This window comes from Paenibacillus sp. LC231 (assembly GCF_001860525.1).
Classification (GTDB): Bacteria; Bacillota; Bacilli; order Paenibacillales; family Paenibacillaceae; genus Paenibacillus_AQ.
This window is the reverse complement of the sequence record NZ_JFOM01000037.1, coordinates 403,700-461,370: the sequence shown is the minus strand read 5'-3', so window position 1 is coordinate 461,370 and position 57,671 is coordinate 403,700. Positions and strand designations below refer to the sequence as shown.

At 51.2% G+C, this 57,671-nt stretch carries 49 protein-coding genes (2 of these 49 running past the window's edge); 31 read left to right on the top strand and 18 right to left on the bottom strand.

What is annotated here, in order from left to right; all coding sequences use genetic code 11:
* From AK95_RS23200 to AK95_RS23185, 4 genes are all read left to right on the top strand, one after another.
* Positions 1-483, top strand: the 3' portion of a protein-coding gene (locus AK95_RS23200; protein WP_397376681.1) for a TetR/AcrR family transcriptional regulator. Its footprint begins 117 nt before the window's first position; only the last 483 of its 600 coding nucleotides appear in the window; the start codon falls outside the window, past its left edge; its stop codon occupies positions 481-483.
* A 167-nt stretch (positions 484-650) separates the two neighbouring features.
* Positions 651-1,682 (top strand): copper amine oxidase N-terminal domain-containing protein, encoded by a 1,032-nt coding sequence (locus tag AK95_RS23195; protein ID WP_071222271.1) that lies wholly within the window; start codon positions 651-653, stop codon positions 1,680-1,682.
* 250 nt (positions 1,683-1,932) lie between these two features.
* Positions 1,933-3,255, top strand: coding sequence for an MFS transporter (locus tag AK95_RS23190; RefSeq protein ID WP_071222270.1), 1,323 nt, complete (start codon positions 1,933-1,935; stop codon positions 3,253-3,255).
* Positions 3,227-4,144: a polysaccharide deacetylase family protein gene (locus AK95_RS23185; RefSeq protein ID WP_071222269.1), complete on the top strand. Its 918-nt coding sequence runs from the start codon at positions 3,227-3,229 to the stop codon at positions 4,142-4,144. Before AK95_RS23190 ends, AK95_RS23185 begins: the two co-directional genes overlap by 29 nt.
* Before the next feature lie 104 nt (positions 4,145-4,248).
* On the opposite strand, the gene AK95_RS23180 is transcribed toward AK95_RS23185, so the two are convergent.
* Complete coding sequence (locus AK95_RS23180) at positions 4,249-4,980, bottom strand: hypothetical protein (protein ID WP_071222268.1); 732 nt, start codon at positions 4,978-4,980, stop codon at positions 4,249-4,251.
* A gap of 160 nt (positions 4,981-5,140) precedes the next feature.
* On the opposite strand from AK95_RS23180, the gene AK95_RS23175 reads away from it, so the two are divergent.
* The 3 genes from AK95_RS23175 (at position 5,141) to aspA (ending at position 8,902) form a co-directional block, all read left to right on the top strand.
* Positions 5,141-5,860 carry a response regulator transcription factor gene (locus tag AK95_RS23175; protein ID WP_071222267.1) on the top strand — a complete coding sequence of 240 codons (720 nt, stop codon included), beginning with the start codon at positions 5,141-5,143 and terminating at the stop codon, positions 5,858-5,860.
* Positions 5,857-7,221 carry a sensor histidine kinase gene (locus AK95_RS23170; protein WP_071222266.1) on the top strand — a complete coding sequence of 455 codons (1,365 nt, stop codon included), beginning with the start codon at positions 5,857-5,859 and terminating at the stop codon, positions 7,219-7,221. Before AK95_RS23175 ends, AK95_RS23170 begins: the two co-directional genes overlap by 4 nt.
* 220 nt (positions 7,222-7,441) lie before the next feature.
* The gene (gene aspA / locus AK95_RS23165) at positions 7,442-8,902 is read left to right on the top strand and encodes an aspartate ammonia-lyase (RefSeq protein WP_235613212.1); all 1,461 of its coding nucleotides are present in this window, start codon (positions 7,442-7,444) and stop codon (positions 8,900-8,902) included.
* Positions 8,903-9,068: 166 nt separating this feature from the next.
* Here aspA and AK95_RS34980 read toward each other — a convergent pair whose 3' ends face one another.
* From AK95_RS34980 to AK95_RS34970, 3 genes are read right to left on the bottom strand one after another with little or no spacing between them, the layout of a single operon-like run.
* Positions 9,069-9,242, bottom strand: coding sequence for a hypothetical protein (locus tag AK95_RS34980; protein ID WP_235613211.1), 174 nt, complete (start codon positions 9,240-9,242; stop codon positions 9,069-9,071).
* A gap of 1 nt (position 9,243) precedes the next feature.
* A complete protein-coding gene (locus AK95_RS34975; RefSeq protein WP_235613210.1) occupies positions 9,244-9,480 on the bottom strand; it encodes a hypothetical protein in 237 nt (78 codons plus the stop codon).
* Positions 9,481-9,489: 9 nt separating this feature from the next.
* On the bottom strand, positions 9,490-9,681 hold the full coding sequence (locus AK95_RS34970; RefSeq protein ID WP_235613209.1) for a hypothetical protein: 192 nt from the start codon (positions 9,679-9,681) through the stop codon (positions 9,490-9,492).
* A 242-nt stretch (positions 9,682-9,923) separates the two neighbouring features.
* Here AK95_RS34970 and AK95_RS23155 point away from each other — a divergent pair, with 242 nt between their 5' ends.
* Both AK95_RS23155 and AK95_RS23150 read left to right on the top strand, forming a co-directional pair.
* Positions 9,924-11,540 carry an ATP-binding protein gene (locus tag AK95_RS23155; RefSeq protein WP_235613216.1) on the top strand — a complete coding sequence of 539 codons (1,617 nt, stop codon included), beginning with the start codon at positions 9,924-9,926 and terminating at the stop codon, positions 11,538-11,540.
* A gap of 106 nt (positions 11,541-11,646) precedes the next feature.
* Positions 11,647-13,263 carry a Na/Pi cotransporter family protein gene (locus tag AK95_RS23150; RefSeq protein ID WP_071222264.1) on the top strand — a complete coding sequence of 539 codons (1,617 nt, stop codon included), beginning with the start codon at positions 11,647-11,649 and terminating at the stop codon, positions 13,261-13,263.
* Between the two features lie 107 nt (positions 13,264-13,370).
* Here AK95_RS23150 and AK95_RS23145 read toward each other — a convergent pair whose 3' ends face one another.
* Positions 13,371-13,829, bottom strand: coding sequence for an SAM-dependent methyltransferase (locus AK95_RS23145; protein WP_071222263.1), 459 nt, complete (start codon positions 13,827-13,829; stop codon positions 13,371-13,373).
* A gap of 18 nt (positions 13,830-13,847) precedes the next feature.
* Positions 13,848-14,648, bottom strand: a complete 801-nt coding sequence (locus AK95_RS23140) for a helix-turn-helix domain-containing protein (RefSeq protein WP_071222262.1) — start codon at positions 14,646-14,648, stop codon at positions 13,848-13,850.
* A gap of 222 nt (positions 14,649-14,870) precedes the next feature.
* Between AK95_RS23140 and AK95_RS23135 the strand changes: the two genes are divergently transcribed.
* From AK95_RS23135 to abnB, 16 genes are all read left to right on the top strand, one after another.
* Positions 14,871-15,323, top strand: a complete 453-nt coding sequence (locus AK95_RS23135) for an SRPBCC family protein (RefSeq protein WP_071222261.1) — start codon at positions 14,871-14,873, stop codon at positions 15,321-15,323.
* A 309-nt stretch (positions 15,324-15,632) separates the two neighbouring features.
* Positions 15,633-16,235 carry a DUF421 domain-containing protein gene (locus AK95_RS23130; protein ID WP_071222260.1) on the top strand — a complete coding sequence of 201 codons (603 nt, stop codon included), beginning with the start codon at positions 15,633-15,635 and terminating at the stop codon, positions 16,233-16,235.
* A gap of 168 nt (positions 16,236-16,403) precedes the next feature.
* Entirely contained in the window at positions 16,404-17,735 is a 1,332-nt protein-coding gene (locus AK95_RS23125; protein WP_071222259.1) for a hypothetical protein, read from the top strand.
* 170 nt (positions 17,736-17,905) lie between these two features.
* Positions 17,906-19,000 (top strand): DUF4349 domain-containing protein, encoded by a 1,095-nt coding sequence (locus tag AK95_RS23120; RefSeq protein ID WP_071222258.1) that lies wholly within the window; start codon positions 17,906-17,908, stop codon positions 18,998-19,000.
* A 131-nt stretch (positions 19,001-19,131) separates the two neighbouring features.
* Positions 19,132-19,266, top strand: coding sequence for a hypothetical protein (locus tag AK95_RS35175; RefSeq protein ID WP_256720511.1), 135 nt, complete (start codon positions 19,132-19,134; stop codon positions 19,264-19,266).
* Positions 19,267-19,453: 187 nt separating this feature from the next.
* On the top strand, positions 19,454-20,470 hold the full coding sequence (locus tag AK95_RS23115; RefSeq protein ID WP_071222257.1) for an NAD-dependent epimerase/dehydratase family protein: 1,017 nt from the start codon (positions 19,454-19,456) through the stop codon (positions 20,468-20,470).
* Positions 20,470-21,552, top strand: a complete 1,083-nt coding sequence (locus tag AK95_RS23110; RefSeq protein WP_071222256.1) for a dihydrodipicolinate synthase family protein — start codon at positions 20,470-20,472, stop codon at positions 21,550-21,552. The genes AK95_RS23115 and AK95_RS23110 overlap by 1 nt, the downstream gene beginning before the upstream one ends.
* Positions 21,553-21,591: 39 nt before the next feature.
* Positions 21,592-22,275, top strand: coding sequence for an L-serine ammonia-lyase, iron-sulfur-dependent subunit beta (sdaAB, locus tag AK95_RS23105; RefSeq protein ID WP_071222255.1), 684 nt, complete (start codon positions 21,592-21,594; stop codon positions 22,273-22,275).
* Positions 22,272-23,204, top strand: a complete 933-nt coding sequence (sdaAA, locus tag AK95_RS23100) for an L-serine ammonia-lyase, iron-sulfur-dependent, subunit alpha (RefSeq protein WP_071222254.1) — start codon at positions 22,272-22,274, stop codon at positions 23,202-23,204. The genes sdaAB and sdaAA overlap by 4 nt, the downstream gene beginning before the upstream one ends.
* Positions 23,205-23,714: 510 nt before the next feature.
* Positions 23,715-25,322 carry an ABC transporter substrate-binding protein gene (locus AK95_RS23095; protein ID WP_071222253.1) on the top strand — a complete coding sequence of 536 codons (1,608 nt, stop codon included), beginning with the start codon at positions 23,715-23,717 and terminating at the stop codon, positions 25,320-25,322.
* A 79-nt stretch (positions 25,323-25,401) separates the two neighbouring features.
* Positions 25,402-26,367: an ABC transporter permease gene (locus tag AK95_RS23090; protein ID WP_083397714.1), complete on the top strand. Its 966-nt coding sequence runs from the start codon at positions 25,402-25,404 to the stop codon at positions 26,365-26,367.
* A complete protein-coding gene (locus AK95_RS23085) occupies positions 26,361-27,242 on the top strand; it encodes a carbohydrate ABC transporter permease (RefSeq protein WP_071222252.1) in 882 nt (293 codons plus the stop codon). Before AK95_RS23090 ends, AK95_RS23085 begins: the two co-directional genes overlap by 7 nt.
* A 65-nt stretch (positions 27,243-27,307) precedes the next feature.
* A complete protein-coding gene (locus AK95_RS23080) occupies positions 27,308-29,548 on the top strand; it encodes a helix-turn-helix domain-containing protein (protein WP_071222251.1) in 2,241 nt (746 codons plus the stop codon).
* A 23-nt stretch (positions 29,549-29,571) separates the two neighbouring features.
* Complete coding sequence (locus tag AK95_RS23075; RefSeq protein WP_071222250.1) at positions 29,572-30,579, top strand: zinc-dependent alcohol dehydrogenase; 1,008 nt, start codon at positions 29,572-29,574, stop codon at positions 30,577-30,579.
* Between the two features lie 347 nt (positions 30,580-30,926).
* Complete coding sequence (locus tag AK95_RS23070) at positions 30,927-32,150, top strand: family 8 glycosyl hydrolase (RefSeq protein WP_071222249.1); 1,224 nt, start codon at positions 30,927-30,929, stop codon at positions 32,148-32,150.
* A 278-nt stretch (positions 32,151-32,428) separates the two neighbouring features.
* Positions 32,429-34,852: an arabinan endo-1,5-alpha-L-arabinosidase AbnB gene (gene abnB / locus AK95_RS23065; RefSeq protein WP_071222248.1), complete on the top strand. Its 2,424-nt coding sequence runs from the start codon at positions 32,429-32,431 to the stop codon at positions 34,850-34,852.
* A gap of 182 nt (positions 34,853-35,034) precedes the next feature.
* Here the strand turns inward: abnB and AK95_RS23060 are convergent, their stop codons facing one another.
* From AK95_RS23060 to AK95_RS23030, 7 genes are all read right to left on the bottom strand, one after another.
* On the bottom strand, positions 35,035-36,009 hold the full coding sequence (locus tag AK95_RS23060; RefSeq protein WP_071222247.1) for a LacI family DNA-binding transcriptional regulator: 975 nt from the start codon (positions 36,007-36,009) through the stop codon (positions 35,035-35,037).
* A 100-nt stretch (positions 36,010-36,109) separates the two neighbouring features.
* Positions 36,110-39,460: a GH36-type glycosyl hydrolase domain-containing protein gene (locus AK95_RS23055; RefSeq protein ID WP_071222246.1), complete on the bottom strand. Its 3,351-nt coding sequence runs from the start codon at positions 39,458-39,460 to the stop codon at positions 36,110-36,112.
* 102 nt (positions 39,461-39,562) lie between these two features.
* Positions 39,563-41,722, bottom strand: a complete 2,160-nt coding sequence (gene bglX, locus AK95_RS23050; protein ID WP_071222245.1) for a beta-glucosidase BglX — start codon at positions 41,720-41,722, stop codon at positions 39,563-39,565.
* A 247-nt stretch (positions 41,723-41,969) separates the two neighbouring features.
* Positions 41,970-43,568 (bottom strand): type 2 periplasmic-binding domain-containing protein, encoded by a 1,599-nt coding sequence (locus tag AK95_RS23045; RefSeq protein WP_071222244.1) that lies wholly within the window; start codon positions 43,566-43,568, stop codon positions 41,970-41,972.
* A 52-nt stretch (positions 43,569-43,620) separates the two neighbouring features.
* Positions 43,621-44,535 carry a carbohydrate ABC transporter permease gene (locus AK95_RS23040; RefSeq protein ID WP_071222243.1) on the bottom strand — a complete coding sequence of 305 codons (915 nt, stop codon included), beginning with the start codon at positions 44,533-44,535 and terminating at the stop codon, positions 43,621-43,623.
* A gap of 18 nt (positions 44,536-44,553) precedes the next feature.
* On the bottom strand, positions 44,554-45,513 hold the full coding sequence (locus tag AK95_RS23035; protein WP_071222242.1) for an ABC transporter permease: 960 nt from the start codon (positions 45,511-45,513) through the stop codon (positions 44,554-44,556).
* An 11-nt stretch (positions 45,514-45,524) separates the two neighbouring features.
* Positions 45,525-46,292, bottom strand: coding sequence for an alpha/beta hydrolase (locus AK95_RS23030; protein WP_071222241.1), 768 nt, complete (start codon positions 46,290-46,292; stop codon positions 45,525-45,527).
* A gap of 503 nt (positions 46,293-46,795) precedes the next feature.
* On the opposite strand from AK95_RS23030, the gene AK95_RS23025 reads away from it, so the two are divergent.
* The 4 genes from AK95_RS23025 (at position 46,796) to AK95_RS23010 (ending at position 50,520) form a co-directional block, all read left to right on the top strand.
* Positions 46,796-47,707 carry a serine hydrolase domain-containing protein gene (locus tag AK95_RS23025; protein ID WP_071222240.1) on the top strand — a complete coding sequence of 304 codons (912 nt, stop codon included), beginning with the start codon at positions 46,796-46,798 and terminating at the stop codon, positions 47,705-47,707.
* A 465-nt stretch (positions 47,708-48,172) separates the two neighbouring features.
* Positions 48,173-48,577: a DoxX family protein gene (locus AK95_RS23020; RefSeq protein WP_071222239.1), complete on the top strand. Its 405-nt coding sequence runs from the start codon at positions 48,173-48,175 to the stop codon at positions 48,575-48,577.
* A 22-nt stretch (positions 48,578-48,599) separates the two neighbouring features.
* A complete protein-coding gene (locus tag AK95_RS23015) occupies positions 48,600-49,226 on the top strand; it encodes a nitroreductase family protein (RefSeq protein WP_071222238.1) in 627 nt (208 codons plus the stop codon).
* Between the two features lie 178 nt (positions 49,227-49,404).
* Complete coding sequence (locus AK95_RS23010) at positions 49,405-50,520, top strand: hypothetical protein (RefSeq protein WP_235613208.1); 1,116 nt, start codon at positions 49,405-49,407, stop codon at positions 50,518-50,520.
* Between the two features lie 88 nt (positions 50,521-50,608).
* Here the strand turns inward: AK95_RS23010 and AK95_RS23005 are convergent, their stop codons facing one another.
* The 5 genes from AK95_RS23005 to AK95_RS22985 all read right to left on the bottom strand — a co-directional run bounded on the left by AK95_RS23005 (position 50,609) and on the right by AK95_RS22985 (position 54,490).
* Positions 50,609-51,043 carry a DUF6376 family protein gene (locus AK95_RS23005; protein WP_071222237.1) on the bottom strand — a complete coding sequence of 145 codons (435 nt, stop codon included), beginning with the start codon at positions 51,041-51,043 and terminating at the stop codon, positions 50,609-50,611.
* A 303-nt stretch (positions 51,044-51,346) separates the two neighbouring features.
* A complete protein-coding gene (locus AK95_RS23000; RefSeq protein WP_071222236.1) occupies positions 51,347-51,997 on the bottom strand; it encodes an amino acid ABC transporter permease in 651 nt (216 codons plus the stop codon).
* Positions 51,998-52,039: 42 nt separating this feature from the next.
* Positions 52,040-52,699 carry an amino acid ABC transporter permease gene (locus tag AK95_RS22995; RefSeq protein ID WP_083397713.1) on the bottom strand — a complete coding sequence of 220 codons (660 nt, stop codon included), beginning with the start codon at positions 52,697-52,699 and terminating at the stop codon, positions 52,040-52,042.
* A gap of 134 nt (positions 52,700-52,833) precedes the next feature.
* Positions 52,834-53,643, bottom strand: a complete 810-nt coding sequence (locus tag AK95_RS22990) for an ABC transporter substrate-binding protein (protein WP_071222235.1) — start codon at positions 53,641-53,643, stop codon at positions 52,834-52,836.
* Between the two features lie 97 nt (positions 53,644-53,740).
* Positions 53,741-54,490 carry an amino acid ABC transporter ATP-binding protein gene (locus tag AK95_RS22985; protein ID WP_162487631.1) on the bottom strand — a complete coding sequence of 250 codons (750 nt, stop codon included), beginning with the start codon at positions 54,488-54,490 and terminating at the stop codon, positions 53,741-53,743.
* A gap of 170 nt (positions 54,491-54,660) precedes the next feature.
* On the opposite strand from AK95_RS22985, the gene AK95_RS22980 reads away from it, so the two are divergent.
* Both AK95_RS22980 and AK95_RS22975 read left to right on the top strand, forming a co-directional pair.
* On the top strand, positions 54,661-55,842 hold the full coding sequence (locus AK95_RS22980) for an acyltransferase (RefSeq protein ID WP_071222234.1): 1,182 nt from the start codon (positions 54,661-54,663) through the stop codon (positions 55,840-55,842).
* A 224-nt stretch (positions 55,843-56,066) separates the two neighbouring features.
* A protein-coding gene (locus tag AK95_RS22975; RefSeq protein ID WP_071222233.1) for a glycoside hydrolase family 5 protein crosses the window boundary here: on the top strand, positions 56,067-57,671 show its 5' portion. Its footprint extends 36 nt past the window's final position; the window shows 1,605 of its 1,641 coding nt (coding positions 1-1,605); the start codon lies at positions 56,067-56,069; the stop codon falls past the right edge of the window.

The following is a 57,671-nucleotide window of genomic DNA, read 5'->3' as shown; positions in this document are numbered from 1 at the left end:
GCCGGGATCGGGCAAGGCACCTTGTACCGCCGTTACCCCAGCAAGAGCAAGATTTGCTTTACGCTGATGGAAGCCAAGATCGATCGGTTTATGGAGGGGCTGGAGGTTTACCTTCAGAGCAGCGAAGGTGAACCGGTGGCTCATCGGCTGCGAACGGTGATGACCAAGGTCATTCTGCATTTCAATGAAGACTTGGAGTGGCTAAGGGTAATGCTGACCTCTGACCGGCTGGAGGACACCAAGAACATTATGTGTGAGAACCCGCCCTTCACGTTTTTGCGGTTTCAGATCAAGCGCCTGCTGGAGCGTGCGGCGGAGCAGGGAGTATTGATGCCGCTTGACCCTCAGTTTACCTCTGTGATGCTCGCATCTCTGCCGCGCGCGGATATCATTCTATACATGCGTGATATGGGATACAGCGCGGAGCAGATAGCGGAGGAATACTGCAGAAGCTTTGTTGACCCACTGTTTATCCATCGCTAAGTCAGATAATAGAGGCCGTTTCGGAAGACTTGATAAGTCTAACCCGGAACGGCCTTTTTGCGTGCTATCTTCCACATTCACTTATCAATTCATTGCAACATTTGGCAAATACGCCCGTCAGTATAGTAGTACATGATAATTTAAGGCACCTAGAAAGGATGATGAGCATGAACAAACAATGGAAGAAGCAAGCAGCGACACTGATGGTTGCGGCCATCGCTGTCTCCGGTGGCGGAGCAGCTTATGCAGCACCTCAGGCTGAAGGCAGCCAGGAACAAAAACCAGTCGTGATTTCGGCTGTAATGGATTATGGAATTCTGGTTAACGGTAAGGAAGTGGCGGGCACTGGTTATATGAACGCCGATGCGAAGCAGATCATGATCCCGCTGCGGAGCGTATCCGAGGCGCTCGGATTCGAACTGGGCTGGAATCAACAGGACCGCTCTGCGGAGCTGACTAAACCGGGATCCCCGATCTGGACCCTCGTGCAAACGGGTAAAGACCAGTATACGGTTAACAAAATGTACAAGTCCCTCGGTGCTGCGCCGGTAAACGTGAAGGGCACGCTCTATGTTCCGGCTAATTTCTTCAGCGAAGTGCTCCATGCTAACGTCTCGGCCGATGGCACGAAAGTGAGCATTTCGTCCGAAGAAGAAGTGAAGAAGGAAACCGTCACTGGCAAAATCACCGAAATTATCAATAACGAAGATCGCCAAGCCATTCACATAAACGGAACGGGAACGGAAGGAATCCTTCTGAACGTGGATCAGAACACCGTTATCCGCGATGAAGAAGGCAAGAAGATCGAGCTTAAGGATCTTGCGAAGGGGAAGAAGATTGAAGCCGTTCACAGCCTGGCGATGACCATGAGCCTGCCTCCGCAGACCTATGCTTATGAAATCAGCGTGAAGTCGGACAAGGAAGAGACGCAGCAGCTCGCTACAGCCGGTGCCATCACAGACATCAATGCGGATGGCGGCAATCTGCGCGTAACGATTAAGGGTAAAGGGTTAACGGAACAATCGCCGAATGAAGTCGTCCTGAATTTGACGCCTGAGACGGTTGTCGTGAATAAAGACGGAAAAACCTTGAAAGCAAGCGATTTGGCTGATGATGCAGAGATTATCGGTTACTACAGCCCGATGCTCACCAAGAGCCTGCCGGCGATCGGCAATGCAATCAAAATCGTTCTTCAATAAGAAATGTAAATTAAGAAGCCTGGCGGATAACGCCAGGCTTCTTAGTCGTTAATGTAAAGCGGGGGAATGGGGATTTAAGGGATTCCATGGCATTGACCCCTTCGGAATGTCACGCCATCGTAGAAGTCGCAGTATGGCTTGGCGTAGCTCAATAATGGAAATCCCTCTAACTCCGGCAGGAGCAGGTATATTCGTGCCATGCGCAGAATACTGTACAACAAAATCGTCCATGACGGATGGAGGGAAACGGATGAAGCGCAGTTGGGTGAATTCGCCGTATTCATATTCGCTTGGCATGTTTGCCATGATGGTTCCGAGCCAGGCGTTCAGCTCCTTTTACATCTTTTTCTACGTGGATACATTGGGTCTTGGCATAGGGCTGGCATCCCTGGCACGAACTGTATTCCTGATCTGGGATGCGGTTAACAATCCGCTGATGGGGTATTGGTCCGACCGTACGAAGACCCGGCTGGGGCGGCGCAGGCCGTGGGTATTCGGCGCCATTCCGCTGTTTATGCTGACCTTCGTGCTGGTGTTCTCGCCGCCGGAAGGATTGTCTGAGAACGGACTGTTCATGTGGTTCTTAGTTGCCCTTATCCTGTATGAAGCGGTAGCGACCGTATTATGGGTCAATTACGGAGCGCTGTTCCCTGAGCTGTTCCGCGGAGACCGCATCCGGGCGAAAGCCTCGGCCATCCAGCAGGGCTACCAGGTTGTGGCGTTATTGATCGGTACCGCGCTGACCCCGATTATTTATGACGCCATGGGTTTTTCGAGTATGGCGATTCTGTACGCGCTGCTGTTCGGCGTATTTATGTTCCTCTGCATGATGAGCGTGCGGGAGCAGGAGGCGTACAGCGCCAGCGAGCCGCTCAAGCTCGTCCAAGCATTCCGCGAAACCTTGCGCAACAAGAAGTTCTGGGTGTTTAACATCTCCAATTCATTCGCTCAGACGGTAAATGGACTAATAAGCTCGACGATCCCTTTTTACGCAAAATATGTGCTCAATATCCCGGATAATCAAGTATCTATTCTGCTGGCAGCCGTGTTTGTATCGGTCATTCCGCTGGTATTCGTCTGGTACTGGATGATCCGCCGGATGGACGGCGTTAAGGCATGGCGTTTGTCGCTAGGGGTATATGGGTTATCCGTTATCCCTCTGTGGTTTGGCTATGATCTGATCAGCGGGATTCTGGCAGGCATTGGCGTAGGATTCGGTCTTGCGGGATTTCTGGTAACGCCGGCCATGGTTAGCGGCAACATTATCGACGAAGATGCGGAGCGGACGGGGCTGCGCAGAGAGGGGATCTATACGGCTGTCAGCGGATTTATTACGCGTTCCAGCGGATTGATCTCTGCCCTGGCATTTTTTGTGGTAGGCATGATATTCGGGTATGAAAGCGGTGACAATCCGGGGAGCGATCCGGAATTGACCTTCAGGTATTTGATTAGTGTCGTTCCATTGTGTTTGCTGGTGATTTCCTTCCTGTTATCGTTTGCCACCAAAATCGAATTCTCAAAAACCATAGGAGGCGGGCACGACCATGGAGCGAAGACTGATCATCAACTGTGACGATTTCGGGCAGAGCAAGGCCATGAATGAGGCGATCCGGCATCTGCTGGAGGAGAACAAAGTCTCTTCGGCAACCATTATGACCGTGGCTCCCGGCTTTGAAGAGGCGGCCTCCTGGGCGGCACGCCGACGCCAACCGAATGTGGGGCTGCACCTCACCATGACGAGCGAATTTGAGGCTCTGCGATGGAGCAGCTTAACAGGGCATTCCTCCCTTCATGATGCCAGCGGCCATCAATACCGGACCGTTCAGGAGTTTGAACGAGGGGCAGAGACGGGTGCCGTGCTAAAAGAGTTGGAGGCGCAGTATAGGCTGGCGAGCAAGGCCGGCATCCGCATCAGCCATGTGGATAATCACATGGGCAGCCTGTACGGGATGGAAACGGGGCGAAGCCTCATTCCGCAGATGCTGTGGAAGACTTGGCGTTGGCGCCTCCCCGCGCGACTATTCCGCTATATCTACCCGGAGGATCCGCTGCTCAGCTCGCTGCCGAATATCGAGCGTCCGGTCGCGCTCGCTTCAGGCCTTGCTGACACGTTTGGCGTGCCGATCCCGGATTATCTGCTCTCTCATCCGTTTCCCGTTGTTGAGGGAGAGACCTACGAGAGCTTCAAGCAATCGCTGATTGATAAGCTGTACAGACTCCCTGAAGGGGTCAGTGAAACCTACGTCCATCCCGGAGCGGAAGATGAATGGATGCTGGCGAATATCCCGCATTGGGAGAAGCGGGTGTGGGAGTACCGGCTGCTGTTCGATGACGATTTTGCTTACGGACTGCGGGATGCCAAGGTAATTCTGACGGATTACCGTTATGTAGAGGAGCATTTAAAAAAGCCGCGCGTGCGCTCGGCCATGAAGCTGATGAAGGCAATGGCCAAAAAAACGTAAGTCTATGCCAAAACAAGCCCTGCCGCGGCACCGGCTGGGCTTGTTTTTCTGTTAAGTACGATTGGCTTTCGCCGACCGATGCTAGCTGCTGCTGACGTATAAGTTTACTTCGCTTCAGCTTCCAGCATAGCGATCTGTTCCTTGTATTGGTCCAGCAGCTTCGCCAATGCTTCTTTAATGGCATCCGAGTCCTTGGAACCTACGGCTTTGAAGAGGTCGATTCTGGCATGGATGAAAGCCAGATCTTCATCGCTGATTTTTACTCCTTCCAAATTTGCTGCATCGCTGAGTTTCACTGCCTCCATACCTGCTGCCTCGCTATGGATCACGTCGTGTTTCACTATGCCAGCATCGGTTTTAACAGCTTCGGCTACTTCTATTGCCGTACCTTCTAGTGGAGTAAACTCCTTGATCTGGATCGCTTTGAATTCCTTGATATCCCCGCTGCCCGGGGACTCGTTGATATCAACAGCCGGAGTAGCCTCTACGGCAATTGTAATTCCGAATTCGCCATCTCCCGTAACCGGCTGTGCATCACCGTTGTCTCCATCGACAGCTGCAGCCTCCGAGAAGAAGAAGGTTCCCTCGGCTCCGGCAAGCTTGCCGTACTTCTCAAGTGTTTCTTTCCAATCCTGTACCGTTTCCGGTGCATATCTCTCTGCCAATTCCAGCGGGTTCGGCAGAATGGAGATGGTAGTGGCGGCTTGTATAGGTGCGCTATTGCCTGGTTGTTTTGGTACACCACTTGTGTCAGCTCCTGATGCATGTACGGGGACGGCTGCGGTTCCAAGCAGGGCGGCGGACAGGGCGAGCTTGCCAAACAGTTTGTGTTTCATCGATTAACACTCCTTGTGGGGTTGGTTTGTCTTACAGTACCCAGTGTACGAGTCAGCATTGGCAGAACATTGGTGTATTTGTGGAAAAATAATGGCAATCCCCTTCATCTTCCTACAGATTGGTATACTGAGAGGAGATGAAGCCCGGAGGTCTATATATATGAACCAAAATTATCTCATCGCCGTGGTTGACGATGATCAGCATATACGAAATTTGGTGGAAGCTTATTTGCGCAAGGAGGGCTACAAGACGGTTGGCCTTGGCACGGCAGAGGAGGGCTGGGAGATGTGGAGAACGAATCCGCCGGATATGTGGGTGCTGGATATTATGCTGCCCGGCATGGACGGCTTCGAATTGTGCCGACGGATCCGTGCAGAGGCCGAGGTCCCGATCATCATGATCTCTGCCAAAGATAGCGAAGTGGATAAAATACTGGGGCTTGAGCTGGGAAGCGATGACTACATGGTCAAGCCCTTCAGTCCCCGCGAGTTGGTTGCCCGAATCAAGCGACAGCTGAACCGATGGTACAAATTCCATCATGAGGAGCGTGTTCCGCGGCTTGCGGCGGCTTCTCCGGAGCTCAGCAACGGACGCCTTCAGTTAATGCTCGAGGAGCGGCGCGTGTTCTGGGATGGGGAAGAAGTGGATATGACCAACAAAGAATTCGAGATGCTGAAAGTGTTTGCCGAGCATCCGAACCGTGCGTTTACAAGGGATGAGCTGCTAACCTCCGTATGGGGCGAAGACTATTTTGGAAGCGACCGTGCGGTCGATCATCTCATTAAACGGCTTCGCAAGAAGGTGGAGCAGCTGCCGATCGAGGCCATCTGGGGGCATGGTTACCGAATGAGAGTGGATGGGGAGGAATCATCGATATGAAGCTGGTGCATCAGATCAATCTTGCGTTTGCCTTGTCGTTAATACTCGTACTTTCCGTGACGGCGGTTGTGATTCATTATGTGCTGATGGACCATTTTATCGGGACGCAGAGAAAGGACATGCAGACCATAGGGGCTGAGCTGACGGCTAAACTCGAAACTGCCGCCGCCCAGAGCATTCCTATCGAGAGTGCGCCTTTGGCCGTTAGCGGCTTGACCTCGGCACAGGTTATGGAGGTAGGCGTAATCATCCAGGATAACGAAGGGAATGTGGTCAGCTCGAGTCCGGTAACTCCCTCCGCACAATCCATGGTAAGTCAGGCGATTCGTCCGGACTTTGTGGCTTCATACTCATCCGCAGCGGGGAGCGGTCAATTCCTCACCGAGGTGACGGCGGTTCCTCAAGGGACGATGACACTGATCACTCCGATCAGCAAGATAAAGGCCATTGAGCAGGCGCTGATGGGGCGTTTGATGCTCGTATTTGCTGTGGGAGGCGTAATCATGGTTATCTTAAGCTTGTTCATCACCAAGAGATTGATTAAGCCGCTCATGCTGCTGCGGGAGGAATTGAAGAAGGTGAAAGAGCGTCAGTTCTCCGAAGTTCAGCGGGTGTCGGCAAGCGGAGAGATCGGCGTAGTTGCAGAGTCCGTGTACGAAATGGCGGGTGAGCTGGAGCGGTACAATCATGTGCAGAAGCAATTCTTCCAGAACGCATCCCACGAGCTGAAGTCGCCGCTTATGTCCATCTCCGGGTATGCGGAGGGAATTCGGGACGGGGTATTCGAAGGGGAGGAGATCCGCAAAGGGCTGGATATCATTATGAGTGAGAGCAGCCGCATGACCAATATCGTGACCGAGATGACGCTGCTCGCGAAGCTGGACAGCGAGGATGATATCTTTAAGGCAACAGCGGTCAATTTGAAGGAGCTGGTGGAGGAAGCGATCGAAAGAGTCAATCCGGTCTTGGTGAAAAAAGGACTGTTCGTGCATCTTTCCTATGGCGATAACGAATCGTTAATGGTGTATGCTGACCGGGATAAGCTGCTGCAAGCGCTGCTGAACATCGTTTCGAATGGAGCAAGGCACGCGAGCAAGCATATATACATTCAAGCCGGAATCCAAAATAGCCGGGTATTCCTCACCGTTTCCGATGATGGCGAAGGCATATCCGAGGAACTGCTGCCGTATTTGTTCCACCGGTTTGTGAAGGGCAAGAATGGGGAGTCCGGTCTGGGTCTGGCCATTGCTCGGGCCATTGTGGAGCGCTGCGGAGGTCTGATCACGGCAGGGAATCGAACGGAGGGAGGGGCCGTCATCTCGGTAGGTTTCCCTCCGCATAGGAAGACCGCCGTCTTCTAGTTCAGGTGTGTCCCCATCATGGGCTACAGACAGAATCATCACGATGGGGTAAGGGGGGGCTTTTCTGGGTAATTATACTTAGGTAAGGCCTCTTTTTTTTGCGCATTCGCACATATTATTCAATATTCTCTAACAAAACGCGTAAGCTATAGAGGATTTCAAGTGGGAAGGCAGAATTCTGTATATATCCGGGCAAGCTGGATGATAACAGGTGACAAGCATGATACAAAATAATCAAAAGGCGATGGTGATGTTGTCCATGGATATGCAGTATCGAATTGAAAAAGATTTTCTGGGGGAAAAACAGCTTCCTGTGGAAGCCTATTACGGAATTAATACGGTTAGGGCGGTAGAGAATTTTCCGATCAGCGGGGTACCCATCCATGCAGAATTGATATCTGCACTGGGCGAAGTTAAGAAAGCCGCAGCCCTGGCGAACATGGAGCTTGGCCTGCTGCCGAAAAAGATAGGCAGTGCCATAATAGAGGCGGCAGACGAGATCATCGCGGGCAATCTCCGTTCCGAATTCATTGTCGATTCCATTCAGGGCGGAGCAGGCACTTCGATCAATATGAATATGAATGAGGTATTAGCGAACCGAGCGCTGGAGATTTTGGGGAAACAGAAGGCCGAGTATTTCTACTGCAATCCTAATAATCATGTTAATATGTCGCAGTCCACGAACGATGCCATTCCGACGGCGATCCGAATCGCGTCTTACCGTCTGACACAGGATTTGCTTGAGGTGTTCCGGACCTTGGTTGCCGGCATTCAGGAGAAGGCCAAGGAATTTGATGATGTCATCAAGATGGGGCGCACGCATCTGCAGGATGCGGTACCGATTCGACTCGGACAAGAGTTCGGGGCTTATGCCAATGTTCTGACTCGTGACATCAACCGGATCGAGCGGGCCGCGCAAGGCTTGTTAGTCGTTAATATGGGGGCGACCGCGGTGGGTACGGGGCTTAATGCAACACCGGACTATATGCACAGTGTCGTCCAGCATTTAATTGAGCAGACAGGCTTCTCCTTGAAGCAAGCTGAAGATTTGGTCGATGCCACCCAAAATACCGATGCGTATATGGAATTGTCGGCTGCGCTCAAAGTGTGTGCCGTGAACTTCTCGAAAATGTGCAACGATATCCGCTTGATGGCTTCCGGCCCGAGAGCGGGCTTGAACGAATTGAACGTACCTGCAAGACAACCGGGTTCGTCGATTATGCCGGGCAAGGTCAATCCGGTGATGGCCGAGGTCATGAACCAGGTGTCGTTCCAGGTTATCGGCAATGACCATACGATCAGTTTGGCATGCGAAGCCGGGCAATTCGAGCTTAACGTCATGGTTCCTGTCGCAGCGAACAACTTGATGCATTCCCTCAAAATCCTGAAGAACGGCATGGATGTGTTCTACAAGAATCTGATGGTCGATCTTACGGCGAATAAGGAACGCTGCAAGTACTTCGTGGATAACAGCTACGGCATTATTACGGCATTGAACCCGCATCTGGGTTATGACGTAGCCTCCAGACTCGTGAAGGAAGCGCAGAAGACAGGCCAAAGCATCAGGGAGATTATTCTGGAGCAGGGTCTTTTGACAGAGGAACAGATCCAGGTCATTCTGGACCCTTATCATATGACATCCCCAGGTATTGCCGGAGAAGAGTTCCTGCTGAACCAATAAGGTGTACCCTCGTTTGATCGATACGAAGAGCCGACCAAGATGTCATCTTGGATCGGCTCTTTTTTGGTGCTGTCAATTATCTCTGACAGATGTTGTAGATAAAGGCTTATGAAACCGTGTTAGCTATTTGCAACAAATGACCCGCAGTGCAAGGGTGTGATGGGTGTTATGGATTGTTGAGTGCGGCTATAAGAGAGGCGATGATGTTCTTCTCGGGATCATCCAGCTCCTTGTTCATTTGCCATTGCTCGAGCTCTTCTTTCACCTGTGCAACATTCTGATAACCAAGATGGTAAGCAATACTGGATATGACGCTTTGCCTAATATCGTTGTCACTCAAATCAGCGAGTGCTCGAACTACGCCCTCCGTGTCCCTGGTAAACCATTCTCCCTGCGATGGCAGCATATTGCTCGGCAGAGGCACCGTCCAGATTGGTGGTTGCCAGAAACAGGCTCCTGTAATGTTCGGGTTTGATATGGGACCGGTGAGTATACAGCAGCTCAAGAGTCTCCAATGTTTTGCCATTGCTCAGGCGGTTGTATTCTGTCCAGTCCATGCCTTCCAATTGAGCAAGCATGTTCGTGACCTAATCCTCGGTACTCATGTCTTCTCCTTCATATAATGAAAATACGTTTTCCGCCGTACTGTTGTAGTCCGTCACTGCAGTTGTCGGAGGATCAGATGATGGGGCCGGGGCTTCAGCTTGATTGCTGGAACAGGCTGTTACAAGAAATAGAACGGCCATGAGGAACAAGTAAGCCATATTGGGTTTGAACATGGATTCTCATCTCCTTTACATCCTAAACGGATCTTTGCTGTAAATTTGTTACATCAACAGGAGGAGAATATAAGAATATGTTTCCAAATATCTGCTCATCCCGTATACCTTGATAAATGTTAAGATGAAAGCTGCCATGTTTACATTCGCATTAAGTATTACTGGCAGGCTCCATTTGCCGATAAAAGTGATAGAATAAACGTTAGGTTACATTAATGTGGCAGTATGATAAAAAGGGGTATGTGGTTTTGGATAATCGATGTGTTGAAATAACCGATCAGGAGATCATTCGGCAAACGAAGCAGCAGTGTATAGACAAGGGGATGAACCCGGAGCTGGTTCCAACACATACGAATCGATTGAATGACGAAGTATTGGCCGCAAGACGTGCAAAATATAAAGAATACATCGAAGTGATACAGGTTTTCGTGAATAAGTTCCTTTCTTCCGGATCAGGGAACCCTGTCGTGATTACGATTACGGATAACGAGGGATTCATTCTTGATATGGAAGGGGACCCGACCATCATAGAAACAGCCCGGTATTTGGGTATCACCGAGGGCAACGGCTATTCCCAAGAAGACGGTCCAAGCTCAATTGATCTGTGTCTCCGGTACGAACGGCCGTTTACGTTGATAGGAGAGGACCATTTTCATCACATTCTTCACCGTATGGCATGTTATTCGGCTCCCTTTTACGGCGAGGATGGGAAGGCGATCCTAGGAACGATCTCTCTAATGACGAACAGGGAGTTTGTTCACCCGCATTTGCATGCTTTGTTGTGCACGATGGCCGATTCCCTGGAACGGGAGATGGTTACCCGCAAACAGAACACGCAGCTGCAAACCTTGAATCAGGTGCTTCTCGGAACAAATCATTATGGCGTGATCATTACCGATGCAAAGGGTCAGATTCTGGAGATGAACGAAACCAGCTTAAGCCTGCTGTGCCCGGACGGCGGCAGTGATAGGAGACGAACCCAATATGTGGGTCGCTCGGTGTTTGGTATTAAACCGATTGGTGAGTACTATGAGCGTGTGATACACAGGCAGCAAATCTGCATCGGAGAAGAGCTTTCGCTTGAGATATCCGGAAACATGAATCACTATATACTGGATGTTCAGCCTGCTTACGACCGTGAGGGACAGCTCATGCGGGTGGTAGGTTTTCTTCGTGATATTACGGAGTTGAAGCGTACGGAGGAAGTGCTTCGGAATACGGAAAAGCTGGTGTTTGCCGGTCAGGTTGCCGTAAGCATCGCCCATGAAGTGCGTAACCCGCTCACCACGGTGAAGGGAATGCTCCAGTTGGCGAATAAGGAGGGCTGTCTTCGGCACTATGACCTGATCATGTCCGAACTGGAACGGGCCAATCTGATGGTAGGGGAATTTATGATTTTGGGCAAGCCCCAGGCTGCGGTCTTTAAGCTTGAGGACTGCGGCCAAATTCTGGATGAGGTGCTCCACTTGTTTGCGATCCAGGCGGAGCTTAGCGGGATCGAGATGACCCGAAACATCGGGCAGAATGCTACGATTCTATGCGACCGGAACCAGATTAAGCAAGTTTTTCTTAATATTCTGAAGAATGCGATGGAAGCCTTGCCGCATGGCGGGAACATTCACATTCATCTGGATGTGCAGGAAGGATATCAACGCGTGATCTTTACGGATAACGGCTCCGGCATGACGGACGATGTGCTTCAGCGGATTGGGGAGCCATTTCATACGACCAAGCCGGACGGCAATGGCCTTGGCATTATGATCGTCCACCGGATCATGGAGAGCCATAATGGCCGGATTGTCATCCGGAGCGAGGAAGAGCGAGGGACATCGGTCGAAATAAGTCTGCCGATCTCGTAATATGTCGATACTTAGATAGGTGTAACTTGTTGTGATATTATGCTAAATTATTAGAGGGTTTTTATATCCACACTACGAGGTTGACATCTAAAGGAGGATTTTTTTCTTGGATTGGCAGGATATCCTATTTAAGTTTGTAGGCGGCTTGGGCATTTTTCTGTTCGGCATCAAGTATATGTCGGACGGACTGCAGAAGTCAGCAGGAGACAAAATGCGCGGGTTGCTGGAGAAATACACGTCCAACCCGGTGCTGGGCGTGCTGGTCGGTGTCGGTGTCACGATTCTGATTCAATCCTCATCAGGAACGACCGTGATGGCGATCGGACTGGTCAATGCGGGACTGATGACACTTCGACAAGCCATAGGCGTTATTATGGGCGCCAACATTGGCACAACCATGACTGCATTTATCGTGGGGATCAAAATTGAAGAATATGCACTGCCCATTATTGCGGTAGGGGCGTTCTTTTTATTTTTCTTTAACAAGAAAAGATTCCAATATATTGGCCAAGTGATTTTTGGCTTTGGTACCCTGTTCCTAGGGTTGTCGACTATGGGCAGTGGGGTGAAGCCGCTTAGTCAGCTTCCTGCCTTCACGGATTTTATGATCCAGCTAAAGGACCAACCGATCCTGGCTCTTATTGTTGGTACTTTGTTCACGGTGATTGTGCAAAGCTCCAGCGCGACCATCGGTATATTGCAGACGATTGCTGACGAAGGCATGATCAGCCTGCAAGGATCGCTGCCGATCCTGTTTGGCGATAACATCGGGACCACCATTACGGCAGTGCTTGCTTCGATTGGCGCAACAGTCGCCGCAAAGCGAACAGCCTTGGTGCACGTCATCTTTAACGTCATCGGTGCCATTATCTTCATGATTCTGCTGATTCCCGTGCATTCTCTGGTGGCGTGGCTGGGTGAAGGCGTTAATATCCGTATGCAAATCGCGTACGCTCACGGCATCTTCAATACGACCAATGCCCTGATCTTCCTGCCTCTAATTCCGGCGCTGGCATGGTTCGTAACCAAGATCATTCCGGGCAAATTGCAGGAAATTGAATTCAAGGCGATCTATCTGGATGAGCGTTTACTGGCAACGCCGGCGGTTGCTTTTGGACAAGCCCAGCATGAAATATTGCGTATGGGGCAATATGCTCGCGAGACACTCAATGATGCATCTACCTTCTTTTTTACCAAGGAATCTCGGGTAGGGGAACTCGCCCTGCAGAAGGAAGAGCTTATCAACGAATTGAATCGGAAGATTACGGATTATATGGTGAAAATCCAGCAGCAGAACGGATTGCCCGAAGGGGAGTCCGAAAAAGCCTCCGGTTGGTTCCAACTGGTGAACGATATTGAGCGTATCGGCGATCACGCGGAAAATATCGTGGAGCTCTCCGAATTCAGCATCAATAAAAAGGTTGAGTTCTCAGAGGAAGCCGGGCGTGAGTTGAAGGAAATGTTATCCCTGGCTGATAAGGCAGTGGAACGGGCGCTGACTGCGTTAGAGCATAATGACGTGGCCGCGGCTCAAGAGGTGCTGGACTATGAGCGGCAATTAGACGAGATGGAAGTTAGGTTCCGCAAGAGTCATATCCAGCGGTTGAACCAGAATCTGTGCACAGGAAACTCTGGAGCGGTCTATCTCGATATTCTGAGCAACTTGGAACGTGTCGGAGACCACAGTAAGAACATCGCTCAGTTCGTCATGCACGAGGAGTAAGCTTAATCGATATGGATTCCATAGAAACAGCGCTGGCCAAGCCAGTCCTTAGAACTCAGGGACAGGGCATGCCAGCGCTGTTTGTTATGGGATAAAGTACTTCATCCTTATTCCCAGTAACGGGACATAATGTCCGTAGCCCATTCGGGCTGCTTGGTCTGCGTCTTCGGCAAAAACTCCTCCATGACAGGTTTGATATCAACGACGGGAGTCCCGTCTATGGCATCCAGCCCTTTTACGAAAACGGACCTGCCCTCTCTGCTTACCAACTCCACCATGGTGGCTCCTAGCTTGTTGGGCCGGTTCTTGCCCCGCTGGGCGAAGATACCGACCTTGGGAAAGTTCGGATTATTTCGCGGGTGTCTCGCCGCGTACTGGATGCTGTCGTCCTGGACGAGATGGAATACATAGATGATTTCAAGGTGGCTGAACGTTTCAATCCCATCCAGGGAGCTTTCATCCCACGCTTCGCCCAGCTTGATCTCCGAGATGACATCCCCCCAGTAATCATCCTGAATCGCCTTTCTTTCGTTATGGACCATTCCGATCGCCTGTATCGTATACATGCATTAACCTCCTTCAGGTTATCGTTCCTTCATATAAACTTCCGGCGTTTTACCGATCACCGCTTTAAAATCCCGGATAAAATGCGACTGGTCGTAATAGCCCATGTCCATGGCCAATTGCAGTACATCCTGTTGATCAAGGCCTTCAAGCATTTCGGCGGCATTTTGCAGCCGGTACAGGCGGATCACCCACTTAGGGCTTACCCCGACGTACTGCTTGAACAGGCGCTGAAGTGATCTCGGGCTCATCTGGAACCATTCGCTAACCTGCTCGACCCGGATGATGTCCCGGTTGTGATGAATGTGATCGATGATGGTATGAATCCGTTCGATTTGTTCGTCTTCTTCGGGGAGAACACGGCGGATAAGCTCCTCCATGTACCTGACTTTTTGCTCCGGTTCTTCTGCGGTCAATAGCTGCTGTTCCAGCGCATGGGGGTCGACTCGGAGAATCTCCATGGTCCCTATGGAGGAATCCGTCAGACGGTCCATGGGCGTGTTCACGAACGGATAGAATCCGCCGGGTCTGAACTTGATTCCGAATACTTGGCCCCTCCCCTCCAGACGGTGGGAATGCCTGGTGCTGGATACGCCGTAAAAAGCGGTTCGATGAGGCTGAACGACCAAGTTTGCGCAAGGATTAGGAACAACATCCTGCAGATGAGGCTCCTGGCCGGTTAAATCCCAATGAATGATCCAGTAATGCTTGATGAAATAGGAAAGGTCGCTGGATGGGGGAACTCGCAGGAGCTGGAACTTCTCTCCGGCTCTTTTCATGTTCAAAATGCCAAGGCTGGACTGATGAGGATGCTGAATCATGGATATAAACACCTCCAATTATCCGTAACAGGCTGGATCGATAGACCACTGATCACTGGCCTCATACGGGACTTGTGCTTGAAATGATTTGAAGTGATTCCATAGGTTGCAGCCTGTCGCATTTTTACAATACTTGGATCGCAGCTGCTTGATAACATCATCATATCACAGGAGGACAAGTCGGTCTTCCTGCGCATTTTATAGAGGGTAGGAGGAAACTGCATGGAGCCGTTGCAATATGATTTCTATATCGGTGCTTCGCCGGAGAAGGTATGGGATGTCTTAATTTCGCCGGAGGGTACGCGGGCCACCTTTTTCGGGAGCGAACTGAGATCTTCATTTGAAGTCGGGGAGCCTTATGCTTATGTGGGTCCGGGGAATGACGGGGAGGAGACGGTTCATGTCTATGGGAAGGTTCTGGCTTATGAGCCGCAGAAGACACTGAGTCTGTCCGAGCATCCGGGGCCGTCGTATTATGCCAATCATGAGGAGCTGGAGTCTCGGATTACATTCACTCTTGAGCCGGTAGGGAACTGTACCAAGCTGACGCTCGTCAATGATCAATACACGCCAAATCACCCGTCCCGTGCCAAGGCAGCGGATGGCTGGTGGATGACCATGAGCATTCTTAAGACCTATGCGGAGACGGGGAAAACCCTGGATTTAGGCTGGTAGCCACATGGTGAATAATCGCATATGGCCGACAGCAACCAAGCATCCGGCTGGACTGTACCGTACGCATGATGCATGGAATCGTTATATCCCAGGAAAGAAAGTCGATTAAAGAGCCGTAATGGCTCTTTTTTTACGGGGGTTTATAGAGGCAGGCAGCAGGCGTATAAGTCGTTAATTCCTTCACCGTGTGTTTTTATAGGAGGTTTGGAGTCTGAGCAGTCAGAAGCCTATTTACGGTGTGTACCAGCAGATGGATAGATTGTACCAATAAGGGAAACTCTATACCTAAAAAGGAAGGGAGGTCCAAGGGTGAGCTGGATCATGATTTTGAAGGCGGTGGGAATTATTGTTGCCGGAACCATCCTATTCCGGATCGGCGGCAGGAAATCCATCTCACAGATGACCATTACGCAGGTTGTCATTATGATCGGGATTGGTTCATTGCTCGTACAGCCTCTAAGCGGTCAGGGCTATTGGGTTACGATCGGCGTTGCTACCGTCCTCATTCTCTCTATGGTTATTATGGAGTACATCGAGTATAAGGCTGACGGGCTGGAGACGTTAATCTCCGGTAAATCGGTGGTGGTCATTGAACACGGCAAACTTCATGAGGCCAACCTCGACAAGCTGAGACTCACGGTGGATAAGCTGGAGATGAGGCTAAGACAGGCGGGAATCGCCAATATTTCGGACGTGGAGTGGGCTACGCTGGAGGTCAGCGGAAATCTGGGATACACTTTGAAGAGCCATAAGCAACCGGCTACAAAAGAGGATATTAACCAGCTTATGGCGCTCATTCGCCAGATTGTACCTGTCCCTGCCACACCTCAATCGGAGACCAGCTCCACTGCCAGCCTCTTCTCTGAAATCAAGAACGGCCATCAGTCGAAAGTGCCGGAGAAATGGCAGTAATTAGAACTGGAATGAAATGACGAATCAGTTGAGAACCAAAAGTGGGAGTTGCTTCGCTTTTGGTTCTTTCACTTGCCAAATTTCCGATAGCGGGTATGATTTAGGTATCCATGCCGGTTTGCCGATAAGCGGCTTCCCGGCAATGGGAAAGATGGGAGTGAATGAAACATGACGGAGCGGAGGCAACTCTCTGTCCAGCAAATTCGTATCGGTATTATCGGAACCCAGACGATCGTTGATAAAATTATGAAGGTCATTGAAACCTTTCCTTCCTTTGACCCCGTACCGCTTGTTTTTCAGGATGATGGCGAAGCGCCGGCACTGGCTGAGCGGATCGGAGGCGAGGTTGAGGTGTTGTTCCTCTCGGATCCGCTGACCCAGCGCAAGGTGAAAGAGCTCGGACAGTTCTCGATCCCTGTCCATTATGTCCCCGTCACGGACGCGGGTTTATATAAAGCGTTGTTCCATGCCGGGCAGCGGGGAAGACTGGCTGGCGGCATATCGGTGGATACTTTAACCGAGACGATGGTGGTCCGGACGATAAGGGATCTGGGTATCCCGGCCGTACAGGCCGCCATTTACGATGGACCGGCTTATGCCCCGAAGGAGAACCTGATTGCTTTTCACCGTCTACAATATGAATCTGGCGCGTGCTCCGTTGCGTTCACGGGTGTGGAAGCGGTGGCCCATGAGCTGACGAGGCTCGGGGTCCCTAATGAGTGGCTGCTGCCTTCCGATCAGGATATCGTGGTATCGCTGGAGCGGGCTTTGCTGTCTACGGCATCCCGCCGCAGCAGGGAAGGCCAGATCGTGGTCGGGATGATTAATATAGATGATTTTGGAACTCAGGCGTTAAGACGGAATAATGAGCATGAGGTGCAGAAGCTGAAGCTGGACATTCACCGGATGGTGCTCGATTATGTGGAATCGCTGGACGGCTATCTGACCCATCTGGGCGGGGACGAGTATTTGTTCTTCACGACACGAGGCATCTTTGAACGGGAAACCGGCGGTTATAAAACGATCCCCTTGGCTAAAGACGTAAATAAAACCTACGGTATTTCGCTCAGCATCGGCATGGGCTTTGGCCAGTCGGCCAGCACGGCGGGAACCAATGCGCGAATCGCGATGCGGAAATCCAAGGAGGTGGGCGGCAACGCCTGCTTTATCGTGCGTGAGGATGGCACGCTGATCGGACCGCTGGAGATGTCCGACCCTGTGCAGGAGGTGCTGTCCTTTACGGATGCAGGGCTGATCAAGCGGGCAGAGGACGCAGGGATGACGAGCGCCTACTTGAGCAAGCTGCTGAACCAGCGTGCCCGTTCGGGTAAATATGAATACAAGGTCCATGAGCTCGCTCACCTGCTGGACATTACCGTCCGCAGTGCACATCGGCTGCTCCAATTGTGGACCGACAACGACTTGGTTGAGATAGCCGGAATCGAGAAGGTGCCGAGGGGAAGGCCAAGGCAGATATTCAGATTCGCGTTTTTGGAGTAGCGTTGTGAAATAACTTTGGGAACACTGGCGCCTCTTCCGTTATGCGACGGAGGAGGCGCCTTTCCGGTATGGTCCCGCTTGGAGAGTTTTTTTAGCGCGTCTGCAACCTTCCAGATGATGGAACCGTTAGTAGATAAAATGGAATATATTTGTCTACAGGGGGTTGAAGTATGGGAAAGCGGGGTTCATGGATTGCTGCTTTGATGCTAATCGTATTGCTAGTCAGCGGCTGCTCATCGGGTTCTCAAGACAAAAGCGCCGGAGGTGCCGCGCCCATCGAAAAGCAAGTAACATCGACGGATCAAGCCTCAAACAAAACAGATGGAGGTGCGGCGAAAGCCGAAAGCGAAACGGCGGATAAGAGCAAGAACAGCGCCGAGGAGCCGGCATCGGCGGATGCTGAGCTTCCGAATATGCCATCGCCTGCCCAGACTTCCGGCGCAGGGTTTAACCCACAGGATTTGTCAAGCGGCCTTAACCAAAAGCTGATGTACAAAGCGAATATCGTAATGGAGATTCAGGACTATGGAAAAGCGCAGTCGGAAGTCCGGAACACAGTGACGCTTTCCGGCGGTTATATTGTTAATTTCAGCGAAACCCAGTCCAGCAGCGAAAAAGGCGGCACGTTTATTGTGAAAGTTCCTGCGAACGGTTTCTCCTCCTTTATAGACCGTTTGGAGAACATTGCGCATGAAAGCCTGCAGCGAAGCATCGAAGGGCAGGACGTGACTGAGGAATACATCGATTTGGAATCCAGGCTCAAGGCCAAGCAAATCATGGAGGAGCAGTACGTCGCCTTCATGAAAAAAGCGACCAAAACGACCGACCTTGTCGCTTTTGCCAACGAGCTGGAGCGCATTCAATCCGAAATCGAGCAGATGAAAGGCCGGATGCGTTACATTGACCAAAACGTGTCTTACTCTACGGTAGAAATCAGGCTTTACGAGTCGCCCCAAAAAAAGGATGATCCCAAAGCGTCCACCATTCAAGCGCCGCTCGGACAGCGGGTTTCCCAAGCTTTTCAGGGCAGCATCGATGTGATCACCATCATCATCCAATGGATTATCGTCATCCTTTCCGGCTCGCTTCCCTTATTGGTCATCGCGGCCTTCGTTCTGCTCATCCTATGGCTGGTGCGAAGATCGGGGCAGCGGAAACGGGAAGAGGCAGCCCGAATACGAAAGCTGCTCAATAACGGACCGACATCTGAGCAAGGGCATCCGGAAGGTGACAAGGACGAGGAAAAACGATTGAAAGACGAGTAACGGCAAGAGCAGATTCGAATACGTCAAAGAACGATCATAAAATCCAGAGGAAGGGCAAGGCAAATCTTCAGAACCACCTTTCTGGAATAGGATATCAAATATGTATTATAATGGAGGACGAGGTGATCGTGATGAATAAAACGAAGGTCAAATTTACCCGCGTTGAGAAAATTGTCATCTTCACGATGCTGGGGCTGGCAGCCTCCTTTATCATTGCCTTCCTCGTGCTTCGACACATCGTGCTGAACGTTTCGTTTGCTCCCTGAGACCAGGGAGCTTTTTTTAAGAGATAAGAAAGTATAAACATTCGAGGCTTAGTATCTCTATCTCGCAAGAAAAACTTCCTCTAAACTCGGTCTGTCTACCTATTTAAAGACGATTTAAAGATTTGTCTTTATATCAATTGGGGCCGTATGATGAAGAAGAATCATCAATCGGAGGAGGAGATTGTTCATGTTAACCGTTGCAGAATTAGAAGCGAAGCTGGCGGAGCCTTCAGCACAGCTTGTTGCCGATCTGGCATCTTTGGAGGGGGATATTCTTGTGCTGGGCGTCGGCGGGAAAATGGGTCCCAGCCTTGCAAGGCTGGCGGCCAACGCCGTTCGGGAAGGCGGTGGCGGCAAACGGATCATCGGCGTATCGCGGTTCTCGAACCAGGAGGCTAGACGTGAGCTGGAGGAGGCGGGCGTTCAGACGATTTCGTGCGACCTGCTGAACGATGGGGAACTGCAGCAACTGCCCGAGGCTCCAAATGTGATCTACATGGCGGGCAATAAATTCGGCACGACCGGCCGTGAATATTTTACATGGGCGATGAACTCGTACTTGCCGGGCCGGGTGGCCGAGAAATTTAAGCAATCCAGAATGGTCGTATTTTCATCAGGAAATGTGTACCCGTTCTCGCCGGTGGGCAGCGGCGGAGTCAACGAATCGGTAGCGCCGGAGCCGGTCGGAGAGTATGCGCAGTCCTGTCTCGGCAGAGAGCGCGTCTTTGAATATTTCTCCCACCAGAATGGTACGCCGATGGCGATTTACCGCCTGAATTATGCCATCGACATGCGGTACGGCGTTCTGCATGAGCTGGCCAGATCGATCCACGAGGATCGGCCGATTCACCTGGCGATGGGGCATGCGAATATCATATGGCAAGGAGATGCCAACGAGATGGCGCTCCGTTCGCTCCTGCACTGCAGCTCTCCTCCGGAAACTATCAACATTACCGGACCGGAGACGATGTCGATCCGCTGGGCGGCACAGGAATTGGCGGCACGGATGGGCAAGGAAGTGACCTTTACGGGTACGGAATCCGAGACCGCGCTCCTGAACAATGCTGCGAAATCCCACCAGCTGTTCGGTTATCCGAAGGTGACTCTGCTGCAGATGCTGGACTGGACCGCAGCATGGGTGCAATCGGGCGGCGAGAGCTGGAATAAGCCGACTCACTTCCAAGAGAGAAAGGGGAAATTCTAATGAGCGGACAGGTTCCTGCAACTCAACGTTTAGCCCCCGAGAAGCTTAAAGCCCTGCATGAAGGGCTTGTTATACCGGGTCACCCGCTTGCTTTGGATGAGAACCGGAAGCTGGACGAACGACGCCAGCGGGCATTAACGCGCTATTATGCGGCATCCGGTGCGGGCGGTGTTGCCGTCGGCGTTCATTCAACCCAATTCGAGATCCGCGACAAGGGCATCGACTTGTATGAACCCGTGCTGCGACTTGCGGCAGAAGAGGTTCGCAAGGCGGATCTAGATCGGCCGTTCATGATGGTGGCCGGCGTCTGCGGCCCCACGGAGCAGGCTGTAGAGGAAACGGAGATCGCCCGCAAGCTCGGCTATGACGCCGTCCTCCTCAGCATGGGCGGTTTGAGCGGCTGGAGTGAAGAAGACATTCTAGGGCGGACGGAGAAGATTGCGCAGAGGATGCCTGTGATCGGGTTCTACCTTCAGCCGTCGGTTGGCGGCAACATCTTCTCCTTCGACTTTTGGCGCGCCTTCGCCGAAATTCCGAATATCGTTGCAATCAAGATGGCTCCCTTCAACCGCTATCAGACGATTGACGTCGTTCGTGCCGTCTGTTATTCGAGCCGCAGAGATGACATTGCGCTCTATACGGGGAATGATGATAATATCGTCAACGATTTGCTGACGACGTATCAATTCCAAGTGGATGGGACGCCGGTCACCAAGCCTATCGTCGGCGGTCTGCTCGGTCATTGGGCGGTCTGGACCAAGAAAGCGGTAGAGCTGCTGGAAGAAATCAAGGAGGCGCGTACAGAGGAGCGATTCGCGAAGGAGTGGCTCACACGCAATGTGGAGATTACCGACTCCAATGCAGCCTTTTTCGATCCCGCACATCAGTTTGCAGGCTGTATTCCGGGCATCCATGAGGTGCTTCGCAGGCAGGGGCTGCTGCAAGGAACATGGTGCCTGAATCCGCATGAAACGCTGTCTCCCGGGCAATCTGAAGAGATTGACAGAGTCTACCGCGATTATCCGCATTTGAACGATGACGAATTTATTCAAGAGCACTTGGAAAGTTGGCTGGCGGACTGATACAATGAGGGCAGAATAGTTGAAAGTGGGGAATCGCGCATGCGGTTTAAAGATGTGTTTTCTATTATTGGGCCCAGTATGGTGGGGCCGTCGAGCTCTCATACCGCTGGGGCCGTGCGGATCGGAAGGGCTGCGCGGCGCATATTTGGAGCATTCCCCGATCAAGCGGAAATTGTGTTCTACGGTTCTTTTGCTGAAACCTACCGCGGCCACGGCACCGATCTGGCTGTCGTAGGCGGATTGCTCGATTTTGCCACGGATGATATGCGTATCCGGAATTCGATCGAGCTTGCGGAGGCGGCAGGCATCGAACTTAATTTCAAAACGGCGCAGAATGTGGCCTTTCACCCGAATACCGTGGAGCTGAGGCTAACGGACGGCGACCATACCGATGTCATTGCAGGCGCTTCCATTGGCGGAGGCAGTGTTGAAATGCTGCGCGTGAACGGTTTCGACGTCAAGTTTACGATGAATTACCCGGTGCTGCTGGTCTTTCATGATGATACGCCGGGCATGGTCGCGCATATCACCCGGCTCCTGGAGGCCGGCGGCGTCAACATTGCCTATATGGACGTGGACCGCAAGGGAAGAGGCGGCGATGCCATGACGGTGGTGGAGTCGGATGAAGCGGTCCCGGCTGAGTTGATGAAGCATATCGAAGGGCTGCCGAGCGTGCACCGCGTCGTCGTTGCGGATTTGACAGTAGAGGAGGCGCAGTCATGAAGTTTTCTACGCTGGAGCAAATCATCGTATGCTGCCGGGAGGACCAGGTTACGATCGGCCAGCTGATGCTGAATGAGCAGATCAAGGAAACCGGAAAGAGCAAGGAAGAGACGTTTAAACAAATGGCCGATTATTATGGCATCATGAAGGAAGCGGTGCACCGGGGGATCCATGAACCTGTTCCTTCCAAAAGCGGACTGACCGGCGGGGATGCCGTTCGCGTACATCAATATATGAGCAGCGGGGTGCCTGCGCTCGGTACCGACGCTTGCACGGCACTGGCCTACGCGCTGTCCGTGTCCGAAGTGAATGCCTCCATGGGGCGCATCGTGGCTACGCCGACAGCAGGCTCCTGCGGCATTATCCCCGGCGTATTTGTCAGCACGCAGGAGCGCTTCGGCTGGGAAGACGAGCATCTGGTGATGGGGCTGTTCAGCGCAGGCGCGATCGGCTACGTGATCGCCAATAATTCGTTTATTTCCGGTGCGGAGGGCGGCTGTCAAGCCGAAGTGGGCTCAGCCATCGGCATGGCGGCAGGCGCTCTGACAGAGCTGCGGGGCGGTACGCCGGAGCAAGCGGTTCATGCCGTTGGACTTGCACTGAAAAATTCCTTAGGGCTCATCTGCGACCCGGTTGGCGGACTGGTCGAGATTCCTTGCATCGTGCGCAACGGCTTCGGCGCCGTGACCGCGCTGGCGGCATCGGATATGGCGCTTGCCGGAGTACGCAGTGTCATTCCATCGGATGAAGTGATTGACGTGATGCTGGAAGTCGGCACGGCCATGCCGTCCAAGCACAGGGAAACGGCGAAGGGTGGACTTGCGCAGACGCCGACAGGCAAAAAAATCCTGAAGGATTTGTACGGCAAGGAAGGCAAGAAATTACGGGAAAAGGGTGCCAAAGCCAAGAAAGACGAAACGGATGAATGAATTCACTCCCATTTTCTTATAACGCCTAAGGCGTCAGCTTCTCTAATATACGATGAGGAAGAGAAGAAATTTAACATACTCCGTGAGGGATTTCGTTATGAAATTCCTCACTTTTTTTATCTATTTCTACCGCTTTAGCATTTTCCACCTGCCCAAAAAGCCTGATATCATGCGGGTTTTTGGCCTTTTATTCGCTTGATCGAGAAAAAACACCATCTCGCAGAAATACGCTTCTTTACGAATCGTGGAAGCGTTTTTATGATGTGGATGGGTAGAAAAATCCGTACCGGGGATCGGCATCGGCTGCCCTAAAGATTTTAGAATATTCCCTGCGTTCAGCTGGGGATCTTCCCCAACAAGGAGGAGTGATAGGAAGCGTCTTGCATTTGCAGTGCGGACCGGATGAGTAAGCAAACATACACAGATGAGTGGAAATGACGGGGGTAGAGTAGCGATCACACAGATTCAGTCAGCCGCATTCAAAATGATGGATTAAGAGGAGGAACGAACATGACAAATAAGTGGTTTCGCATGGCACTCGTATTTACATTAATCATTTCGATCCTGGCCGCATGCAGCGGAGGAGATAAAGAGGCAGCTCCCGAAACGGACGGAGACACAGCACCTCCAACGGCACCGGCAGATCCCGATCAATATGGAGATACAGGCGGCCTCGCGCTTCCATTGGTCGATAAACCGACAACGATCAATTGGATGGTCGTCAGCGAGAAAACCAACTTGAACGATTCCTTGCTTGCCAAGGAAATCGAGAAGCGAACCGGAATCAAAGTGAATTTCCAGGCTTATTCCTCGGCTACGTTTCAAGACAAACTGAAAGTAACCGTTGCATCCGGCAAGCTTCCGGACATTATCCATGGGCTGACGCCTCCGGAGCTGAAGAAGATCGGCAAACAGAAAGCGGTTGTTGCCATTAACGAATATCTCGACATGCTGCCGAACTTCAAAAAAATGTATGTGGACGAGAACCCATGGGTCATTCCGTCCTTCGGAGACGAATCCGGAAACATCTATACCTGGCCGGTTGCGAACATTAACCGTGACGTCAACCACGGCTTCCTGTACCGCAAAGATATTTTCGATGAGCTGGGTATCAAGGAATGGACGAATACCGATGAGTTTTACCAGGCTCTGAAAAAGTTGAAGGAAGCCTATCCGGATTCCTATCCTTACGCCTCCAAGACGAAGGAGCACATTTTCCGCGACTGGGCCTTCGGCTGGGGAATCGGCGGAGCCAACTATCCGACGTATTACGACGAGACGGCCAAGGTGTGGAAATACGCTACGATACAGCCAGAGCACAAAGAAATGCTCGACTTCATGAAGAAGCTGTACAACGAGGGACTCCTGGATCCGGAATTCATGACGGACACCGACGATTCCTGGACGGCGAAAATGACGTCAGGCAATAAATCTTTTGTGACCTATGACTGGATCGGACGTTTGGACCTGTTCTACAACCAGGTGAAGGATCAGAACCCGAATTATGACCTGAGATACGGAAATCCGGTTGGACCGACCGGCAACGGCAAGACGATCGAGAGCATCACGAACGGCTTCAGCATCGCGGTAGCAAACAACGACAACAAGGAAGCCGCCCTGAAGCTGCTCGACTACCTGACGAGCCCATCCGGCGCAACGCTGGTAACGATGGGCGTGGAAGGTGAGACGTTCAAGATGGAAGGCGATAAAGCCGTCTATCCGGAGCTGACCGATGTGCCGCTGGTGGATATCAGCGTGCTGGAGGACCGTTATGGTCTGTGGCTGCAAGGTCTGTATGTCAATTCCGATAAGCGCAGCGTGTACTTCAACTACACGGAGAAGGAGCAGGAGGCTCAGGATAAGCTGCTGAACGGCAATAAATTCGAGCCGCTGGATCCGGTTGTGAACTTTACGGATGACGAAACCGCAACGATTGCGGAAGTCCAAACCTCCCTGAAGAAATTAGCGGATGAATTTAACGCAAAATACATTCTGAACAAAAACTACGGCGATGCCGAGTGGCAGCAATGGCAGGTTCAGGCTGAGAAGCAGGGAGCCAAGCAGCTCGTCGATATTTTCAACGCAGCCCAGAAGAGATTGGATGAAGCCACGAATTAATCTGCAGAAGAAATAGGAGTGATGGCGGCATCCGGGTACCACGCTCGGGTGCTGCTCATCATCTTAAGGAGGGGACACCATGTCAAGTGCAGGGACAGAGACGAATCTCGCCAATCCCCGCGGCGGGCTTGGAAGAAGAATGGTTTCGGCCTTTCAGCATATGAAGCGGGACAGACAGCTGTTGATTTTGTTTATCCCGTGCCTGTTGTTTTATATTATTTTCCGATACGGTCCCCTGTACGGCTTAATCATTGCCTTCAAGGACTACAGCGTATTCACCGGCATCCTGGAGAGTGACTGGGTCGGGCTCAAGCATTTTGAGAAATTTTTCAACAGTCCGGATTTCTGGCTGTTGTTCAAGAATACGCTGCTTCTCGGCGTATATAATCTGATTTTCGGGTTTCCTTTTCCCATCATTCTGGCGATTCTCTTAAACGAGGTCAGAGTGAAATGGTTCAAAAAGTCGGTGCAAACACTCAGCTATCTGCCTTCATTCCTGTCGGTCGTCATTATCAGCAGCATGATCATCGACTTCCTGTCGCCCAATCAGGGGATCATTAACCAGCTTATCGCCGCGCTAGGTTTTGAGAAGACATACTTTCTCATAGAACCGAGCTGGTTTAGAACCATCTATGTTTCCTCGGATATCTGGGCAACCGTCGGTTATGAGGCCATCATCTATATGGCTGCGATCGCTGGGATTAGCCCGTCGCTTTACGAAGCGGCCAAGGTGGATGGTGCCAAAAGACGTCACATGATCTTCAGAATTACGATTCCCGCCATTCTTCCAACGATTATTATCATGTTTGTCTTGAAGACGGGATCGATGCTCCGGATCGGATACGAGAAGGTACTGCTGCTTTATAATCCGATGACCTACGAGGTAGCGGACGTATTCTCGACTTATGTCTACCGGAAAGGTCTTCTGGAGAGCAACTATAGCTATGGCGCAGCCGTGGGCTTGTTCGAAGCCGTGGTTGCCATGATATTGCTGCTGTCCTCCAACTACTTCAGCAAGCGGCTGGGAGGTAGCGGATTATGGTAAACAACAAACGCTTCAGCCTTCGGAATATCTCGTTGTTTGGCATCATCAATACGCTGATTCTGACATGCCTTGCCATTATTACCGTGTACCCTGTCGTGTATATCACCGCCGTTTCCCTCAGTGCGACTTCCGAAGTGGTGCAAGGGAATATCACCTTGTTTCCCAAGGGATTTAATCTGGACGCCTATGCCCAGGTTCTGAATGATGACCGGGTGCCGCGCGCCTACCTGAACACGATTTTTTATACCGCGCTCGGTACGACCATTAACCTGCTGCTTACGGCCGTAGCGGCTTATCCGCTCGCGCGCAAAAACTTTTTCGGACGCAAGTTCTTTCTGCTGGCAATCATCATGACGATGTTCCTGAATCCGGGGATCATTCCGAACTACCTGATCGTATCGGAGCTTGGCTTGCTGGACAGCGTATGGGCGCTCGTGCTTCCGAATGCGATTTGGACCTTTGAACTGTTAATCCTCAAAAGCTTCTACGAGAACATGTCGGAATCTCTGCGCGAGGCAGCCGTTGTTGACGGCGCTTCCGAGTACCGTATTCTGTTCCAGATCGTGCTTCCGCTGTCCAAACCGGCGCTGGCCTCAATCGGATTGTTTTACTTCATGGGACACTGGAACAGCTTCTTTATCCCGCTGATTTATCTGAACGATGCGAATATGTATCCGCTCCAGGTCGTGCTCAGGGATATGCTGATCTTCAGCGAGAACGGCAGCAACCCGAGTCTGGTGGATGCGTCGGCGCTTGCTCCGCAAGCCATGAAGAATGCAACCATCGTGCTGTCGATGATTCCGGTGCTGCTGATCTATCCGTTTGCCCAGAAGTATTTTGCCAAAGGGGTCATGCTTGGTTCCGAGAAGGGATAACGGGGAGGTGACGAGGGCTTTCATGTTGAATATGAAGGGATGACATCCAAGAGAGGTGAATCCGTATGAATCGATTGATCGCCAACAGAGGTTTGCTCCAGATTTTCTTCGCTCTGCAACTGGTCGTCGGCATCATGTTCATATTCAATTACATTGTGTACAAGAATTCCATTACCGGAATTTACGACAAGGTGAGCGAGAACAACCGGATGGTGATCAGAAATATCATTCAGTCGTTTGATACCAGTTTCTCCTCCGTAAACAACCTGATTTTTAATATCCATGCGCTTCCTTCTGACCGGATGCTGATGGAGAACGGCATGCTGGACATGGAGAAAGTCATTTCCTTGCAGGACAGCGTCTCCAGCATTGTGTCCAACGTGGACATCGTGGAGGATGTGGTCATCTCGTTCGACAATCATGATTTGGCCATTACGACGCGCGGAACCAGCAATCTCGACGCCTTGTTTGACAGGCGGTACAAGTCCCAGAAGTTCAACTCGATGTTCTGGAAGACGTTTACCCGATCGGAGCACGAGCTTACCATCTTTCCGGCAGAGGTTTATGCGGATCAGAGCAGCGGATATGGCCGTAATTTGATGATAGCCGTGGACGGCAACAAGGTCAGGATGTCGAACAAAAACCTCATGGTCCTGATCAACGTGAACCGGCTGCTGAAAGGGATCGATTTGAACTCGATGATTCCCGGCGCCTCGCTTATTGTGCTGGATGCGAACCGGAACGTCATCTTGAGCACCGAGAAGGATCTGGATTTGGTAGGTATTCTGAACGACGTATACTTTAACCCGTCGCAGGAAGCTTCCCTCACGCACGACGATTTTGAGTACAATTTCTACAAATCGGACTATAACGGTTTTATATATATCAATAAATTGCCGTACAAGTTTAAAAATATCGATTCCGTCACGAATGCCAATACGTGGATTATGTACGGCGCGATTGCGTTAAACGTTATCTTGTCGGTGCTGCTCAGTATCTATCTGTACCGGCCTGTGAAGAACATTGTGCAGCTGCTCGGAGGCAGTTCTCTGAAAGGGAATGATTTTGTAAAAATCCAGAGCGGCATCATCAAGGTCCAGCGGGAGAATGAATCCCTGAAGAAGCAGATGGACCTGGTGGATGAGGATATTCGCCGCGGCGTGTTTCTGCAAACGCTGGATGGCCATCACCATTCGCGCGAGCAGGAAATGCAGATGCAGAAGCATTACACGCATTTTTTCCAGTGCCGGCATTTCATGATGGCGGCCGTGTATTTGCAGCCTGCCGGCAAGGGAGCGGCCCAGGCGGATTTTGTCCTGGAGGAGTTGACGGCCCAGATTCGAAGCAGCCTGCAGGAACGCTACGAACATGTGGGGGTTTATCATGTGGAAGAGCTGAGATTCCTTGCGCTTATCGGTTTGGATCAGCCGTCGGACCGCAGGCAGCTGGTGCGGAAATTCGAAGACTATATCCGCCTGTGCAACCAGGAGTATACGGATATGTTCACGGTGTGGGGCTGCGTTAGCCGGACATATGAGTCCAAGATCAGCAACTGCTGCGAGGCATACCGGAACATTAAGGATGGCCGGTTATACCGGAATGTGAATGCGGACACGGATATGGTCGATACGGAGCAAATCCGCTACGTCCCGGATATTTATTATCCGCTTCAAAAGATTGAGAAGCTGAGCAACTGCATGCTGAGCGGCAAGGTGGACGAAGGACTCCAGATCGTGAGTGACATTGTTCAGCAGAATGCGGACCTTCACATCCATCATCATCAGCTGGTGCACATTGCGAAGAGTATGTTCTTTCTTGTCATGAAGCAGGCGGACTCGCCGTCCGTTGATCGCAATGAGCTGTTTCAGCTGGAGAGTGATTTCATCCGCAAGGTCGATCAAGCCTACACCTATGAAGAGATTCAGAAGGCGCTGATGGAAGTGATGCGCGTGGTGGCCAATACGCGGAACCATGATCCGCGGAGCAAGCTGAATCCCGCCTTCATCTCTCAATATATCGAGCTTCATTATATGGAGAATCTGTATTTGGACCATATGGCTGAAGTGCTGGATACCAGCTCGAAATATTTTTCGAATTATTTCAAGAAGACATTCGGCGTCAATTATGTGGAGTATTTGAACAAGGTCCGATTATCGCACGCCCGTGAATATCTCCGGAACACGGATCTCAGCATTGCCGAAATCGGAGAGAAAACGGGGTATTCGAACTCTTCCACATTTACGACAACGTTTAAGAAGTATAGCGGCGTATCGCCCAGCGAATATCGGAAAGCATCAGGAAAATAAGAGGTGGAGCAGGAGGGTTCATATTGAAGGCTGTTGCCACGATTCATGGAAAAGTGATCGTTGATCAAATCGAGAAGCCGGCTGAATTGCCGGCAGGCCATGTGCGGATTCGTACCGAATACTCGGCGGTCAGCCCGGGCACAGAGATGATTTTTATACGAAGAGCATCGGATCAAAAAGTCATTATGGGTTACAGCGCTGTTGGAATTGTCGAAGGCATGGGAGAAGGCGTGCAAGGGCTAACCGTTGGTCAACGGGTGGCCTGTTACGGAGCCCCTTACGTGCGTCATGCCCAGTGGCTTACGGTGCCTTCCAACCTAACAGCGATGGTTCCGGATGGCGTGGATCCGCAGGAAGCGGCTTTTGCGGGACTGGGAGCGATTGCGATCCATGCCCTGCGGGTGGCGGATCTGCGCTTTGGCGAATCGGCCGTGGTGGTCGGACTTGGCATCCTGGGGCAGATCATTGCCCAGATTGCGCACGCGGCGGCTTGCCCGGTTGCTGGATTTGACCTGAATCCGGAGCGGGTGCAGGGGATGAAGCAGCATATTGCCTATGCTTATGATAACCGGGAGCAGCTTGAGGAGCAGATTCAGGTTATGACGGGCGGACATGGAGCCGACAGCGTCATTCTGTGCGCAAGCGGTCCCGGGGAGGAACTCATCAACTCTTCGATGTCATGGATTCGGGATAAGGGAAAAGTCGTCATTGTCGGCGATTTGTCCATGACTTACGCCCGGGACCGGATGTTTGGCAAGGAGGCGCAGGTGCTCATATCGCGAGCAGGCGGTCCGGGCCGATACGACGCAAGCTATGAACTCAACAATACGGATTACCCGATCGGCTTTGTACGCTGGACGGAAGGCCGAAACATTGCCGAGTATATTCGTCTGTTGGCAGAAGGGAGAATATCGGTTAAACCGCTGATCTCGCATGTGGTCCCCGTGGATGAAGCGGACAAGGCTTATGAGCGGTATGGCCCCGGATCAACGACGCTGGGGACGATATTTAACTACGCGGACAACGCTTGAATGCCGGGAATGGGATTCCCGGCACAGGAATGAGAAGCGGAAACATGATAGCTGTCTTTCCGAGCAGTGATGCGCTGCAGAAAGGCAGCTTTTTGCTTGCGTCGAATCAAATCCGTCAAACTGTTAATTTACAATAATATACAATTCTATTATACTAGTAGTAGATATGAATAATATTTTTTGTTACATGGAGGCAGTTACATATCTAATCTTCTTGGTATTTATATATAAAAGCAGCGTTCCTCGTTTCCATCGATTATGGGAAGGGTGGTGGTTGATTCGAAACCGATTTACCAGGCTGTAGTGGTAATGGCTTTCCAATTCGAAAAACAAAGGAGCGAAGCGTGATGAAAGTATTCCGAAATTCGATCATCCGTAAGTCTGCTGTGTTGTTCTGCGCTGTTCTACTGATCTTGCCAGCCGGATTGTCTCTGGCGGCCAACAAGCCGTTTCCCCAGCATACGTCGTATACGAGCGGTTCGATTAAACCGAACAATGTGACGCAGTCAGCCATGGACAATGCGGTCAAGAGCAAATGGAACAGCTGGAAAGGGTCTTTCCTGAAGCCTGCAGCGACAGGGCAATATTACGTAAAATACAATTCGGCGGGCGAGACGGTGTCCGAGGCTCACGGCTACGGGATGCTCTTCACCGTTCTGATGGCGGGATACGATAGTAATGCCCAGTCGTATTTCGACGGACTTTATCGCTACTATAAAGCGCATCCGAGTAATAACAATCCGTATCTGATGGCTTGGAAGCAGAACAGCAGCTTTCAGAATATAGGGGGGGCCAATTCGGCAACGGACGGCGATATGGACATTGCCTACGCACTCCTGCTTGCGGACAAGCAGTGGGGAAGCAGCGGGGCGATCAATTACCTGCAGGCAGCAAAGGATATAATCAATGCCATCATGAGCAATGACGTTAATCAGTCGCAGTGGACGCTGCGCTTAGGCGATTGGGCAACAAGCGGCATCTTCGATACCGCCACGCGGCCATCGGATTTCATGCTGAACCATATGAAGGCATTCCGTGCGGCTACCGGCGATGCCCGTTGGGATAACGTCATTAACAAAACCTATACCATCATCAACTCCATCTATAACGGCTACAGCTCCAATACCGGCTTGCTTCCGGATTTCGTAGTCATGTCGGGCAGCTATTATCAGCCTGCAGAAGCGGGATTCCTGGAGGGGGCAAATGACGGGAAGTATTATTATAATTCGTCCCGGACCCCTTGGCGGATTACGACCGACTATCTGATGACGGGCGATACCCGCGCGCTGAATCAATTGAACAAGATGAACACGTTCATTAAATCAGCCGCAAGCAGCAATCCTGCCAACATCAAGGCAGGGTATAACCTGAACGGCACCGCGCTGGTGACTTATAACAGCGGGGCGTTCTATGCTCCTTTTGGCGTAAGTGCGATGACTTCGTCCAGCCACCAGAGCTGGCTGAATTCGGTATGGAGTTACACGGCGAATGCATCCGCCGAGGGATATTATGAGGAAAGCATCAAACTGTTCTCGATGATCGTCATGTCAGGTAACTGGTGGACATATTAGCGCATAACGCCCTTTAATTTTATATAAGCATAAAACAAAACCCTGATCCGCATTGGATCAGGGTTTTGTTAGGTCTTTCCTACTAATAATTGATTTGTAGCAATAAATAATAAGAATTTGCATTGATATTTCATGCCGAGCAGTGTTAATATCTTATCAAATATAAAACATTTTATATTAATCTAAACTAAACAGCAACGAATTTACGAAACTAAACATCTCGGTTTTACATTTATGAAAGGGTTTACAAAAAAAATCGGGAACGAAGGGAGAATCATATGCACAAGAGCATGCTGAGTAAGACGGCTGCGGCAGGGATAGCCGCAGTTTTAATGGTGGGAGGTTTAGGCGCTTCAGGCCAAGGTCCTGCAGTGAGCGGTCCTGAGGTATACGCGCAGGAGGCGCAAGAGGCGCAGGAGAAGCAGGTGAAAAAGGGGGAGAAAGCGCCTATATTCCGAGAGGCATCCGTCCATGATCCGTCCGTCATCAAGACAGGGGATACATACTATGTGTTCGGTTCTCATCTGGCCGCCGCCAAATCGAAGGATCTGATGAGCTGGGACATGGTGGCGTCGGGGGTCTCGAATGGCAACCCGCTGATTCCGAACGTGACGGAGGAATTGAAAGAAACGCTGGAATGGGCGCAGAGCGATACCTTGTGGGCAGCCGATGTGATTCAGCTTGCCGACGGCAAATTCTATATGTACTACAATGCTTGCAAAGGGGATTCCCCCCGCTCGGCTATGGGCGTCGCGGTAGCTGATCAGATCGAAGGCCCGTATAAGGACACCGGCATTATTCTGAAATCCGGCATGTGGGGCGAGATCAGTGAGGATGGAACCGTCTATGATGCAACGAAGCACCCGAATGTGGTGGATCCGGATGTGTTCTTTGATAAGAACGGCAAGCTGTGGATGGTATACGGCTCCTATTCCGGCGGGATTTTTATAATGGAGCTGGATCCGAAGACCGGAAAACCGCTCCCTGGGCAGGGATACGGCAAGAAGCTGCTCGGCGGCAATCACAGCCGGATTGAAGGGCCGTACATGCTCTACAACCCGACCACGGACTATTACTACCTGTATCTGTCGTACGGGGGATTGGATGCGGTTGGCGGCTACAATATGCGGGTCGTCCGTTCCAAAAATCCGGACGGTCCTTTCTTCGATGCGGAGGGCAACGATATGAGAGAGGTGAAGGCCGATCCTTCCCTTCCGATCTTTGATGACCGATCGATTGAGCCGTATGGCGTGAAACTGATGGGGAACTACTTGTTCAAGCGCTTGATCGGCGATCCTGGAACGGGGATCGGCACCGGGGCCGTATCGCCGGGCCATAACTCCGTCTATTATGATGAACAGAGCGGAAGAACATTCCTTATCTTTCACAGCCGCTTTCCGCAGCGGGGGGAAGAGCATGAAATCCGGGTGCATGAATTGTATATGAACCAGGACGGCTGGCCGGTAGCGGCTCCATATCGCTATGCGGGTGAGGAAGCCAACGAAGCCAAGAAAATTACGCCGAATGATGCAGCCGGAGACTACAAGCTGATTCAACACGGGAAAGATATTTCGTCCGTGATAAAAGAATCGATGCCAATTGAGCTTCATAAGAACGGTAAAGTGACAGGCGGAGCATCCGGGACATGGAAGATCAGCGGAAAGCGGGATGTGCTGCTTACTCTGGATGGAAAGAGTTATAAAGGCGTACTGACTCAGCAGTGGGACCCGGAAGGGAAGCGGAAGGCGATGACCTTTACGGCTCTCTCGGCCGATGGCACCGCTGTGTGGGGCGCACGTCAGCTTGATCGAAGCGACAAGGAAATCGTGGATGCCGTGCAGAAGGACTTGTCCCTCGGGGATGTGAGCGGGGTTTTCTACGATCTTGATCTGCCGTCAGAGGCTTCCGGCGGTGCGGTTATTCGCTGGAGTTCCTCTCATTCCCAGGTCGTATCAGCGGAAGGGAAGGTCCAACGTCCTGCTGCCGGGGCCGGGGACGCGAAGGTTACGCTGACCGCTCAGATTACGAAAGGCAAAGCGAAGACTTCCAAGACCTTTGACGTGACCGTGTTGCAGCAGTCAGCAGGGCCGCTGCTGCTGAATTACCCATTCAGTGAGAATGAGGGCGGCTCGGTAATAGACAACTCGGATAATGGATTTCATGGCAAGGTCCTTGGAGGAGTTAAGTGGAATGAGAAGAGCCGGCAGGGAGGCGGAATGGACTTTGGCGGCTCGGACGGCTATATTGAACTGCCGAACCGGGTTGCGGATACAGAGGACTTTACCTTTGCTGCTTGGGTATATTGGAAGGGTGGAGCACCGTGGCAGAGAGTGCTGGACGTGGGGAACGGACTTGCCAGGCATATGTTTCTGACACCATCCCAGCATTCGGGCGTTCTTCAATTCACGCTGCATGGCAGCATGGGAGATCAGAGTCTCTTGGCAAAGGCACCACTGCCGAGCAATGAATGGACGCATGTTGCGGTCACGCTGCAAGGGGATGCCGGTAAGCTGTACGTGAACGGTCAAGTCGTAGCATCCGGTGATCATATGAAGCTAAATCCAAATGAACTGCTGGCAACGGAAGCTTATTTAGGTAAAAGCCGGTTTGCGGCCGACCCTTATTTTAACGGGAGCTTGGATGAGGTGCGGATTTACAATGTGGCGCTAACCGACAGTGAAATCAAGAAGCTGGCGGAATGACTTAGCAGCTGACCTGAGGATATCCCTTGCTCTGACCGTTCATAAATAAAGAAAAGGGAAGGGATGAGCCCAAAATATAGGGCGCAGTATAAAATAATGCGTGATATATGAATCCTGTTGTAAAACAAAGACGGCCCTTCTAAAAGGGCCGTCTTTGAGGCGTTTATATCAATACTGTTGAATTATTTTACCGCGTATCCGACCGATTCGCCTTCGACCAAGGTGACGTAGATGCGTTCATTCTCAACGGTTTCCCCGGCGATCAGCTTGATCAGTTGTTCGGCTGCGAGGGCCCCCCACTTGCGTTTGGAGTAATCGATCGTTGCCAAGCGCGGCTGCATATAGCGGGTCAGCTCGATATTATCAAAGCCGATCAGATGAATCTGCTCGCCAATCATCAGAGAAGAAGTTTCGGTTATCTGGTTGTAAAGTCCGATCGCCATTTCATCATTTAGGCAGAATACGGCTACCGGATGCTTATACTCCTCAATGATTCGTTTAGCCGCTTTTTCACCGCCGCTTTTTTTGAAATCTCCCTCGATTTCGACCCACTCGATGTTATCTACCCGGTCTTGTGCCTGTTTAATGGCCTTCATCCGCTGCATGGAGTCGAAGGATCCGGGCGGACCGGTAACGATATAAATCTTTTGATGCTTGCGTTCGATCAAATATTCCATGGCCAACGTGGCGCCTGCTTTATTGTCCAGGAGCACCTGGTTAATGTTTTTATGATCGAGCTCTCGGTCCAGAACGACTATTTTGTGATTACGGTCCGCATATTCTAGCAGCTCCTCGCTTTCGAAGGCCTGATCCAGAATAATGGCACCGTCAATCATTCGTTCGGGAAGCATCCGGTGGGACTGCTTGCCGCTGCATACAATCAGATCATATCCTTGAGCGTTGGCTACTTCCTTCATCCCGTCTAGAAGATCTCCGTACACATCTCCTTTGAAATCGGTCAGAAAGACGCCTATAATTTTGGACTCTCGCTTTTTTAGCGTTCTGGCCGCCGCATTCGGCGTATAGTTCAGCTCCTGGGCAATGGCCAAAATACGAGAGCTCGTCTCATCCGTTACTTTGCTGCTGCCGTTAAGGGCATAAGATACGGTCGATATCGAAACACCGGCTTTTTTTGCGATATCCTTTATACTTACCAATTTCCTCGCTCCTCCGCTCGTAAACCAATCCCTACTGGGAACTTATTCTTGGGTGCTATAGTCATGGCGCTATGTCGTTTGGGCGGGATTCGCATGCAGATTACATGAAAATCTCAACCCTGTTATGTTCCTGGATCATCTCTTCAAAATGCTGTCTTGAAACCCGCAGGCCGCCTTTACGGTAAGGATTGGCCATTCGCTCTGCCGCCAGCTCGCTGCCGTTCATCACGATGCGGCTGACCGAATTACCTGTAACGTGGTAGACAAAAGTTACCGGGGTTCCGGCGAACTCATAATCGAAATGGAGGCCATCCATGCTGGCAGGCATGACCGGATCCAATATGAGGTCTCCGCGGTCCTGACGGATGCCGAGGGCATTGGAGATCAGCTGATTCATGTAGATTCCCGGTCCGCTGGAATAAATACGCCAGCCGCCTTTAACCTCCACTTTTCCGCTGCGCAGATCCTCGAAATGCTCTTGGGCCTCGTAACGGGTATTGAACTTGCCGTCAGAGCTGCTGAAATAAGCATTGCTTTGGCGGATCGCCGCATTCGGCACGACCTCCTGAATCCCGACAGGATTGATCGTTTCAAGTCCTTTCCATACATCCTCGCCATGTCCAAGCTTAGCCATGGCTTCGATGTAGCGAATGTGGGCATGTACGTACTGCAGGCCCACCTCACGCCCGAAGTTTGCGGCCTGCTCCGCCCGTTTGAAATGCGTGCTTACGCCGCCTTCATAGGAGGCCGGGCGGTTCATCAGGCGTACGCCGTCAGGGAACAGCAGGGTGCTCTGAATGAGCTCGTAATGGGCACGGGCTTGCTCCGGCTCAAGCAGCTCGGCAATCATGCTGCGTGTCATTGGAAGCAGACGGTACTGGATGCCGGTATCCTGGTCTTCCGGATGCAGCATCAATTTAGGGTGATCCGGATCCTCCAGATAGAGGAATCCAGGGATAACATCATTGTTCAGCATGTACCGCTTGAAATCCTGCCCGATGTTCGATGCGATTTCAGATAATGCGTCCGCCAGCTCCTGATCAAACGATTGCAGAGCCGAAGAAAGCTGCCTCATCGTCTGATACGTGAGGGCTACGGTCCAGCTGCTGACCATGAACTGCTTCAGCTGCGCGTTAGCGGGCTGAAGGGTGTCGTCCCAGTCCCCATCCCCGTAGGAGGACAGATGCGTATCATGCAGGAAGTGGCTGCGTATATAGTCAATTTCTTTTTTGGCATGCTCCAGAATAGATGCCTTATTCTCTGTAAACTGGAAGGAGTGCTTAAGGGTATAAGGCACCTTCTCCTCCAAAATACTAAAGTCCTGTGTCACTGTTAAATAATCGCTCAGTACTTTCAGCGGCCACACAATGATATCCCCGTGGCTTTCTTCCTGCTGTATGGCGAAATAGCGGTCGAACATAAACCACTGCGGCCAGTTTCCGTCATCTTCGTATTGATGACAGTATACCATTTTGAGAATATCCCTTACTTGTTCATATTTCTGCGTGGCCATAAAATACTCGACAGGTCCCTGGCAGACGTCCCGTGTTCCCCAAGCCGCACCGCCGTACTGCTCCAAACCATGGGGGGAGGAATAGTGGACGAACATGTTATGGGTATACCACCAGGCAAGTGCGTTCACCTTGAACAGCTCGTCGCTGCCGTCTTCAGAACGCGAGAGATGAAAGCCATTCATGACACGGCGGTAGAACTCTCGGTAACGAATAATTTCTTCTGATGCGCTGCGCGGCAGGTTGGCGATACGCTCACCTTCCAGAAGGCCCTGCATCGTAAGCGTCCAATCGCTTGAGCCGTCCAGGCGGAGGGTGACGAGGGAGGAAGAGCCCGGTGTTATGCCGTCGGCCATAACGGTTTCATCTCCAACGGTTACCTTTGCACCATCGATCCATAGGCGATATTTCAGTTCCGGGTAAGCCCCGGCGGATACCGGATTCGTATCGCCGTGGAACGTAAGCACTCCGGCTTCCTCCGTCATGCGTACCGGTGTTTCGTATTCATTCACGTTCATGGTCACATGATTGGTAACCAGGTAATTGTACGGAATTCCGCTTTCCGATTGGACATGCAGGCGCACCTCGGGTGCATCCAGCAGCGTGTAGTTCGTGATGATCAGCATGTCATCCTCGGTTTTATAGTACCAACGGACATAATTGAAGCCCATTTCGAACATGGACGGCATGGTCAGCAGCCGATACGTTCCGTCCTTCTCCACATAAATCCGCTGTCCCGCTGTTTTTGGTACATTAAGTGCGCTGCGTGCATTGCTCATCATTTTATTCATGTTGGTGTTGCCAACGACGACATGAGAGTTGAAGATGCCGTACATGAAGGAGGTGGTCGCCATGACTTTGGCGCCAAGCTTCAGGTTGTCTCCGCTCAGAAGAATGTGCCCGTGCGGTCGTTCTGCAAGCATTTCCTTGTGCTTCATGACAATATGCTCATAAGTGTCTGTAAAGAAAGCCAGCAGACTGCCGTCTTTTCGCTCCTCTTGGTGTCTTGCATTCTGCGGAAAACGCACGTTTATTTCCTCTTCCGACAACTCGAGTGTTTCAAGCGGCTTTCCAATGGACGGTTTGAGTCGAACGGGAGGGAGGGGGTTCAGGCTTATAGCTTGTGCTCTGTTTTCATAGGTATGCCAAGCTTGTTTAACCTCTTCCAAGTATTCAAGCTCTTCTACAGCCGAAGGATGATCCCCTTTAAAGAGGCCGTAAAATACAAAGCGTTCCTCTCCGTCCAGCGTCTTTTGTTCGGACTGGAGTCCGATATACGCAAATTCATATTGATAAACCTCAGAGGCTAACTGTTCCTGGCTCAGGCAGACCGGCGTATTGGTCGCTTTGTACGGCAGGCCGAAGAACTGAAAGCCGTCCGTGGAAAAGCTTGAGGCGCCCGTGAGGGATCCCTGCTGAAGATAAGGGAAGGCTCCGGCCTGCGGCTGGTTCTGACGGGAGCATACCACATAACCCAGCTCCCTGTTCTCGAAGACGCGGTGGTCGATATATTGGGAAAGATAAGATTCGTTGCTGCGTACCGCTCCGGCATCGGCAATGCCGATATCCTGCCCATAAATCATGTCGATGACGGTCCCTTGTCCGCGAGTCTGGACGTCCCAGAACCAGATCCCGTTTGGATGAAGAAGGAAAGAAACCTTATATTCAACGGATTCAGCAGTACCTTCCCAAACGATGACTCCATCCGCCGTACTAACCTTGCTGCGGGAATGGATGCCGAGCAGCGGATAAGAGGTGATGCCGGACTCACTGTGAATCCGCAAATATATATTGTTCATCGAACCGTCCAGTGGACTTGCAACCAGTTGGTTGATCATTGTTCTGCCGCTTACGGCTTGATATAAATCACCGCTTTGCCAAAAGGTAAAGCGGTGGTTACCCGCGTGAATGTTTATCTGGTCTTGTGTAATGGTTGTCATAGGGTAGATCACTCCTCCTATCCCGGCAATAACCGCTCGATCCGGACGCTACTGCCAAGGCAGCTATGCTGTAGTCTGAAATATGAAAGTAAAGGAACAGGGTTATATAAGCTTAAAGGCAGCTTGGAGCGTATCCCGGCTGTTAGGGCCGATAAACAATTGGAAGCTCCCGGGATCACTTGTAAAGCGGAGATCGCTGTGGTGGTACCGGAGCATGTCCTCGCTGATGGAAAACTCGACCATTTTGGTTTCACCCGGCTGAAGCTCCAGCCGTTGGAATCCCTTTAGCTCCCGCAGCGGTCGAACGACTTCGCCCGTTATATCCCGAATATACAGCTGAACGGTTTCGATACCCGTTCTTGTACCCGTATTGGTTACCTCAACGCTTGCGGTTAGGTGCTGTTCTGCCGTCATTTCACTGCCGGAGATGTGAAGCCCACCATATTCAAAGCAGGTATAAGATAGACCGTATCCGAATGGCAGCAGGGGCTCGTTAGGACTGTCTATATATTTGGATACATAGCGTTCGCCGGTTTTGGATGGATCCATCGGACGGCCTGTGTTAAAGGCGTTGTAATAGACGGGAATCTGTCCGGCTGAATGCGGGAATGACATCGTAAGTCTTCCGGATGGATTGGCGCGTCCGATTAATAGATCAGCAATGGCGGCCCCGCCTTCGCTGCCCGGGAACCAGACCTCAAGCACGGCATCCGCTTCGTCGAAAACACCGTGCAGATCCAGCGGGCGGCCGTTAAAGATGACAGCGGCAATCGGCTTGCCCAGCTTCTTCAGGTGCTTAACCAGCTCGAGCTGCACCTCCGGCAGAGTGATATCTGTGCGTGAGCCGCCTTCACCGCTCATGGTGGACTCCTCACCCAGGGCGAGAACGATGACATCTGCTTCGCGGGCAGCCTCCAATGCTTTTTCCAACTGCTCTGCAGTCATCGTATCAAAGCCGCATCCGGACGCCGTAGTAAGGTTGCCGCTCACGCGCTCCCGCATGGCAGTTCCGAGCTGCACCGCATCCTCCTTGGCGCCGACACAGGACCACCATCCAAGGATGTCTTCATGGTCCGCAAACGGACCGATCAAGGCAATGCTGGAATCGGGCTGCAGCGGAAGAACGCTGTTATTCTTGAGAAGAACGCTGGATTTGACAGCGAGATCGTAGGCGGCACGCCGATGCTCATCGCAGAAAAGCACCTCGCGCTCACGTTCCGGATCTGCGCCGCGGAACGGATTCTCAAACAACCCAAGCTTATTTTTCAACTGGAGAATACGAAGAACTGCTTCATCAATCAACGATTCGTCGATTCGCCCGCTCTCGATCAGCTGCGGCAGATGCTGGACATAACAGGGGGTCATCATTTCAATGTCGACGCCTGCGCGCATGGCCCGGTAGGCTGCTTCACAGTCATCCTCTGCGGCCCCGTGAGCAATCATTTCCCGGATGGAAGCCCAGTCGGAGATGAGAATGCCCTCAAAGCCCCATTCGTCCCGCAAAATACCGCGCATCAGCTTTTCATTGCCGGAAGCCGGTATACCGTCAACGGTATTGAAGGAGGCCATCACCATCTCACAGCCTTCATCCAGAGCGGCTTTATAAGCTGGAAGGTAATACTCGCGCAGTTGTCTCTCTGACATGTCCACTGTGTTATAATCACGGCCGCCCTCCGCGGCGCCGTATGCGGCAAAGTGCTTGACGCAAGCAGCGAGGCGTTCGTTATCCTCTGCAAGCTCGCTTCCCTGATATCCGCGCACGAAAGCTCTGGCGAACAAGCTGTTCAGATACGGATCTTCACCTGTCGTTTCCATGACTCTTCCCCAGCGCGGATCGCGTACCAGGTCAACCATCGGCGCGAACGTGACATGAATGCCGGAGACGGCGGATTCCCGGGCGGCGATCTCCGCGCTTTTCTCGGCTAGTTCAAGATCCCAGGAACAGCCGATCGCAAGCGGGATGGGGAAGATGGTTTTAAAGCCGTGGACTACATCCGCCATGAACAAGAGCGGTATCCCGAGACGGCTTTTTTTCAAATAATCCTGCTGTAATGCTATGATCGAAGCTGCCCCTGAAAGACCGAGTACCGAGCCGCTGGCCCGGACCATCTCTCCGGTAATTCCCATTTCCTCCATAGGGCCTGTAATTTGACTTTGATCTTCTGTGCCTTCATGAAGATTTGCGGTAAGCTGCAGCAATTGAGATATTTTCTCTTCGAGCGTCATCTTCGTTAGAAGGTCGTTAATTTGCTTCTGGTCCATGTAATTCCCTCCACTTTTTTATATATAAGAGAACAGATTGGCTGAAGACGGACGAACGGATATATCCTTCTCCTTTCTCAGGAGCCTGTACAACATTGGATCGTGCTCAGTTGTGCAAGCTCCTCATTCAGAAGAATGAAGGACGGCAGAAGTGAAGAACCCGGCTGCATCTTAAATCCTGCACACCGGGTTCAATGACTTGTACCGCTGGCGAATGCCTCAGGCCAACTCTATGAAGCTGTTTGTTTTACTTCTTTAGGTTGTTAAGTTCATCCAAGACAGGTTGTACAAGAGACTGCTTGCTTTCAACCCATTTTTTCCAGTTTGCTTCCAAGTCTCCTTCTTGGAGGATCAGGTTGGTGTACTCGTCTGCATAAGCGAAAGTTGCCTGATTTTTGGCTTTGGAATCATAGAGCTGAACATCCCATTCATACAGGGCCAGCTTTCCGCCTTCCTTGCCCAGCTTCGCTTTGTTCTGGTAATGCTTGATTGCCGTATCGCGGTATTCCTGCTTGATTGCCGGGTTAATCATGCTGAAGTCGTCGCCCAGCAGGTAGAGACCTTCAAAACGGCCAGGGTATTTATCTTCCAGCGAGGTTCCTTCAGGAAGCAGGCTGATCAGCTCTTTGTTATCTCCGTACTTCCAGTCTTTTCCCTCGAAGCCCATGTTCAGCGTCATTTGTCCTTCTGTAGTTGTGGAATACTCCAGAAGGTCCATGATGCGTTCAAATTTGGCTTCGCTGATGTCTGGCGAGAAGATCAGTGCCGACCAGAAGTTAACCTGCTCCAGGTTACGGTATTTCCCGTCATCACCAAGTACGATAGCGGTGTGAACAACTTCATCGCTGTTCAGGTTCAGGTTCTTTTTCATGTCTTTATCCACATCGTTACGGTAGGAGGCCAAACCGCCGAGACTCATAACAGCAGCCGTGCCGTTAACCCGGAAGTTGTTGCTGCCTTCGCTGTTTTTCCATGTGTAGTATTCAGGATTGAGAAGGCCTTCCTTGTAGGCTTTCTGCATCAGCTTCAAACCGGTAAGCGTCTCAGGATCGGCAGGACCCCAGTGGTATTTGCCGTCTTCGCCTTTATAGAAAGCGGACTCGACACGGGAGTGCTCGCTGTTTGGCATCATGATGTTGGTCAGGACATCGTCGGCATTGTAGGAAATCGGAACAAGCTTGGATCCGACTTTGCCCGGGTCTTTTTCTTTAACCAGACGTGCGTATTCCATAATTTCACTTGTTGTATAAACGTCCTTGATTTCAAAGTTGACTGCTTTCGCCCAGTCACTGCGGATTGCAATAACACCAATCTGGTTGGTGAGCGGGTCTGCAGGCTTGTTCTCGTAATAAACGGGTCTAGGCAAAAGATACGTTCCGCCGGTCAGCTCTTCCAGCTTATCGCCGAGACCTGTCAGTTTGTAAGCCGCCGCCACGTTTGGCCAGCGTTCCTTCCAGTCATCTGGGAATTTGTACAGAAGGCCTTGATCAATGTAATTCATAGCATCGCCGTGAACATAGTTCCAGGTAGCTACATCGGGCAAATCGCCAGAGTTGATCCAGAGTCTAAGCTTCTCGCCCCAGGAATCCCATTCGATAAAGTTGTAATCCCACTCGATGTTGTACTTGTCCATCCAGAACTTGTGGAACTCGTTGTCCATCGCGCCGTCTTTGAGCGTAACGGTGCTGGCTACTGAAATCTTCAGCTTTTCTTTGTAATTGCCATTCTCGTCTTTCTCGTTGCCGCCAGAAGATTCCTTGCTCGAGCACGCCGTCACCATGATCATGCTCAGACAGAGCAGCATGGTAAGAATGGATTTTGCCGACAGCTTTTTGTTCGTTTTCATGTTTTACCCCCATGAATAATCAGATTTTTGTTGAAAAAAATCTATGCATCAATCAGGTCTTGATAGCCCCTGTTAATACCCCTTTGGCAAAATGTTTCTGAAGCACCGGGAAGAAGCACATAATCGGCACCATGGTGACGAATACGGCCGCCATTTTCATACCTGTCGAGAAATTGGCCTTTCCTACGGAATCCACGCTGGCAGCATTGGATGCATTGGTCTGCGATTCCACGATGATGGTCCGGAGCACGTTCTGCAGCGGAAGCTGGTCGGCCTTTCGGAGGAAGATCATCGCGTCATACCAGCTGTTCCAGTAAGCAACGCCGTAAAACAGCGTGATGGTGGCTATGATCGGAGCGGCCAGCGGAAGAACGACCGAGAACAGGATTTTCCATTCCCCGGCACCGTCAAGCCGTGCGGATTCCATAAGGGACTCCGGCAGGCCCTGGAAATAGTTCATCATCAGGATCATATTAAAGGCACTGAAGCTGCCAGCCAGGATAACGGACCAGAGTGTTCCGGTTAAATGCAGTGATTTCATGATGAGATAGAGCGGTACGATACCGCCGTTGAATATCATGGTGAACAACACCAGCATAAAGATCAGCTTTTTGCCGGGAAATTTATTACGGCTGAGTGCGTACGCCATCGTCACGGTTAAAAACAGACTGAGCGGCAATCCCACAATCAGAAGTTTGAAGGTGTTCCAGTAACCGGTCAGGATGCTTCCGTCAGCGAACAATGCCTTGTAATTTTCGAGCGTGGGGTTCATGGGCAGCATCATAAGCGGGTTGTCCGCGTATTCCTTAGGCGTAGCGAACGAGATCATGATGACGTTCCAGAACGGTATCAAAATCAGCAAGGCAAGTACCAACAGAACGGTGAACAGAATGTAGTCAAGCGGCGTCATTCTTTTCTTGTTTTTGCGCGTTTTTCGCGCTTTCGGTTGTGAAGCTATCGTGCTCATTCCTTTTCCACTCCTTTCTTAACGGAATAAACCGTCTCCGCCCATTTTTTTAGCAACCCTGTCCGCAAGCAGGAGGAGAACCATGTTGACGAGCGATCTGAACAAGCTGACCGCTGTGGAGAACGAGAAGTCCGTTGACGATTGGAAGGTAATCCGATAGATGTAAACGTCGAGTACTTCCGATACGTTCTTGGTTGCGGCGTTCGCCAAGTTGAAGATTTGGTCAAATCCGGAGGACATCAGTCCGCCCACCGAAAGGATGAACATAATCGTAACCGTCGGCATAATGTTGGGCAGCGTAATTCGGAACATCTGCTGCATTCTTGTGGCTCCGTCGATCTGAGCCGATTCGTACTGATCCTGGTCAATACCGGAGATGGCAGCCAGATAGACGATGGCACCCCAGCCGGCGGACTTCCAGATATCCGTCATCAGGATCATCGGAATGAACGTGCCTTCGGACCCCAGGAAGTTAATGGTCGGCAGTCCCAGCAGCGCCAGGGTGCTGTTCACAAGCCCGTCATAAGACAGAACGTTGATGACAATCCCGGATACGATAATCCATGACAGGAAGTGTGGGAACGTAAGCACCGTCTGGAATGCTTTTTTCATTCGTCCCATCCGAAGCTCATTGAGCATGAGTGCAAGTATAATCGGGACCGGAAAGGTGATGGCAAGCTTGATGATATTGATGTAAAGTGTGCGCCATACGGCGTCGATAAAGGTCGGGTCCCGGAACACGTATTTAAAATTCTCGAAACCGACCCACGGGCTACCCCAGATACCCATGTTGGCTTTGTAATCCTTAAATGCAAGGGACAGGCCGCCCATCGGCAGGTAAGCAAATAACAACAGCCATATCAGTCCGGGAAGAAGCAGGGTATAGATCATTCGGTGTTTTTTAATTTCGGACAGAAGTTTATTAAACTTCGAACGTTCGGTCGGTTTTTTGTCAGGCCCTAAGGCTGCAGGTTTCAAGTGGCATCTCCTCACTCTTCTTGGGTCTTGTCGTAAAAAAGAAAATCAAAGGCTGTCTCTAGGTGCTCTTCCCAGAACCGCCATTCATGTGCTCCTGGTCCTTCTACATAGCGAAAGTCGGATCCGGTTTGCCGCATATATGCTGCGAATTCCCTGTTCATTCCGATAAAGGGATCCTCGGTTCCGCAGCAGCAGAGGATGGGAGGGAGCTTGCCGGTCTCTTCCAGTCGTTGTCTTGCCAATGCGTAGAGATCCTGGCTAGGCTGGATTTCCAGCTCCGGACCGAATACGGCCTGCATTTCCTTGAGCATACCGGGAGGCATGTCCATATCATGGATTCGCTGCCGAATATCGGTTACACCGGATAACGAAACGGCTTTTGCGTATCGGCCCGGATAAGTGAACGCGCATTTAAGCGCTCCGTATCCGCCCATGGACAAACCGGCGACAAAGGTTCGGGCCGGGTCCGTATTCAATTGAAACAGCCGGCTGCAGAACTCCGGAAGCTCCTTGGTAATGTAATAAAAATAGTTAAGCCCATACGTCATATCGGTATAATAGCTTCGGTTTGCCTCCGGCATGATGACTGTGCAGTTGTATTTGTGTGCGTATAGCTCAACGGTAGTCAGGCGTTGCCAAGTGCTTGCGTTATCGCCTGCTCCATGAAGAAGGTAGAGCGTGTTTTCCGGCGGCTTGCCTGAGTCAACGGGCGATACGACATGGATGCTTGTCGTCATGCATAAGGTAGGCGACCCGGTCTCTATCGTGATATGCGCCATATGTAACCCCTTTCATTATCGTGTGATTTAGGTAAGGTGGCTCAGGTATCTATTGACCGATTATTTCGATATAAAAACCGAGACTGCTGAAGATTCCTGTCAGTTCAGTAACTGAAGAAGATAAAACGTTATATTTAGTTTTATGAAAGCGATTAATCGAATCGTTTCGATAACATCATAATTCCACTCCATATCTTCTGTCAATATAGTATTTCGAAAAAATGGTTTTCTGTGTCAAATTATGTCGAGTGGGCCTGTTTTTCTATTTTACCTCCCGTATTAGGTGGAATATGAGCAAGGAAAACGCTTCCAATGTATTGAGCTATATATATATTTCATTAGAACATATTTAGCTGAAGGGATTATAAACTGTTGAAACGTTTCTATCGAAGTTGAAACATGTTATTCTGGAATTGGATATATGAATAAATAAAGCGAAGACCTTTTCAGGACTGCGACCTATAGGCTGCAGTTAAAATGACTATCGGATAGGAGGTAAATCCATGTCTAATCGATTATCCGGCTTTATTGATTACATTACAGACAGAGGATTGCAGGTGCACTCAACCCGGGTACGTCAAAGCGGCCAGCTGTGGGAAAAGTTCGATTTAACGGAGGACAAGCGGCGTGTCCAACATTCCATCAGCAAATCCTTTACCTGTATGGCCGTTGGCCTGGCAATTGAGGAAGGTAAATTGTCTCTGGACAGCCGTCTGGGTGAATTTTTTAATGATAACACCTCGGTAAATGGCAACCTTGAGCCGTCTTTGGATCCCGGTAACATTACACTATATAATCTGCTTCGAATGTCCTCGGGACATGATTCGCCGCCGTTATGGGCAGATGAAAGAGCATCCTTGAAGGAGAAGGATTGGGCTAAGTACTATATGTCTCTGCCGCTTGACCGGAAGCCTGGTGACATTTTTACATACAGCAGTGGCGATACGTTTATGATCTCGGCTATGCTTCAGGCAGCTACAGGGGAAACGGTAAGGGACTATCTGACTCCCCGCTTGTTTAAGCCCCTGGGTATAGAAAATGTCATGTGGGAGTCATCCCCGCTGGGTGTTACGCTGGGATGTGCGGGCTTATCCATCAGCAATGAGGAACTCAGCATCTTTGGCCAACTTCTTCTGCAGTATGGACTATGGGAGGGGAAACAGATCGTACCTGAATCATGGATCCGATTTGTGACCGGCAAACAGATCGATACGAAGGGCAGTCCAGACTGGGCTCAGGGTTATGGCTGTCAGTTTTGGATGAGCACTCATGATGCTTATCGTGCTGATGGGGCATCCGGCCAGCTATGTATAATTCTACCTCGTAAAGACGCAGTCATTGCGGTGAACAGCCAGGAAGACCGAATGCAGGAAATCATGGATGCTGTTTGGACGGAAATTTATCCGTTGTTGTAGAGGATTACCATGAGATTCACATGAAGGGGATCCCAATGTCCATTGGACACGGGGTCCTTTTTTTGTTCCGATACCGTTGTTCCCTGAACGTGAGCAGGTGCCCCTAAAGGCTTTTTTGACATGGAGAACCTCATTGATGAAGTGAAACATTCTGCATCTTGCCATTCCGATCATGGTCATTACGAAGTGTCTTTGACCAGGGATCGGAAGGGATATTTTTGGGAGTGCTTAGCTTTAAAATAACGGTTGACAGGAGGATGTATTTCATATATCTTAATATTAAGTTAAGTCGCTATATAAAAGTTAGTTGATTGAAAGGGGTAAGTTAAAAGTGTCTAAACGTTAGCGAAGATGAAGCGGGTTAATTATTCTATATGTATATATCTTTAAATTAAGATATCGATTAACGGTGTCGATGGATTTCTATAAATTATGAAAATGAAAAATAAAATGGAGGCGAATAAAATGGCTATAGATATTGGATTGTTGTTACTTCGTTTGGTGGTTGGTTTGTCGTTCATGGCGCACGGCGCGCAGAAGCTGTTTGGATGGTTTGGCGGTTACGGGCCGAAAGGGACCGGCGGCTGGATGGAATCGGTTGGCATTAAGCCTGGTGTCATGATTGCGGTGTTGTCAGGTCTGATGGAGCTGGTTGGCGGGTTGTTGTTTGCGGCTGGATTTCTCACGGTGCTTGGGGCAGCGCTGATCACGCTGACGATGCTGGGCGCAATCGTGAAGGTGCATGGCCGGAACGGGTATTGGTCTACAGCGAATGGGTACGAGTACAATCTGCTGTTGATCGCAGTCGCAGTTGCACTGGTATTCACGGGTGCAGGCGCATATTCGCTTGATGTGGTAATCTTTAACTAATCGATGATGGAGGCGTGCAGATATGGGTGATCTGACAACATTAATTAAGAGCCGGAGATCGGCTAATCTGTTTATGGAAGGGATTGAAATCCCGGATCAGGATTTGAATGATATCTTTAATGAGGTTAAATATGCTCCTTCGGCTTTTAATTTACAGCACACGCACTATGTGGTGGTTAAGGATCCCGATATCAAGCACAAGGTTTACGAAGCCGCCAACAAGCAGCATAAGATACTTACCGCGTCGGCCGTCATCGTGGTGCTGGGGAATCAGCAGGCCTACCGGGAAATCGGGAGAATGAATGAGGGTTTTCTGAATTTGGGCGTGATCGACAAGCTTGAATATGACATGACGGTTGAATCCGTCACGAATTTTTATGAAGCGGGCGGAGAATCCTTCATGAGGGATGAAGCCATCCGCAATGCCAGCCTATCCGCGATGTTAATGATGATGGTGGCTAAGGACAAGGGGTGGGATACCTGCCCGATGATCGGTTTTGATCCCGAGATTCTGCAGAAGAAACTGAACATTCCGGACGCTTATGTGCCCGCCATGCTGATCGCGATCGGCAAGGAGGACGCAAGAAAGCCACGTCCCCGGGGCTATCGCAAGCCGGTATTGGAATTTGTAAGCTATAATCAATTTTAAATGATGCATAATATGAGAAGGAGCTCCCGCTGCAGGTCTTTAGATCTGGCAGGAGCTTTTTTTTTTTCATCTACAATGATAAACATTCCCCTCTGTTATGACGATGATGAATATAAAGAGATCGGTGCAGCGCCAATCCTACATACGATTGTATTCGTTATATATGGAGGTGAACGAAATGAAGACGAGGAAGAGGCCATATCTGCGATCCGGACAGATCCTAATTATGGCTGTCATGACGATGATGTTAATGGTGGCATGCACGAAGGAGGTGCCGGGATCCGTATCCGTACAGCAAAATAGATCGACCTCCGCCACGCCGAGCGCAGGAGAAGCCGGGAATGCATCGGAAATGCCGCCGCCAGCTAGGGAGAGTTTGCGTACGGCATTCCATTCGGAAGAGCAAAGCCATCACCAGGTTAAGCAAGAAGTAGAGCCGCCAGCGGGGGAGTCCAACCATGATCCGATTGAAGCGGTTCTCAACATGTATGAGGCGCTTCAGGCTAACGATTCTGCATCGTATTTCCGTCATGCTGACATTGCGAGTGTCCGTATGTCCCCCGCCATGCTGAAGGTGCTGTTCGAAGAGGCCGGCAAACGTGAGGTGAGACCGGAACGATTCAAGCTTTTTGATAAGGAGGGGCTGGATCGGGAAAGTCGCCAGCTGCTATCACTTACGTACGGCAGCCAGGCCGAGGTTGTGCTGGAGGAGCTTAGTCAGGGCGATCATAACCTATGGTTTGTGACAGCGTTCCCTGATGGGCTTAAAGTGGTGGAGCAATCCACGATCTACCCCGGGGCTTATGAGCTTGGAAGAGAGGCGACAATGGAAGAGCTTATCGCGATAGAGATCCGGCATACGGCGGAAGACAGGACATTTCTCGCAGCAAAAGCGAAGCAGCCTGTATGGAATCCGGTGCAGACCGTTTCCTTGCTGTATCAGGCAGCACAGGCGGAGGATGCGGAAACCTTTTATGCGATGTCGGGTGGAGACGAGGGATATTTTTCGGGTCAGTACGCCCGGGACATGGTGGAATTTACGGAATGGATGAGAGCTTTTGAAAGCGTGCAGCATATTTCAATCGAATCGGTTCCGCAGGAGAATTTGGCTGGGAGTTACAGAGAAGAATATAATAAAAGCTTTGGCGACGCATGGCAATTCATTGTGGCTTGGGACCCGAAGGATGAAGCAGGATACCAAGGGACATACTGGATTATGGCGCCAGGCGAAGACGGAATTCGATATGTGGTTAAGCAGACGCTTACTGCCAATCTGGAATCCTTTTTTAGATGAAAAGTGAATACATACATAAACCTTAGTAAACATAGAAGCCCCGCTCATCAGAGCAGGGCTTCTATGTTATCGTCATGACCTTGGCAAATTACGGCTGAAGATTTTGGAGCATATCCATCGTTTCGTTAATTTTAGTGATGGTTTGAACGATGTTGGAATTCTGGAAGTCGGTCACTCCGTTCTGGATTTGATCCATATAGCCGTTGATGTCGGTCAGCAGCGTGTCGTTTAAACCGACCAGCTGTTCATGGATGGACTGCGCAAAGGCAGGGGCATCAATGCCATTAAACTCCGAAATCCGGGTTTTCATCGCCTCGAGCTCTTGGGTCAGCGTTTCCTTGGCATCTGTATTCGTGGCGGCCTGCTGGGCAAGCTCCGGAATGGATTCGGCAAATTGGGAGGTTTCATTAATAAAAGTAGTGGCTTCTTTCGTATAATCCAACGAATTGTTCACGCTGTCCACCAAGGAACAGCCGGAGAGAACTCCCAGAACAAGTGAAATCAACAATAATCTTTTGATCATTTCTCATCCTCCTGTCGTCTAAACGCAGTTCTTATACGTTGTATACGTATGGCAAGGAGAATGGTTGTATTTTTTTCGCAGTCTCCTTTCAGGATGATTATGTATTAGACAAAAAAATCGATGCACAATGGCTCCGAGGGGGTTAAGTATCGAATTCTTATTTTTTTGCCAGAAGCGCGAATACCCCGCAAGCCAAAATGGCTGCGGAGCAGGGTTGAACCAGGGCGCGCGTATCGCAGGTCGATTGCATTTTTCACGATGATGGTTAGTAGTTCAGGATAGAAGCAGGAACTGCAGGCCAGATTAGATCTGTCTTGCTTCCAGTCGTTTGGCGATGACGGACAGAAGATAATTCAGCGTGAAGTACAGCAAGGACGCAAAAACAAGGGCGGGTATAACATAGTCATAGCTGGAACCGCTAAGAATCTGCACATTGCGCATCAGCTCAGGCAGTGAAATGATCACGGCGAGCGATGTGTCTTTAATGAGCGAGATGAACTGGCTCACCATGGGCGGGGACATTCGGCGCAGCGCCAGCGGGAGAATCACGTGCCGCAGTGTCTGCATATAAGAGAGACCTGAGGCCCGGGCCGCTTCAATCTGGCCTTTATCCACCGATACGAGGCCGCTGCGGACAATTTCGGCGATCATGGCTCCTTCAAAGATGCTCAAGCCGACGACGGCCGCCCAGAAGGTGGGGATTCGAATCCCGGTCTGGGGCAGAACCATGCCGATGAAGAAAATGATCAGCAAGAGCGGCAGATTGCGGATTATATCCACGAATATGGCCGTTGTCCTCGACAGGAAGGGTGTTTTCGTATATCTCACGGTCCCGAGCACGGTTCCAATGATGAAGCTGAATACAATGGATAAGCCGGCAACCTGCACCGTGATCCAAAAGCCTTGAAGGAGATATCGCAGATTCGGCCAGGAGTACGCACCGATAAAATCCATCTCATGCCACCTCCTGTTTATTAGGCAAACTTGCGTTTAACGTCAATTGCTTCTCGCAAAGCGCCGTTCCATGTAATGGACGGCCAGGCTGAGCGGTATGGTCAGGAGCAGGTAGAACAGGGCCACAAACGTATAGACGGGAATGCCTTTAAAGGTGCTCAGGTTAATCAGATCGGCATAATACATCAGGTCCAGTCCGGCGATAACGCCGAGGACCGAGGAGTTTTTGACCAGATTGATCAATTGGTTGCCGATGGCCGGCAATACGATTTTGATCGCCTGCGGAAGAATGATGTAGCGCATATTCTGGATATAACTCAACCCGGAGGAGCGAGCCGCCTCCGACTGTCCGGAGGGTACCGCCTGGATCCCCGCCCGAATGGCTTCGGCAATGAAGGCAGCCGTATACACCATTAGCCCAAGCGTACCCGAAGTAAACGGGTCCACCGGTATGCCGAGAGAGGGCAGGCCCAGGAAAAAGAAAAAGACAACCACCAGTAGCGGAATGTTGCGGATAAACTCAACATAGATGGCGCCGATGGCTTTCAATATGCGGAATGGGGCAATCCGCAGGATGGCGATCAAGGTGCCCAGCACCAGGCTGCCGATCAGCCCAAGCAGGCTGGCGAGAATGGTCTGGCCCAGGCCAGCCATGAATTGATCCCAGTGCTGGACCAGAATGTTAAAATCCCACAAGGTCAAAATGCCTCACCTCCAATGGGGGATGATGGTCGTTTAGCCGGTCAAAAGTAGCCAGGCTGTTCCGCCCGATAATAGGGAGGAACCTGATTGGAGCCATGACAACTTAAGCCCGGCCGACCATTACATGCTTGCGGTTATTCCGGTTTTACGCCCATCCATTGCTCATACAGTTTGTCGTATTCGCCGCTATCCTTCAGCTCCTTCAACAGCTCGTTGACGGTTTTCACGAACTCCGGATTCCCTTTTTTGATGGCCATGCCGTAGGGTTCATCCGTAAAGTTGCCGCCGACCAGCTCAAAGCTCGGGTCCTGCTGCTGCATCCCGAGGAGGATGGAATTGTCGGTGGTCAGGGCATCGCCCTGTCCCGCTTTGAGGGCGGTGAAGGCGTCCTGATAGTTCTCGAATTCGAGAATGACCGCGTCGGGCGCTTTCTCGCGGATGTTTTGCGCAGAGGTAGAGCCCTTTACGGTAAGCACCTTCGTATCCTTGTTCAGGCTTTCCAGACCCGTGATCGGGCTTCCCTTCTTCACGAGCAGCGATTGGCCGGCTTCAAAATACACATCGCTGAAGTCCACCTGCTCCTTGCGCTCCTCCGTGATGGTCATCGTGGCGATAATGATGTCAATGTCCCCGTTCTTCAGCATGTCGATCCGGGTTTTGGAGGTAACTTCCTTGAGCTCGACCTTGGTTTCGTCACCGAGAATTTTTTTGGCCAGCGCTTTGGCGATGTCGATATCAAAGCCCTCCACATTGCCGGTGGCAGGGTCCTGTAGTCCAAACAGCTTCGTATCATATTTCACACCGGCTACAAGTTTGCCGCGTTTCTTGATTGCCTCGAGGGTGTCCGTATTGCCGGAGCCCCCACATCCGGATGCGACCAGCATGATCACTAAAGCTAGCAGGGCCGCGCTCCACCTGAAGGTCCTCGTCAATCTTTTCTTCATACACCAGATCCCCCTTAAAGATATGAATTCTCTTAATAAGCAAGCTCCTAAAGAGCCAAGCGGCATTTTCTTTCCGCCCCTACGCACCAAGTCCGGGTTAGTGATGCAGCAGGCGGCTCAGGAACGCCCGTGCTCTTTCTTCCCGCGGCTGATTGAAAAAATCGGAGGCGGGCGCATCCTCGATAATCCGGCCTTCGTCCATAAAGACGATTCGATCCGCGGCTTCGCGGGCGAAGCCCATCTCATGGGTAACCACGGCCATGGTCATGCCTTGGTGGGCGAGTGAACGCATGACATCCAGCACTTCGCCGATCATCTCCGGGTCGAGTGCGGACGTCGGTTCATCAAACAGCATAATCTTCGGGTTCATGGTCAATCCGCGGGCAATCGCAACACGCTGCTGCTGGCCGCCCGAGAGCTGAGAGGGATAGCTGTCCGCTTTGTCCGCAATTCCGACTCGCTGCAGATACGTCATTGCTTTTTCCGTTGCCTCCGCTTTGGACATTCCCAGCACCTTCATGGGCGCGAGAATGATATTGTCGATCACCTTTTTGTGCGGGTACAGGTTGAAATGCTGGAAGACCATCCCGATATTTCGCCTGAACGTATTAATGTCGATCTTCTTGTCATGCAGCTTGACGCCATTCACGACAAGCTCGCCATCCGTAATGCTTTCGAGCCGATTGATGCACCGCAGCAGCGTGCTTTTACCTGAGCCGGAAGGTCCAACGATGACAACGACTTCCCCCTGGGAAATGGTCAGGTCGATTTCTTTCAGAACATGGAAGGTTCCGAAAAATTTGTTGACGCGGCTAAATTCAATCAGTAGAAATCCCCTCCTATTCACTTCGAATTGGACGCTTGCATCATGTAAGCTTGTGTCCTGTCTTGGTGCCAGGCCCTTTTTACACTGGTATGGCAAAGGGAGCTTGTTCCATGCCACTTTTAGGAAAATTTAGTATCCAAGCGGTGGGGAGTGAGATATAATAGGGGGCGTATTCATATGAAGGAGGCAACATGGATAAACGTGCAAAAATAACCGAAATCGACCTGGTTCGGGGCTTTGCGATGATGGGCGTGCTGATGGTGCATGCGACGTCGTTCGCCACAGTTCAGATGCGCGGGGACGATTTTTTTGGCTTGTATAACTTCCTGAACATATTCTCGAAGGTTGGAACGACAACCTTCATATTCCTGAGCAGCTTCGTGCTGTTCTATAACTATTATCACCGTCCGTTCAAGGGCCGTGACCTTGCGCGGTTCTTCAAAAACCGGCTGATGTATATCCTGGTGCCGTACCTGCTGTTCTCGGTGTTATTCTTTACGGTGGCCTGGTATCATCGCGGAGGCGAGCCGAATCTGGCGGCAATGCTGGAGAGTTTCTGGCCCAAGCTGGCAACGGGGAAATCTTACACGCACTTATATTTCATCTTCATTAACATCCAGTTCTATCTGCTGTTTCCGCTCGTGCTGATGCTGCTGAAGCGATTCCGCGGCTTCGCGGCGGTCTGCGTGCTGGTCGGCATTGGATTGCAGTGGTTGTTCTATATCGGGAATGATGCCTGGTGGGACGTAACGAACCGGAACAGCTGGTCGCTGTCGTTTCTGTCGTATTATTTTCTTGGGGCGTGGATCGGCATTTATTATGACCGGGTCAAGGATTGGCTAACTTCAACGCAGTTTGCCGCAAGACCGGCGCTGCGGAAGCTGGGCTGGATCGCCCTTTGGGCAATATGGCTGGGCGCCGCGCTGGTGCATATCGGCCTTCGATACAATCAGCGGCTGCTGGGGACGGAGTATCATCCGCTGCTCTACGATGCCTTCTGGAATGTGCATACGTTGACAACCGCACTGGTCATGCTTCAGGTTGCTCTTCATTTCGGAAATAAGAGGGCGTGGTGGTTGAACGGGTTCAGGCGGCTCGGCGTGTATTCCTTCGGTGTGTATCTGGTACATCCGCTGGTGCTGCTCCTCTACCGGGACTTTCCTCCGCAGACGGAGAACTCCTGGCTGCTGCTGGCGTGGTATGCTGGCGGTCTTATCAGCGCACTGGCTGTCTCGTATATAGTGGTGTACAGTATGAGTCGTCTCGGGAGCTGGACCTGGATCTTTTTCGGTAAACTGCCGGGCGGCTTGCGGAAGGGAAGATCACCAAGTCAACCTGTTCCCGCTCAGCCGGTTACGGAGGTTTCATCGTAAGTTTGATAAGTGGAAAGGTGCAATCCTCGAACAGAGGATAGCGCCTTTTTCTTTTGGCCGATGGCCGATATTTCAGAATGATTCCCTGATTTTCGGAATGGAGCTTATTGCCCAGCATGACATGTTATATTTTGACTGATGTTTGGCCTGTAGAACGAATGTCGCCGTTGATATGGACAGGTCAGTTACATTCGTTACAGACATGGAAGCGAGGGAATGCCAATATGAATGATAGCAGAAATCCTTTGGTAAGCGGTTTTGTTAAGGCGGGCGGCAAACGCGTGGTGAATGGGGACGGGCAGGAAATTCTGCTGCAGGGAGTCGGACTTGGCAGCTGGCTGCTGCCGGAAGGATACATGTGGAAAATGCCGGAGCAGGGAGACCGTCCGCGGCGCATCGAAGGCATGGTCAGGGATCTGATCGGCGAGGAGAAGGCGGCTGCGTTCTGGGAGACCTATTACGAGCGTTATATCACCGAAGCCGATATCCGGCAGATCGCTTCGGAAGGCTTCAATTCCATTCGAGTACCGATCAATGCGAGGTTCATTATGGAGGAAGGGCAGCACCCGCCTTTTGTATATCATGAAGGTCATCTGAGGCTCATTGATCAGGTGATCGATTGGTGCAGGACGTATTCGCTGTATGTTATTCTGGATTTGCATGGCGCGCCCGGCGGACAGACCGGGGCCAATATCGACGATTCCGAGCGGGATTTGCCGGAGCTGTTCACGGATCGACGGAACGCGGAGCGAACCGTGGCACTGTGGCGCTTGTTGGCGGAACGCTATAAAGATGAGTGGATCGTGGCCGGTTACGACCTGCTTAACGAACCGCTGCCCGACTGGTTCAGCGAGTACAATGACCGGGTGATGCCGCTGTATAAGGAAATCACCGCGGCTATACGCGAAGTGGACAAGCGCCATATGATCATTTTGGAAGGCGTCCATTGGTCAACGGACTGGAGTATTTTTGACGACAAGTTTGACGATAATTTGATGCTGCAGTTCCATAAGTACTGGAATAATCCCGATACGGAGAGCATTCAGAAGTATCTGGATTTTCGCGAAGAATGGAATGTGCCGATCTTCATGGGTGAAGGCGGCGAGAATAACCCGCAGTGGTATACGGGCGCATTCCGAATGTTTGAGGACCATAACATATCCTGGAACTTCTGGACCTGGAAGAAGATGAACACTCAAAACTCACCTTTCTCGATTCGCATGCCGAAAGGCTGGGAGAAGCTGACGGATTACCTGGAAGGTGGAGAGAGGCCCTCTTCCGCTGAAGCTGAAGCGATTCTGGGCGAATTCCTGGATCATCTTCCGCTGGCAGCTTGCGATGCTTACCCGAACATATCACGGTCGCTGCTTCGCCGGCTGCCCATTCAGATTCCGGCGGAGTTTTACGGATATCGGGGCGAGGGCCTTTCTTATCATGTAGAGACGAAGGCCAGCCAGGATATCGGCTTCCGGATTTCTGACGGCGTTCCGATGCGAATGATGACGGGCAAGGCAGAGAAACCAAGCTACGCTCCGGAAGGCGGCAAGCCGTGGGCGGAGGACAACCTGGTATGCGTACAGCTCCGGGAGGGCGATTGGCTTGCTTATGATGCGCTTTGCGCTGGTGCAGGCATCTTTCATCTGGACATTCGGGCCCTGATTCCCGAGGGAACGGTGGATATTATGCTCCAGATCGGGGACCGGGAGCCTGAGCTTATCTCCTTGTCTGACTCTGGCGATGGACAGTGGGACATCCATAGGGTGGCTGCGGCTATGCCGATTGAGGAAGGCCCCGTGGATCTGGTGTTTATGGTGAATAAAGGCCGCATC

Bases quoted from the DNA above. Each gene is read 5' to 3' on its own strand.
- AK95_RS23195 (WP_071222271.1), top strand. From the start codon at position 651: ATGAACAAACAATGGAAGAAGCAAGCAGCGACACTGATGGTTGCGGCC.
- AK95_RS23190 (WP_071222270.1), top strand. From the start codon at position 1,933: ATGAAGCGCAGTTGGGTGAATTCGCCGTATTCATATTCGCTTGGCATG.
- AK95_RS23185 (WP_071222269.1), top strand. From the start codon at position 3,227: ATGGAGCGAAGACTGATCATCAACTGTGACGATTTCGGGCAGAGCAAG.
- AK95_RS23180 (WP_071222268.1), bottom strand. From the start codon at position 4,980: ATGAAACACAAACTGTTTGGCAAGCTCGCCCTGTCCGCCGCCCTGCTT.
- AK95_RS23175 (WP_071222267.1), top strand. From the start codon at position 5,141: ATGAACCAAAATTATCTCATCGCCGTGGTTGACGATGATCAGCATATA.
- AK95_RS23170 (WP_071222266.1), top strand. From the start codon at position 5,857: ATGAAGCTGGTGCATCAGATCAATCTTGCGTTTGCCTTGTCGTTAATA.
- aspA (WP_235613212.1), top strand. From the start codon at position 7,442: ATGATACAAAATAATCAAAAGGCGATGGTGATGTTGTCCATGGATATG.
- AK95_RS34975 (WP_235613210.1), bottom strand. From the start codon at position 9,480: ATGCTTGCTCAATTGGAAGGCATGGACTGGACAGAATACAACCGCCTG.
- AK95_RS34970 (WP_235613209.1), bottom strand. From the start codon at position 9,681: ATGTTCAAACCCAATATGGCTTACTTGTTCCTCATGGCCGTTCTATTT.
- AK95_RS23145 (WP_071222263.1), bottom strand. From the start codon at position 13,829: ATGTATACGATACAGGCGATCGGAATGGTCCATAACGAAAGAAAGGCG.
- AK95_RS23140 (WP_071222262.1), bottom strand. From the start codon at position 14,648: ATGATTCAGCATCCTCATCAGTCCAGCCTTGGCATTTTGAACATGAAA.
- AK95_RS23135 (WP_071222261.1), top strand. From the start codon at position 14,871: ATGGAGCCGTTGCAATATGATTTCTATATCGGTGCTTCGCCGGAGAAG.
- AK95_RS23125 (WP_071222259.1), top strand. From the start codon at position 16,404: ATGACGGAGCGGAGGCAACTCTCTGTCCAGCAAATTCGTATCGGTATT.
- AK95_RS23120 (WP_071222258.1), top strand. From the start codon at position 17,906: ATGGGAAAGCGGGGTTCATGGATTGCTGCTTTGATGCTAATCGTATTG.
- AK95_RS35175 (WP_256720511.1), top strand. From the start codon at position 19,132: ATGAATAAAACGAAGGTCAAATTTACCCGCGTTGAGAAAATTGTCATC.
- AK95_RS23115 (WP_071222257.1), top strand. From the start codon at position 19,454: ATGTTAACCGTTGCAGAATTAGAAGCGAAGCTGGCGGAGCCTTCAGCA.
- AK95_RS23110 (WP_071222256.1), top strand. From the start codon at position 20,470: ATGAGCGGACAGGTTCCTGCAACTCAACGTTTAGCCCCCGAGAAGCTT.
- sdaAB (WP_071222255.1), top strand. From the start codon at position 21,592: ATGCGGTTTAAAGATGTGTTTTCTATTATTGGGCCCAGTATGGTGGGG.
- sdaAA (WP_071222254.1), top strand. From the start codon at position 22,272: ATGAAGTTTTCTACGCTGGAGCAAATCATCGTATGCTGCCGGGAGGAC.
- AK95_RS23095 (WP_071222253.1), top strand. From the start codon at position 23,715: ATGACAAATAAGTGGTTTCGCATGGCACTCGTATTTACATTAATCATT.
- AK95_RS23090 (WP_083397714.1), top strand. From the start codon at position 25,402: ATGTCAAGTGCAGGGACAGAGACGAATCTCGCCAATCCCCGCGGCGGG.
- AK95_RS23085 (WP_071222252.1), top strand. From the start codon at position 26,361: ATGGTAAACAACAAACGCTTCAGCCTTCGGAATATCTCGTTGTTTGGC.
- AK95_RS23080 (WP_071222251.1), top strand. From the start codon at position 27,308: ATGAATCGATTGATCGCCAACAGAGGTTTGCTCCAGATTTTCTTCGCT.
- AK95_RS23070 (WP_071222249.1), top strand. From the start codon at position 30,927: ATGAAAGTATTCCGAAATTCGATCATCCGTAAGTCTGCTGTGTTGTTC.
- abnB (WP_071222248.1), top strand. From the start codon at position 32,429: ATGCACAAGAGCATGCTGAGTAAGACGGCTGCGGCAGGGATAGCCGCA.
- AK95_RS23055 (WP_071222246.1), bottom strand. From the start codon at position 39,460: ATGACAACCATTACACAAGACCAGATAAACATTCACGCGGGTAACCAC.
- bglX (WP_071222245.1), bottom strand. From the start codon at position 41,722: ATGGACCAGAAGCAAATTAACGACCTTCTAACGAAGATGACGCTCGAA.
- AK95_RS23045 (WP_071222244.1), bottom strand. From the start codon at position 43,568: ATGAAAACGAACAAAAAGCTGTCGGCAAAATCCATTCTTACCATGCTG.
- AK95_RS23040 (WP_071222243.1), bottom strand. From the start codon at position 44,535: ATGAGCACGATAGCTTCACAACCGAAAGCGCGAAAAACGCGCAAAAAC.
- AK95_RS23030 (WP_071222241.1), bottom strand. From the start codon at position 46,292: ATGGCGCATATCACGATAGAGACCGGGTCGCCTACCTTATGCATGACG.
- AK95_RS23025 (WP_071222240.1), top strand. From the start codon at position 46,796: ATGTCTAATCGATTATCCGGCTTTATTGATTACATTACAGACAGAGGA.
- AK95_RS23020 (WP_071222239.1), top strand. From the start codon at position 48,173: ATGGCTATAGATATTGGATTGTTGTTACTTCGTTTGGTGGTTGGTTTG.
- AK95_RS23015 (WP_071222238.1), top strand. From the start codon at position 48,600: ATGGGTGATCTGACAACATTAATTAAGAGCCGGAGATCGGCTAATCTG.
- AK95_RS23010 (WP_235613208.1), top strand. From the start codon at position 49,405: ATGAAGACGAGGAAGAGGCCATATCTGCGATCCGGACAGATCCTAATT.
- AK95_RS23005 (WP_071222237.1), bottom strand. From the start codon at position 51,043: ATGATCAAAAGATTATTGTTGATTTCACTTGTTCTGGGAGTTCTCTCC.
- AK95_RS23000 (WP_071222236.1), bottom strand. From the start codon at position 51,997: ATGGATTTTATCGGTGCGTACTCCTGGCCGAATCTGCGATATCTCCTT.
- AK95_RS22990 (WP_071222235.1), bottom strand. From the start codon at position 53,643: ATGAAGAAAAGATTGACGAGGACCTTCAGGTGGAGCGCGGCCCTGCTA.
- AK95_RS22980 (WP_071222234.1), top strand. From the start codon at position 54,661: ATGGATAAACGTGCAAAAATAACCGAAATCGACCTGGTTCGGGGCTTT.